At 49.1% G+C, this 57671-nt stretch carries 54 protein-coding genes (1 of these 54 running past the window's edge); 18 read left to right on the top strand and 36 right to left on the bottom strand.

Annotated elements, in window-relative coordinates; translation table 11 throughout:
• Positions 1 to 708: 708 nt before the first annotated feature.
• Entirely contained in the window at positions 709 to 1596 is an 888-nt protein-coding gene (locus tag KQY15_RS16195) for an integron integrase (protein ID WP_217670966.1), read from the top strand.
• A gap of 493 nt (positions 1597 to 2089) precedes the next feature.
• The gene (locus tag KQY15_RS16200; protein WP_217670967.1) at positions 2090 to 2806 is read left to right on the top strand and encodes a helix-turn-helix domain-containing protein; all 717 of its coding nucleotides are present in this window, start codon (positions 2090 to 2092) and stop codon (positions 2804 to 2806) included.
• A 63-nt stretch (positions 2807 to 2869) separates the two neighbouring features.
• Here KQY15_RS16200 and mazG read toward each other — a convergent pair whose 3' ends face one another.
• Genes mazG through rlmD form a run of 3 tightly spaced genes read right to left on the bottom strand, consistent with a single transcriptional unit; the run spans position 2870 to position 7239 of the window.
• Positions 2870 to 3652, bottom strand: coding sequence for a nucleoside triphosphate pyrophosphohydrolase (gene mazG, locus KQY15_RS16205; protein ID WP_217670968.1), 783 nt, complete (start codon positions 3650 to 3652; stop codon positions 2870 to 2872).
• Positions 3653 to 3678: 26 nt separating this feature from the next.
• Complete coding sequence (gene relA / locus KQY15_RS16210; RefSeq protein ID WP_217670969.1) at positions 3679 to 5892, bottom strand: GTP diphosphokinase; 2214 nt, start codon at positions 5890 to 5892, stop codon at positions 3679 to 3681.
• 9 nt (positions 5893 to 5901) lie between these two features.
• Positions 5902 to 7239, bottom strand: coding sequence for a 23S rRNA (uracil(1939)-C(5))-methyltransferase RlmD (gene rlmD, locus KQY15_RS16215; RefSeq protein ID WP_217670970.1), 1338 nt, complete (start codon positions 7237 to 7239; stop codon positions 5902 to 5904).
• A gap of 82 nt (positions 7240 to 7321) precedes the next feature.
• On the opposite strand from rlmD, the gene KQY15_RS16220 reads away from it, so the two are divergent.
• Positions 7322 to 10072: a response regulator gene (locus KQY15_RS16220; RefSeq protein ID WP_217670971.1), complete on the top strand. Its 2751-nt coding sequence runs from the start codon at positions 7322 to 7324 to the stop codon at positions 10070 to 10072.
• Here KQY15_RS16220 and acpS read toward each other — a convergent pair.
• From acpS to rpoE, 11 genes are all read right to left on the bottom strand, one after another.
• A complete protein-coding gene (gene acpS / locus KQY15_RS16225; protein ID WP_217670972.1) occupies positions 10056 to 10433 on the bottom strand; it encodes a holo-ACP synthase in 378 nt (125 codons plus the stop codon). The two genes, KQY15_RS16220 and acpS, sit on opposite strands and share 17 nt — an antisense overlap.
• Positions 10433 to 11164, bottom strand: a complete 732-nt coding sequence (pdxJ, locus tag KQY15_RS16230; protein ID WP_217670973.1) for a pyridoxine 5'-phosphate synthase — start codon at positions 11162 to 11164, stop codon at positions 10433 to 10435. The genes acpS and pdxJ overlap by 1 nt, the downstream gene beginning before the upstream one ends.
• 46 nt (positions 11165 to 11210) lie before the next feature.
• Positions 11211 to 11894 (bottom strand): DNA repair protein RecO, encoded by a 684-nt coding sequence (recO, locus tag KQY15_RS16235; protein ID WP_217670974.1) that lies wholly within the window; start codon positions 11892 to 11894, stop codon positions 11211 to 11213.
• Between the two features lie 27 nt (positions 11895 to 11921).
• The gene (gene era, locus KQY15_RS16240) at positions 11922 to 12848 is read right to left on the bottom strand and encodes a GTPase Era (RefSeq protein ID WP_217670975.1); all 927 of its coding nucleotides are present in this window, start codon (positions 12846 to 12848) and stop codon (positions 11922 to 11924) included.
• Entirely contained in the window at positions 12838 to 13512 is a 675-nt protein-coding gene (gene rnc, locus KQY15_RS16245; RefSeq protein ID WP_217670976.1) for a ribonuclease III, read from the bottom strand. Before rnc ends, era begins: the two co-directional genes overlap by 11 nt.
• Before the next feature lie 9 nt (positions 13513 to 13521).
• Positions 13522 to 14445 carry a signal peptidase I gene (lepB, locus tag KQY15_RS16250; RefSeq protein WP_217670977.1) on the bottom strand — a complete coding sequence of 308 codons (924 nt, stop codon included), beginning with the start codon at positions 14443 to 14445 and terminating at the stop codon, positions 13522 to 13524.
• Positions 14446 to 14470: 25 nt separating this feature from the next.
• The gene (gene lepA, locus KQY15_RS16255; RefSeq protein ID WP_217670978.1) at positions 14471 to 16270 is read right to left on the bottom strand and encodes a translation elongation factor 4; all 1800 of its coding nucleotides are present in this window, start codon (positions 16268 to 16270) and stop codon (positions 14471 to 14473) included.
• 187 nt (positions 16271 to 16457) lie between these two features.
• Positions 16458 to 16910: a SoxR reducing system RseC family protein gene (locus KQY15_RS16260; RefSeq protein WP_217670979.1), complete on the bottom strand. Its 453-nt coding sequence runs from the start codon at positions 16908 to 16910 to the stop codon at positions 16458 to 16460.
• Positions 16911 to 16941: 31 nt separating this feature from the next.
• The gene (locus KQY15_RS16265; RefSeq protein ID WP_217670980.1) at positions 16942 to 17871 is read right to left on the bottom strand and encodes a MucB/RseB C-terminal domain-containing protein; all 930 of its coding nucleotides are present in this window, start codon (positions 17869 to 17871) and stop codon (positions 16942 to 16944) included.
• Position 17872: 1 nt separating this feature from the next.
• The gene (locus tag KQY15_RS16270) at positions 17873 to 18475 is read right to left on the bottom strand and encodes a sigma-E factor negative regulatory protein (RefSeq protein WP_217670981.1); all 603 of its coding nucleotides are present in this window, start codon (positions 18473 to 18475) and stop codon (positions 17873 to 17875) included.
• 35 nt (positions 18476 to 18510) lie between these two features.
• Positions 18511 to 19086 carry an RNA polymerase sigma factor RpoE gene (gene rpoE / locus KQY15_RS16275; protein ID WP_217670982.1) on the bottom strand — a complete coding sequence of 192 codons (576 nt, stop codon included), beginning with the start codon at positions 19084 to 19086 and terminating at the stop codon, positions 18511 to 18513.
• A gap of 214 nt (positions 19087 to 19300) precedes the next feature.
• Here rpoE and nadB point away from each other — a divergent pair, with 214 nt between their 5' ends.
• Positions 19301 to 20905 carry an L-aspartate oxidase gene (gene nadB, locus KQY15_RS16280; RefSeq protein WP_217670983.1) on the top strand — a complete coding sequence of 535 codons (1605 nt, stop codon included), beginning with the start codon at positions 19301 to 19303 and terminating at the stop codon, positions 20903 to 20905.
• A gap of 26 nt (positions 20906 to 20931) precedes the next feature.
• Here the strand turns inward: nadB and KQY15_RS16285 are convergent, their stop codons facing one another.
• Together KQY15_RS16285 and KQY15_RS16290 are read right to left on the bottom strand one after the other, a co-directional pair.
• Entirely contained in the window at positions 20932 to 21366 is a 435-nt protein-coding gene (locus KQY15_RS16285) for a protein YgfX (protein WP_217670984.1), read from the bottom strand.
• Positions 21353 to 21604: an FAD assembly factor SdhE gene (locus KQY15_RS16290; protein ID WP_217670985.1), complete on the bottom strand. Its 252-nt coding sequence runs from the start codon at positions 21602 to 21604 to the stop codon at positions 21353 to 21355. The genes KQY15_RS16285 and KQY15_RS16290 overlap by 14 nt, the downstream gene beginning before the upstream one ends.
• Positions 21605 to 21741: 137 nt before the next feature.
• On the opposite strand from KQY15_RS16290, the gene ygfZ reads away from it, so the two are divergent.
• From ygfZ to dbpA, 5 genes are all read left to right on the top strand, one after another.
• Positions 21742 to 22713 (top strand): tRNA-modifying protein YgfZ, encoded by a 972-nt coding sequence (gene ygfZ, locus KQY15_RS16295; RefSeq protein ID WP_217670986.1) that lies wholly within the window; start codon positions 21742 to 21744, stop codon positions 22711 to 22713.
• A gap of 10 nt (positions 22714 to 22723) precedes the next feature.
• Positions 22724 to 23209, top strand: a complete 486-nt coding sequence (locus KQY15_RS16300) for an FKBP-type peptidyl-prolyl cis-trans isomerase (RefSeq protein ID WP_217670987.1) — start codon at positions 22724 to 22726, stop codon at positions 23207 to 23209.
• Positions 23210 to 23362: 153 nt separating this feature from the next.
• Positions 23363 to 24313 (top strand): M23 family metallopeptidase, encoded by a 951-nt coding sequence (locus KQY15_RS16305; RefSeq protein WP_217670988.1) that lies wholly within the window; start codon positions 23363 to 23365, stop codon positions 24311 to 24313.
• 8 nt (positions 24314 to 24321) lie between these two features.
• Positions 24322 to 24645: a bactofilin family protein gene (locus KQY15_RS16310; RefSeq protein WP_254795779.1), complete on the top strand. Its 324-nt coding sequence runs from the start codon at positions 24322 to 24324 to the stop codon at positions 24643 to 24645.
• Positions 24646 to 24734: 89 nt separating this feature from the next.
• Positions 24735 to 26114, top strand: a complete 1380-nt coding sequence (gene dbpA / locus KQY15_RS16315; protein ID WP_217670990.1) for an ATP-dependent RNA helicase DbpA — start codon at positions 24735 to 24737, stop codon at positions 26112 to 26114.
• Between the two features lie 87 nt (positions 26115 to 26201).
• On the opposite strand, the gene KQY15_RS16320 is transcribed toward dbpA, so the two are convergent.
• The 12 genes from KQY15_RS16320 to KQY15_RS16375 form a co-directional block, all read right to left on the bottom strand.
• Positions 26202 to 27065, bottom strand: a complete 864-nt coding sequence (locus tag KQY15_RS16320; RefSeq protein WP_217670991.1) for an MBL fold metallo-hydrolase — start codon at positions 27063 to 27065, stop codon at positions 26202 to 26204.
• 94 nt (positions 27066 to 27159) lie between these two features.
• Positions 27160 to 27372, bottom strand: coding sequence for a (Na+)-NQR maturation NqrM (gene nqrM / locus KQY15_RS16325; protein ID WP_217670992.1), 213 nt, complete (start codon positions 27370 to 27372; stop codon positions 27160 to 27162).
• A gap of 3 nt (positions 27373 to 27375) precedes the next feature.
• Positions 27376 to 28407: an FAD:protein FMN transferase gene (locus KQY15_RS16330; RefSeq protein WP_254795780.1), complete on the bottom strand. Its 1032-nt coding sequence runs from the start codon at positions 28405 to 28407 to the stop codon at positions 27376 to 27378.
• A gap of 125 nt (positions 28408 to 28532) precedes the next feature.
• A complete protein-coding gene (gene nqrF, locus KQY15_RS16335; protein WP_217670993.1) occupies positions 28533 to 29759 on the bottom strand; it encodes an NADH:ubiquinone reductase (Na(+)-transporting) subunit F in 1227 nt (408 codons plus the stop codon).
• 20 nt (positions 29760 to 29779) lie between these two features.
• Entirely contained in the window at positions 29780 to 30388 is a 609-nt protein-coding gene (gene nqrE / locus KQY15_RS16340; RefSeq protein WP_217670994.1) for an NADH:ubiquinone reductase (Na(+)-transporting) subunit E, read from the bottom strand.
• A gap of 10 nt (positions 30389 to 30398) precedes the next feature.
• The gene (locus KQY15_RS16345; RefSeq protein WP_217670995.1) at positions 30399 to 31028 is read right to left on the bottom strand and encodes an NADH:ubiquinone reductase (Na(+)-transporting) subunit D; all 630 of its coding nucleotides are present in this window, start codon (positions 31026 to 31028) and stop codon (positions 30399 to 30401) included.
• Positions 31021 to 31824: a Na(+)-translocating NADH-quinone reductase subunit C gene (locus KQY15_RS16350; protein WP_217670996.1), complete on the bottom strand. Its 804-nt coding sequence runs from the start codon at positions 31822 to 31824 to the stop codon at positions 31021 to 31023. Before KQY15_RS16350 ends, KQY15_RS16345 begins: the two co-directional genes overlap by 8 nt.
• Positions 31817 to 33022, bottom strand: a complete 1206-nt coding sequence (locus tag KQY15_RS16355) for an NADH:ubiquinone reductase (Na(+)-transporting) subunit B (RefSeq protein WP_217670997.1) — start codon at positions 33020 to 33022, stop codon at positions 31817 to 31819. Before KQY15_RS16355 ends, KQY15_RS16350 begins: the two co-directional genes overlap by 8 nt.
• 2 nt (positions 33023 to 33024) lie before the next feature.
• Positions 33025 to 34362 carry a Na(+)-translocating NADH-quinone reductase subunit A gene (locus KQY15_RS16360; RefSeq protein ID WP_217670998.1) on the bottom strand — a complete coding sequence of 446 codons (1338 nt, stop codon included), beginning with the start codon at positions 34360 to 34362 and terminating at the stop codon, positions 33025 to 33027.
• 331 nt (positions 34363 to 34693) lie between these two features.
• Positions 34694 to 35887 carry an enoyl-ACP reductase FabV gene (fabV, locus tag KQY15_RS16365; RefSeq protein ID WP_217670999.1) on the bottom strand — a complete coding sequence of 398 codons (1194 nt, stop codon included), beginning with the start codon at positions 35885 to 35887 and terminating at the stop codon, positions 34694 to 34696.
• A gap of 127 nt (positions 35888 to 36014) precedes the next feature.
• Positions 36015 to 36347 (bottom strand): transcriptional regulator BolA, encoded by a 333-nt coding sequence (gene bolA / locus KQY15_RS16370; RefSeq protein ID WP_217671000.1) that lies wholly within the window; start codon positions 36345 to 36347, stop codon positions 36015 to 36017.
• A gap of 129 nt (positions 36348 to 36476) precedes the next feature.
• Positions 36477 to 37100, bottom strand: a complete 624-nt coding sequence (locus KQY15_RS16375; protein ID WP_217671001.1) for an alpha-ketoglutarate-dependent dioxygenase AlkB family protein — start codon at positions 37098 to 37100, stop codon at positions 36477 to 36479.
• Between the two features lie 32 nt (positions 37101 to 37132).
• On the opposite strand from KQY15_RS16375, the gene KQY15_RS16380 reads away from it, so the two are divergent.
• From KQY15_RS16380 to KQY15_RS16400, 5 genes are all read left to right on the top strand, one after another.
• Positions 37133 to 38287 carry a methyltransferase gene (locus KQY15_RS16380; protein WP_217671002.1) on the top strand — a complete coding sequence of 385 codons (1155 nt, stop codon included), beginning with the start codon at positions 37133 to 37135 and terminating at the stop codon, positions 38285 to 38287.
• Between the two features lie 4 nt (positions 38288 to 38291).
• Entirely contained in the window at positions 38292 to 38843 is a 552-nt protein-coding gene (locus KQY15_RS16385; RefSeq protein ID WP_217671003.1) for a YajG family lipoprotein, read from the top strand.
• A 28-nt stretch (positions 38844 to 38871) separates the two neighbouring features.
• Complete coding sequence (locus tag KQY15_RS16390; protein ID WP_254795781.1) at positions 38872 to 39429, top strand: peptidylprolyl isomerase; 558 nt, start codon at positions 38872 to 38874, stop codon at positions 39427 to 39429.
• Between the two features lie 54 nt (positions 39430 to 39483).
• Positions 39484 to 39804 (top strand): hypothetical protein, encoded by a 321-nt coding sequence (locus KQY15_RS16395; RefSeq protein ID WP_217671005.1) that lies wholly within the window; start codon positions 39484 to 39486, stop codon positions 39802 to 39804.
• 63 nt (positions 39805 to 39867) lie between these two features.
• Positions 39868 to 41235 carry an AmpG family muropeptide MFS transporter gene (locus tag KQY15_RS16400; RefSeq protein WP_254795782.1) on the top strand — a complete coding sequence of 456 codons (1368 nt, stop codon included), beginning with the start codon at positions 39868 to 39870 and terminating at the stop codon, positions 41233 to 41235.
• Positions 41236 to 41339: 104 nt separating this feature from the next.
• On the opposite strand, the gene KQY15_RS16405 is transcribed toward KQY15_RS16400, so the two are convergent.
• A complete protein-coding gene (locus KQY15_RS16405; RefSeq protein WP_019675992.1) occupies positions 41340 to 41582 on the bottom strand; it encodes a helix-turn-helix domain-containing protein in 243 nt (80 codons plus the stop codon).
• 506 nt (positions 41583 to 42088) lie between these two features.
• Positions 42089 to 42430, bottom strand: a complete 342-nt coding sequence (gene erpA / locus KQY15_RS16410; protein WP_217671006.1) for an iron-sulfur cluster insertion protein ErpA — start codon at positions 42428 to 42430, stop codon at positions 42089 to 42091.
• A 177-nt stretch (positions 42431 to 42607) separates the two neighbouring features.
• Between erpA and KQY15_RS16415 the strand changes: the two genes are divergently transcribed.
• From KQY15_RS16415 to hemL, 4 genes are all read left to right on the top strand, one after another.
• The gene (locus KQY15_RS16415; protein ID WP_217671007.1) at positions 42608 to 44311 is read left to right on the top strand and encodes a chloride channel protein; all 1704 of its coding nucleotides are present in this window, start codon (positions 42608 to 42610) and stop codon (positions 44309 to 44311) included.
• Positions 44308 to 44757 carry a CopD family protein gene (locus KQY15_RS16420; protein ID WP_217671008.1) on the top strand — a complete coding sequence of 150 codons (450 nt, stop codon included), beginning with the start codon at positions 44308 to 44310 and terminating at the stop codon, positions 44755 to 44757. Before KQY15_RS16415 ends, KQY15_RS16420 begins: the two co-directional genes overlap by 4 nt.
• 78 nt (positions 44758 to 44835) lie before the next feature.
• Positions 44836 to 45840, top strand: a complete 1005-nt coding sequence (locus KQY15_RS16425; RefSeq protein ID WP_217671009.1) for an aspartate carbamoyltransferase — start codon at positions 44836 to 44838, stop codon at positions 45838 to 45840.
• A gap of 66 nt (positions 45841 to 45906) precedes the next feature.
• Positions 45907 to 47187 carry a glutamate-1-semialdehyde 2,1-aminomutase gene (gene hemL, locus KQY15_RS16430; RefSeq protein ID WP_217671010.1) on the top strand — a complete coding sequence of 427 codons (1281 nt, stop codon included), beginning with the start codon at positions 45907 to 45909 and terminating at the stop codon, positions 47185 to 47187.
• Here hemL and KQY15_RS16435 read toward each other — a convergent pair.
• The 6 genes from KQY15_RS16435 to pepB form a co-directional block, all read right to left on the bottom strand.
• Entirely contained in the window at positions 47184 to 49256 is a 2073-nt protein-coding gene (locus KQY15_RS16435; protein WP_217671011.1) for a winged helix-turn-helix domain-containing protein, read from the bottom strand. The two genes, hemL and KQY15_RS16435, sit on opposite strands and share 4 nt — an antisense overlap.
• 92 nt (positions 49257 to 49348) lie before the next feature.
• Positions 49349 to 49603: a hypothetical protein gene (locus tag KQY15_RS16440; RefSeq protein ID WP_217671012.1), complete on the bottom strand. Its 255-nt coding sequence runs from the start codon at positions 49601 to 49603 to the stop codon at positions 49349 to 49351.
• A gap of 112 nt (positions 49604 to 49715) precedes the next feature.
• On the bottom strand, positions 49716 to 51872 hold the full coding sequence (locus KQY15_RS16445; protein ID WP_217671013.1) for a winged helix-turn-helix domain-containing protein: 2157 nt from the start codon (positions 51870 to 51872) through the stop codon (positions 49716 to 49718).
• Positions 51873 to 51904: 32 nt separating this feature from the next.
• Positions 51905 to 54160 (bottom strand): penicillin-binding protein 1B, encoded by a 2256-nt coding sequence (gene mrcB / locus KQY15_RS16450; RefSeq protein ID WP_254795783.1) that lies wholly within the window; start codon positions 54158 to 54160, stop codon positions 51905 to 51907.
• Positions 54144 to 56627, bottom strand: a complete 2484-nt coding sequence (gene hrpB, locus KQY15_RS16455; protein WP_308160259.1) for an ATP-dependent helicase HrpB — start codon at positions 56625 to 56627, stop codon at positions 54144 to 54146. Before hrpB ends, mrcB begins: the two co-directional genes overlap by 17 nt.
• Positions 56628 to 56634: 7 nt before the next feature.
• Positions 56635 to 57671: the 3' portion of an aminopeptidase PepB gene (gene pepB, locus KQY15_RS16460; RefSeq protein ID WP_217671015.1), read on the bottom strand. Its footprint extends 292 nt past the window's final position; 1037 of the gene's 1329 nt are visible here — the last part of the coding sequence; the start codon falls outside the window, past its right edge — the gene reads right to left on this strand; the stop codon is at positions 56635 to 56637.

Here is a 57671-nt window from a genome sequence, read left to right on the forward strand (position 1 = left end):
GAAACAACATATCGCCGCAGCCAGAAGATACTTATTACTAGCAGAATGCATCTTTCCTCCGTGAATGCCTAACGCCCCGCTTAGGGGCAATGACACGTGGGCTAAAATTGGAGCGAAGCGACTGAGCCCACGTGTTATTGTCCCAGGGAGCTTGCGACCGACTACAGCGGTTTGTTATGTGCGTAAATAAATCATCCACTGTTCTTTTTGATAACTTTGCCTAAAAACCTAAACGTTGTTCCAAAGATGTTTACTATTGAAAAAGCTAGGAACAACGCTAAAAAAGTCCGCAATCCATAAAGCAAAGAATTTATAAGATTCGGGGCTTCATTTATAAAATTAACTGCGAGAGTGTTACCTATGACAAAGAAGCAAGCCGATAATAGAATAGCTAAAACAAAAGCGAACTTGAATATAGCAATTTGCCATTGAAAAAACTTTGTTTTAAAGAAATCCATTCTGGTTACAACCTACTTCGTAGCACATAACAATTTAATAGAAGGCACTATGCCCGCAAGTCGCGCCAGCAAGTCGCCTTCACGAAAAAATTTAATTCCCGAAAACTAACCCGAAAAGTTCCGACTATCAACAACTTTCTGTTTACCACTGTTAAATATTTTAACTAAATGCAGGCGTTGTGCCCGCAAGTTGGTGGATATTTTACTCACGCCAGACTACTGTATAAATAAACACTACCAAGGTGACGCTATGGCATCCCCATTTCTGGAATATATCGCCGACTTTATGAGAACCCGCCGCTATGCCAGGCGGACTATCGACACCTACCTGTATTGGATCAGGTTTTATATATTGCACAACAACAAACAACATCCTAATTCACTTGGCGATCTGGAAGTTGAACAGTTTTTGTCTTTTTTATCAAACCAACGCAATGTAGCGGTTAAAACACAAGCAACTGCGCTAAATGCATTAAGTTTTTTGTATAAGCATATTATTCAGCGCCCCTTATCTTTACAGCTGAATTTCAATAAAGCCCGGCTAGCTCAAAAATTGCCAGTGGTTTTAACCAGAGCGGAGGTACAACAGTTACTATTGGTGATTGATCCCAAGTACAAATTAATAGCCCAGTTATTGTATGGCAGTGGTTTACGGCTGATGGAAGCTGTCAGGCTCCGGGTGCAAGATATCGATTATGATTATATGTCAGTAATGGTGTGGCAAGGTAAAGGTAATAAAAATCGTCGGGTTACGCTGGCAGCAGAGTTAGCTCCTGCTCTACATGTCCAAACTCATCAGGTTGAGCAATATTTTCAGGCTGACTTCCAGAACCCACAATATGCTGGTGTATGGCTGCCTTTTGCTCTTGCCCGAAAATATCCGGCAGCCGCTAAAGACCTTGGCTGGCAGTACTTGTTTCCATCCAGCCAGTTAAGTGTTGACCCGGAATCTAAAATGCTTCGGCGTCATCATATCGATGAAACGACTGTCCGACGAGCAGTCAAACTGGCAGCCCGCCATGCCAAAATTAAAAAAAATGTAACCTGCCACACCTTACGCCATTCATTCGCAACCCATCTGCTGGACGCTGGCGCCGATATTCGCACTGTGCAGGAACTAAGTGCTCTTTCCAGCTGATTATGACAAGTTCAGCGATTGCCAAAGCTTTTAGGGTAAGGCCTCTCGTTGAAGGCATAGTGGTGCTCTGTCGAAACGAGGTAACGATGCCATCAAAGTTTTGGCAATCGCCCTATGGGTCGGTTTAAAGGGTACTCTGACTTCGTTATTCATTTTTGATTTAGCACCACTAAACCTTCAAATGAATGCCTTGCCTGAGCACCCTTTAATTCCGACTGAATCGTTCATAATTAGCTGAAAAGAGCACCTGGCCATACCGATGTTAAAACAACCCAGATTTACACCCATGTTTTAAATCAAGGCGCCAGTGGCGTAAAAAGCCCGCTGTCGATGTTAGTATAATGACATCTTTGTTTTAAAAACGGCTTTTTACAGACATTTTGCATATTCCTTAATATCACTTACTATTCATCTCGCTTTCCTTGCAGGAATACCCAAGAATTTAATCGTTAATTCAACATATTATGCTGTTAAAAACGATTAGGAGACACGGATGAAATTTGGTGAATATTTAAAAGCCCAGCGCGAAAACGCCGGCTGGACCCAGCCCGAGGCCGCCAGCAGGATAGCGATTGAACAGTCGTACTTGTCCAAGCTGGAAAATGACAAAGCCGTACCATCGGCGGAGATTTTTGACCGGTTAATGCAAGCCTATCAGTTCACGGTAAAGCAAATCAGCGAACAGGTAACGAGCACTGAGCTTGAAAAGCTTAAAGATATTGTACTGGTGCGGGAGTTTATTGTTAGCAGCAAAAAGGCCGACAATGCCAATCGCAGAAAATGGCTGCTGGCAGGCCTGGTTATGGTAATGCTGGGTAGCCTTATTTTTTCCGCCGGCATAGCCGTAAAAGAGTATTACAACGAAACTTATATTTATGAATCTAAAGGTGTAGTAAAAGACGACGAAGTTATTACTCTATTTACCGAAATGCCGCACTATGAACGGTTTAAAATCAGAATGAATAACGAGCCTGACCGAGACAGTCTGGCTGATCACCCATTATTTTCCCGTTTAGATTATCAGCAAGTCAGCTGGGATCACGATCGGGGATCCTTTTATGATATTAACGTTGTCGGCGGCAAAAGACGATTCAACTTTGTCGGGCAAAAAATAACGCCAAACCGCACTTTTCACTACGCTTTTGTAGCGCTGGGCGCCATGTTGATCATGGGTGGCTTAGCTTGCTTTTATATCAGCAGAAGGTGGTAGCCCATTTATTTTCAGCCATTTTTCACATCACCCTGTAGCAGGATTTGGGGCGCAATAGCGATGTTATTGTTTGCGCTTCACCTGCTGCCACAGCGCTTCCATTTCATCCAGGTTACTTTGCTGCGGGGTCTTGCCCTGCTCGGCCAGCGCCTGCTCAACACCGCGAAAGCGTGTTTCAAACTTGTTATTGGCGGCGCGCAGCACGGCTTCCGGGTCCAGCTTGTGTTTACGCACCACATTAACTAAGGCAAACATTAAATCACCCAGCTCTTCTGCCAGCTCCGGGCTGCCGGCAGCGGTCTGCTCTACTTCCAGGATTTCTTCTTTTACTTTATCCCAGCAGCCGTCTACTGTCGGCCAGTCAAAGCCGACTGTGGCGCAGCGTTTCTGCAGTTTGTTGGCCCGGCTAAGCGCCGGCATGGCCTGAGGAATATTGTCCAGCACGCTGTGCTGGCCGGCATTTTTTCGCTCGTTACTTTTCAGCGCTTCCCAGTTTTTAAGCACCGCTTCTGCGTCTTCGCCCTCTGCTGTCTGCATGTCGCCAAACACATGCGGGTGGCGCCGCTCCAGCTTATCGCAAATTGCTGCAACGCAATCATCAAAGGCAAAACGGCCATCTTCTTTGGCTAACTGGGCATAAAACACCACCTGAAACAGTAAATCGCCAAGCTCGTCTTTTAGTTCAGCAAAGTCTTCGCGGGCGATAGCGTCGGCCACTTCGTAGGCTTCTTCCAGGGTATACGGCACTATTGTGGCGTAACTTTGCTTAAGGTCCCACGGGCAGCCGGTTTGCGGGTCACGTAACCGGCTCATAATCGTCAAAAGGCGCTGAATATTATCTGCCACACTGCTCTCTTTTTTTATGTTAAAGCTTAATGATGAAAACGCTTAGCTTCGATAACATCATCGATCTGGCTGACTTTACTTAACAACTTATTAAGCGAGTCCAGGTTATACAGTTCCATCGTCATGTTAATAACGGCAGTTTGCTCCTTAATATCAGAGCTGCTGCTCATTTTGGTGACGTTGGCTTTTTCATTGGCCAGAATACTGGTGATATCACGCAGCAGGCCGTTGCGGTCATGCGCCACAATCCGGATATCCACTTCATAGCCCGAGGCATATTTATCACCCCAGGTAGCGTCGACTACCCGCTCAGGATGGGTGTCCTGCAGGGTTTTAAACTGGTCACAATCGTCACGGTGAATAGCTATACCGCGGCCCTGAGTAATATAGCCAATAATGGCATCACCCGGCAGCGGCTGACAACAGCCAGCCATATGGGTTAATAAATTACCCACGCCCTGTACCACCACATCGCTTTTGCTTTTGGTCGCCGGTAAGGGTTTGGTTTTAAGCCGTGGGTCAATTTCCGGCTGCTCCAGCTTGCCGCTCTGGCTCTGAATAAAGTGCACCACCTGGGTCACTTTAATTTCACCACCACCTATGCCGACTAACAGCTCGTCCATCGAATTAACGTTAAAGCGGCTAAGCACCTTGGCCGGATATTCCATTACCAGATTTAAGCGGGTCAGTTCGGTGTCCAGTAACTCTTTGCCGGCAGCCAGGTTTTTATCACGGTCCTGCAGCCGGAACCAATACTGCACTTTAGAGCGGGCCCGGCTTGATTTTAAATAGCCTAAATTCGGGTTTAGCCAGTCACGGCTGGGGTTAGGTTCGCGCCCGGTTAAAATTTCTACCTGATCACCGGTTTTCAGCTGATAAGTAAAAGGCACAATGCGGCCGGAAATTTTGGCGCCAATGCAGCGATGGCCGACATTGGAATGCACATAATAAGCGAAATCGAGCGGGGTGGAACCAATCGGTAAATCGACAATATCGCCTTTGGGGGTAAACACATACACCCGGTCTTCAATTACCTGGGTACGTAGCTCTTCGGCTAAATCGGTACCGGCCAGATCGGTGCCATCAACCACATCTTCCTGCCATTGCAGTAATTTGCGCAGCCAGCCGATTTTTTCGTCGTTCGCTACCACTTTATTGCCGCCGGCGCTGCCTTCTTTATAACGCCAGTGTGCTGCCACGCCTAATTCAGCGTCTTCATGCATTTGCCGGGTACGGATCTGAATTTCCACGGCCCGGCCCTGCGGCCCCAGTACCACGGTATGGATAGACTGATAACCGTTTTGTTTCGGGGTGGCGATATAATCGTCGAACTCTTTCGGTAAATGACGCCAGCCGGTATGGACAATACCCAGCGCGCCGTAGCAATCCTGCACCCGCTCAGTAACAATCCGCACCGCCCGGATATCAAACAGCTGGTCGAAACTCAGCTGCTTTTTCTGCATTTTTTTCCAAATGCTGAAAATATGTTTTGGCCGACCATATACCTCAACATCCAGCCTGGCATCCTGCATTTTCTGGCGCACCGCAGCGACAAAATCCTGCATGTACTGCTCGCGGTCCAGCCGCTTTTCTTCCAGCAGGCTGGCAACCTGTTTATATACGCCGGGGTGTAAATAGCGAAAGGCTAAGTCTTCCAGCTCCCATTTTAGCTGGCCAATACCCAAGCGGTTGGCCAGCGGCGCGAAGATAGCGTTGGTTTCTTTGGCGGCCAGTACCCGGGTTTCTTCATCGCTGTCTTTAACTTCACGCAGGTAACAAATTTGTGCCGCCAGTTTTAATACTACGGCCCGCACATCTTCTACCATTGCCAGCAGCATTTTACGTAAATTGTCGGCTTGCTGCGGGTTAACACTCTGATTAGCACCGGTTGGAATAGTGCGGATGGCATCCATTTGCTGCACTGAATGCAGCAAACCCACTACGGTTGGGGTAAATTCTGCGGCCAGCTGCGCTTCACTCAGCAAATGGCTGTCAAATGCAGGAAATAACAACGCTGCCAGCAGCGAGTCATGGTCCATTTTCAGATCGGCCAGAATTTCCACCATTTCCCAGCCAGTGCGAACCTGAGCAATATCGTCGTCCAGGTTCTGTTGTTTCAGCCATAAACCACAATTAAGTAAGGCGTTGATTTTCTTTTCAGTCAATCCAAGCGAACACAACCATTCCAGCGTATCGCCGCCGTGATAGCCACTACTGTGTGATTGACGAACCCTTACCATGACAACTCCTTACTTTTTGGCTGGCAAACTGAATAATGCCATCAGCTCCAGATGGCTGGTATGCGGAAACATATCTACCCCAGCCAGCTTTTGTAACTGATAGCCCTGGCCAAGCAATACATTCGCATCGCGGGCAAAGGTAGCGGCGTTGCACGATATGTACAATATCTGTGCCGCTTTAAGTGCGCTTATCTGCTCTATTGCACCCAGGGCACCGGCCCGGGCCGGGTCCAGCACCACTTTAGTGTAACGTTGCCGGCGCCAGGGGGCATCCGGCCAGGGTAAATGCAGGTCGGCTCTGGCAAAGCTGGCATTGCTAAGACCATTAAGTTCAGCATTGGTTGCGGCCTGTTGCACCATTTTGGCCACGCCCTCTATACCCTGCACCGTTTTGGCAGATCGGGCCAATGCCAGACTAAAGTTACCAATACCGGCGTATAAATCCAGAATGGTATCGTCAGCGTTTACCTGTAACCAGGCCAGGGCCTGACTGACCATCTGCTGATTGATTGCCTCATTAACCTGAATAAAATCACCAGGTGCAAACTGCAGCGTAATATCCTGGGCTGCCAGGGTATACGCCGGAGTTGGAGTGCCGGTTTGCCAGGCTTGCAGCTGTTCACTGCCGTCGTCACCCAGAAAATACGCCTGCGGCCAGCTTTCAACAAAGGCTTGCTGCTGGGCGGCGCTTAACGGTTTAACATGGCGTACCACCACGTAAGGCTGCTCGCCGGCAGTAAATAGCTCTAAATGGGTAATGATTGCCGGATCGGGCAGAGCTTTGATCACTGGCGGCAAGAGCGTAACAGCAGGCGACAGCAGCGGACTTAGCATGCTGCATTCAGTAATAGCCGTAATGGCTTTGCTGCCCTCTGCCCGAAAACCAACGCTGAGCTGGCGTGTTTTTTTGTCATACCAGACCCCCAGCCGCGCTTTGCGCCGGTAATGGGTGTCAGCGCCGGTGAGCATTGGCTGCCACGGCAAACTTGTCAGGCCGGTCTGGTGGCGAATAAGCTGATCTACCCCTTGCTGCTTTAAAGCACGTTGCTGGTCGTTATCCAGATACTGCAACTGACAACCCCCACACTGGTGAAAGTGCGGGCAAAACGGCGTTTGTCTTTCAGCTGCCGCCACCAGCACTTTGCTGGTCTTTGCTTTCAGGAAACCCGGTTTATCTTCCAGCACCACAGCCTGCACTTTCTCGCCTTTAAGTGCGCCGCTGACAAAGGCAATTTTTTGCTTATAGCGCCCCAGGCCATTCACTTCATAGTCTGTGTTGTCGATATCCAGGGTAATAGTTGATTTGGCCAGGCCGGTTTTAGCCTTTGCTTTGTATAGTGTTACCATCTGTGCTCTGTTTTATAGGCAAGTAGAAATTGTTATGTCATTATGGGCAGGCCCGCAACTATTGTAACAAGCTCTGACCCTAATGACGAAAATTGCGTTACGTTACTGGATATTACTTTGCGCCCTGCTGCCCGCTTTACTGGCCAGTGTCAGTCTGGGTAGTTACTTCGCTTTTAGCAAAGCAGAAGAATTACACCGCAATCTGGCAGCGCAGGCCAGAAATATAGCAGTGCCGCTGGCAATTAGCAGTGAAAAGTTTCTGGCCGACAATAATATTGCAGCAATTGAGCAGTTATTAAATACCAGCCATCGCCTGAACTCACCGGTTGTCAGCAATATTTTACTGTTTGATGAAGGCGGCGCCATTATTGCCAGCAGTAATCCGCAATATAAACCGGCCGCTTACCCGGGTTTTAATCCTGATAACGGCAGCGCAGCCGGCCAGTTAGTGCCGTTTGAGCAAAGCCTGCTTAGTTATCAGTCGTTGTTATTTAACAGTAACCAGCCAGCGGCAGGGCCTTATATTCTGCTGCACTTACAAAACGAGCACCTGCAGTTGCAACAGCAGCGTTATAAGTTACATGTCGCCATGTTAGTGGCAGCTGTTGTGATGCTTTGTCTTATTTTAAGCCAGCTGGTACGGCGAAAAATTCAACCAGTGCTTAGCCGTTTGCAGCGGCAATTGCAACAGTTGCATGCCGGAAACTACCAGCAGCAGCGCAATGAGTCCGGTATTACCGAGTTAGATCAGTTTCAAACCAGCATTAACGAGCTCAGTGCCCAACTGACCTCACTTGAGCAGGAAATGCAGCAGAATATTGAACAGGTAACCAGTGATTTACAGCTCAGTATGGAGCAGCTGGAAGTGCAGAACATCCAGCTGGATTTTTCAAGGCGTAAGGCAGTAGAAGAAAACCGCCAGAAATCTGAGTTTCTGGCAAAAATGAGCCACGAATTGCGAACGCCATTAAACGGGGTCATTGGTTTCACCCGCCAGTTACTGAAAACCCAGCTTAGCGCTAACCAGCACGACTACTTAAGCACCATTCAGAAATCCGCCAACAGTTTATTGCATCTGGTGAATGATGTACTGGATTTCTCCAAACTCGAAGAAGGCCGGATGTCAATTAACCCCGAGCCATTCTCGTTGCGTGACTTACTGAACGACGCCACCGAACTACTGGCTGCCAATGCCTTTGATAAACATCTTGAATTGGTGATGATGATTGATAACGGCTGCCCGGACGATTTAATTGCCGACCCCGGCCGCTTAATCCAGGTGCTGATGAACATAGCCGGCAATGCCATTAAGTTTACCGAACATGGCAGTATTGTTATCCGGGTCAGTGCCACCTTATTAAATGAAGATCAGCTTATTCTGCACTGCTCAGTACAGGATACCGGCCGGGGCATCAGTGAAGATAAACAAAACCAGCTATTCCAGGGCTTTACCAGCAGCCAGCCAACCGATCATAACAGCGGCTCTGGCCTGGGCCTGATGATTTCGCAGCGCCTGGTTCAGGCCATGGGTGGCAACATTGGCTTTGAAAGTAAAACGGCTGAAGGCTCTACCTTCTGGTTTACCATTAAATGCCAGCGCCATCATTTATCAGTTGCGGAACCGCTGCCAATAGACGTGCTGGATGGTAAAACCCTGTTGTATTTTGAACCACAGCAATATTCGCGCGAAGCAACCCTGGATTTACTGCACAGCTGGGGCCTGCAGGTGACCGCCTGTGCCACTAAAGGCCAGCTGCAGCAGGCGCTTAATCATGGCCAGCACTACGACATTGGCCTGATTGGCCGGGCAATAGCCATTAATCAGGTTAATCTGGTTATCAGTCTGGTGCAGCAAATTAAGCAAAGCTGCCATTACACCTATTTGCTGGTTAATACTCTGTCACCTAACCTGCGCGAAGCCATGCTGACTTCAGGGGTTAACGCCTGCTTACCCAAACCGACTCATCAGCGCAAGCTGGCGATAGCACTGGCAAAGCCTTATCTGGATCAGGCGAAAAACCTGCCGTTGCCAGCTCCTGCGCCTAAGGCCGCATTAAAAGTACTGACGGTAGATGATAACGAGGCAAACCTGAAACTGATTAATGCCTTACTAACCGAGTTAGTCGACCACCTGGAGTCTGCCACTAACGGTGCAGACGCCTGGCAAAAAGCCACTCAGCATGTGTATGACATTATTTTTATGGATATTAATATGCCGGTGATGGATGGAATCAGTGCCTGCCAGCGCATCCGCCAAAGCTCTTTAAACGAACATACACCGATTATTGCGGTTACCGCCCATGCAGTTGCCGGTGAACGGGCCCGTTTGCTGTCGCTGGGCTTTAACGAGTTTTTAAGTAAACCACTGGACGATAAAATGCTGCACTATACCTTGCAGGAATGTTGTCCACTGATTGCTCAAACATCCCTTGCGGCTGCCCCTGATAACGTAACGGCCTATCTGAGTAGCGATAACCACAGCCTGATCGACTGGCAAATTGCTTTACAGCGGGCCGGCGGCAAGCCGGAGCTGGCAAAAGATATGCTGAAAATGCTGTTAACCAGCCTGCCCGAGACCCAGCAACGGCTTAGTGCAGCTATCAGCGCCAACGACAGTGATCAACTACTGCAACTGGTGCACAAGCTGCATGGTGCCTGCTGCTACACCGGTGTGCCCACGTTAAAAAGTTTGGCGGAAACACTGGAAACCCAGCTAAAAACCGGTACCAGCCTGCAGCAACTGGAACCTGAATTATTCGAACTGGACGATATTCTGACAGCGCTATGTCAACTCGATGATGCCTGGCTGGCTGAGATTACGCTTCCAGAATAACCGTCGCCATGGCATAAGCCTGCTCATCACTTAATGACAACCAGCAATGCGTTACCCCCAGACTCGCTGCCAACTCGCTGGCATAACCTGTAAACTTAAGCTCGGGCCGGCCGTTTTCATCGTTACTGATTTCAATATGCTGAAACGACACGCCGCGGCCAATACCGGTACCCAGGGCTTTAGCCGCGGCCTCTTTTGCCGCGAAACGCTTAGCAAAATAGCGGCTGGCCAGCGCGTGGCTGGCAAAATGCTGTTGTTCCCTTGCAGTAAGCACCCGCTTTACCAGGCCGGGGCTGCGGGCCAGGCTTTGCTCAATCCGGCTTATTTCAACAATATCGGTGCCTAAACCAATAATGGCCATTAACGCCGGGCCTCTGTCATCAGCCGCTTCATTTCCGTCACTGCACCTGCCAGACCACTAAAAATAGCCCGGGCAACAATGGCATGACCAATATTCAACTCGTACATTTGTGGTATCGCCGCTATCGGCTGCACATTATGGTAATGCAGGCCATGGCCAGCATTAACAGTAAGCCCCAGTGAGGCAGCGTAGGCTGCAGCTTCGGTTATTCTGACAAGCTCTGCCTGCTGCAGCTGTGGATCAGTTGCTTCAGCGTAACGTCCGGTATGGATCTCGATAAAAGGCGCACCGGCAGCTGCGGCGGCATCAATCTGTTTTTTATCCGCATCAATAAACAACGATACCAGGATCTTGTCCGCTGCCAACTGGCTAACTGCATCGGTTAGTCTTGCTAACTGGCCGGCCACATCCAACCCGCCTTCGGTGGTTAGCTCCTGGCGTTTTTCCGGCACCAGACAGCAAAAATGAGGCTTGAGCTTAGCTGCGATGCTGAGCATTTCGTCGGTCATTGCCATTTCAAAATTTAGACGGGTGCTTAAACTCTGGCGTAATAAAAAAACATCGCGGTCAATGATATGGCGCCGGTCTTCCCGTAAATGCACTGTTATGCCGTCGGCACCGGCCTGCTCCGCTACCATGGCAGCATGCAGCGGCTCGGGGTAGCTGGTGCCACGAGCCTGGCGCAGGGTGGCCACATGGTCAATATTAACACCAAGATAAATAGGGTTCATAACGGCTCCGCTATCAGATTTAAAATTAAAGTAGCTAATGTGGCAGCTATGCCAGTGTATTAAACAAGGCCCGGCTTTGTAGTGGTTTGTCGCCCAGTAACGGTTGCAACAGCAGCCTGCTAAGTTGTTTGGCAACCGGTAAGGCGCCGGGTTGCCGCCAGTTTTGCTGGCCAATAGCCAGTAGTGCAGTGCCTGGCCAGCCACCGGCTCTTACTACAAAACCCTGCTCTGGCTGCCAGTGATACTGCAGATCAGCAGCTAATTCCGTACCATTGGCATCGTGCTGCCAGTCTACCTGTAAGCCCAGCTCACTTAGCAAGGCAAATTCAAATTGACGCAGACAGGGCTCAAGCTGCTCTGGTGCCTGCTGCGCCAGATACAGTGCTTCCAGACTTTGCTGGTAGGTGTTAAATAACTGCTCTGCTGCCATATCGTCCGGCCAGAGCCGGCAAATCAGCTCATTCAGATACAGGGCACTGAATAAAAATTTACCGTTAAAGCGCCGGGCTGGTGCCAGCTCATCCACGGTTCTGATGGTTTTTAAGCTGCTGCGACCAAAAAGTGCCACGGCAAATAACTGAAACGGCTGCATGGCAAAACGCTGTTTGCCCTGGCGCTTGCGAACCACTGCCGATACCCGGCCTTGCTCTGGCATTAACAGTTGCAATAGGAGCTTGTCGTCCTGAAACGGCCGGCTATGTAGAATATAAGCTGGACATAGCGGCTGCATCGGCTTACACCCTGACATTCATAATGATTAATCTTCGCCATAACCCAGACTGCGCAGCGCCCGCTCGTCATCAGCCCAGCCCGACTTAACTTTTACCCATACCTGTAAAAACACCGGTTGCTCCAGCATCGCCGCCATATCCAGCCTGGCTTCGGTGGCGATGGTTTTAATCCGCTCACCTTTATTGCCAATCACCATCCGCTTCTGGCTTTCCCGCTCTACCAGCACCAGGGCAGCAATATGAAAATGCTTTTCTTCCCATTTAAAGCGTTCAATTTCTACCGTTACCGAATAAGGCAACTCATCGCCAAGAAAACGCATCAGTTTTTCCCGGACAATTTCTGCTGCCATAAAGCGCTGCGAACGGTCAGTAATATAATCGTCCGGAAAAAAGAACTCGCAAGGCGGCAAATATCGTTGCACTACTTTTTTAAGCGCTGCCACGTTGTCACCGCTTTCTGCCGAAAGCGGCACCACGTCTGCAAAATTCAGTTGGCTACCCAGCCATTGCAAATGCGGCAACAGTTCTGATTTATCTTTGTATAAGTCGACTTTATTTACTACCAGCACTACCGGTTTACCTGAGGCAATCAGTTTATTTAATACCATCTGATCGTCATCGTTCCAACGGGTTCCTTCCACCACAAACAACACCAGTTCAACGTCGCTGATTGAACTGCTTGCTGCTTTATTCATCAGCCGGTTAATGGCACGTTTTTCTTCAATGTGCAGCCCAGGGGTATCGACGTAAACCGTTTGATAATTATCAACTGTATCAATGCCGAGGATCCGGTGCCGGGTAGTTTGTGGCTTCTTTGAGGTAATACTGACTTTCTGGCCTACCAGTTTATTCAGCAGCGTAGATTTGCCCACATTAGGTCGGCCAACGATTGCGACCAAACCAGCATGGGTGGTTAGCGTCGCATGAGAGCTTGGCACGGGGTTATCGTTCATTTTTAATCTGTTCCAAAGCCGCATTGGCGGCATCTTGTTCGGCTTTACGCCGTGAACTGCCACTGGCAGTAATAGGTTTAATACCCGGTACGGTACAGCGCACAGTAAAGGTTTGCTGATGCGCTTCGCCTTCAGTGGCAATCACATCATAAACCGGCAATGCCAGCCGCAGCCCCTGTAAGTATTCCTGCAGGCGGGTTTTAGAATCTTTTTGCTCGCCCGGGGCGATCTGTTTTAAGCGCTCACCAAACCAACTCAGGATCCGCTCTCGACAGGCTTCCATGCCGCTATCTAAAAAGATAGCACCCAATATTGCTTCCAGCGCGTCGGCCAGGATGGATTCGCGCCGGTGACCACCACTTTTCAGCTCACCCGGCCCTAACCGTAAATACTGGGCAATGGCAAGTTCTTGAGCTATTTCTGCCAGAGTTACCCCTTTTACCAGCGCCGAACGCATTCTGGTTAAATCACCCTCGCGGGTTTGCGGAAATTGTTCAAACAGGGTTTGAGCAATAACCAGCCCCAATACCGCATCACCTAAAAACTCCAGTCGCTCATTGTGCCGTCCTTTGCAGCTGCGATGGGTTAACGCCTGTTCCAGCAAAGCGGGATCGGCAAACTCATATCCCAGTTTGTTCATTAACGGTTTAACCGGTTGTAGCATTCACGCCCCTTATTCAATCTTGCCAAGACGTTCAAACCGCACGCCAACCGGCACCCAACCTGGCAACCAACTATCCGGGTCTTCACTGAATTCAAAGCTCATCCAGATAAATACCGCTTTGCCAACCAGATTATCAGCCGGAACAAAACCCCAGAACCTGCTGTCCCGGCTATTGTCCCGGTTGTCGCCAACCGCGAAATAATGCCCTTCAGGCACCACGAACTCGTCTATTGCCGTACCTGGCTGCGGGTAGTAATCTCTGACCTGCTCCTGCATACCCGGGGTAACCAGAATATTGTGGCCCTTCTCGCCCAGCGCTTCATGAAAACGACGTTGCTGGTAGCGGCCCTGAAAAAACTGATTATCCGGCACGTGGGTCAGGGCAATCCGCTCCAGATTGCCACAACCTGTGGTTTGGCCGGTAGTACAGGCCTTTTCAATATACAGCTGTTTATCACGGTAAATGATTCTGTCGCCCGGCAGGCCGATAATCCGCTTGATAAAGTCAACGGTGGGCTGCTCGGGGTACTTAAATACCGCCACATCACCACGCTCTGGTAACTTGTTGTGATAAAGGGTGGTGCGCCAGACCGGGTCTTTAACATCATAGGAAAACTTTTCAACCAGAATAAAGTCACCGACCAGTAAAGTTGGCATCATTGAACCCGATGGGATCTGGAATGGCTCGTATAAAAAAGAGCGAAACAACGTGATAGCAGCAATCACCGGAAAAATCGATTTTGCGGTTTCAACCACTGCCGGTTCCTTCAGCAACGTATCGCTGACTTCCGGCGCCAACTGGTTACCTGCCCCCGTTTGCGCCAGCACCAGGCGCTCACGGCGTTTAGGTGCCAGCACCAGCGCGTCAAGCAGCCAGATAAGGCCACTGACTAATGTCAGTATCACTAAAAAAATTGCAAAATAACCGGCCATTCGTTTCCCTTAAACTTAGCTTTGTTTACTTACCCACTTTCAGAATGGCCAGGAAGGCCTCCTGCGGCACTTCAACATTACCTACCTGCTTCATCCGCTTTTTACCTTCTTTCTGCTTTTGCAGCAGCTTTTTCTTACGGCTGACGTCACCACCGTAACACTTCGCTAATACGTTTTTGCGCATTTGCTTAATGGTGGTGCGGGCAATAACATGGTTGCCAATGGCCGCCTGAATAGCAATATCAAACATTTGCCGCGGGATCAGCTCTTTCAGCTTTTCTGCCAGCTGCCGGCCCCGGCCCTGGGCAAAATCGATATGGCTGATAATGGCCAGGGCATCTACCCGCTCGCCGTTAATCAGTATATCCACCCGTTGCATATTTGAGGTTTGAAAGCGTTTAAACGCATAATCCAGCGATGCATAACCGCGGCTGGTTGATTTTAACCGGTCAAAAAAGTCCATTACCACTTCAGCCATTGGCAGCTCGTAGGTTACTGCCACCTGACGACCGTGATACAACATATTCGTTTGCACACCGCGCTTTTCAATACACAGGGTAATCACGTTACCAAGATATTCCTGCGGTACCAGAATATGCGCTTCCACTATGGGTTCACGAATTTCAGCAATGTCATTAACGGCAGGTAAGTCGCTGGGATTATCAACCATCACCTTGTCACCGTCTTTCTTCAATACCTCGTAAACTACCGTCGGTGCTGTGGTGATCAGGTCTAAGTCGTATTCGCGTTCCAATCGCTCCTGAATAATTTCCATATGCAACATGCCGAGAAATCCGATCCGGAAACCAAAGCCCAGCGCACCGGAGTTTTCCGGCTCATAAAACAATGACGAGTCATTCAAACTGAGTTTGGCCAGCGCATCACGAAAATCTTCATAGTCATCACTGGATACCGGAAATACGCCAGCGTAAACCTGAGGTTTAATCCGCTTAAAGCCTGGTAAAGGCTTTTCAGCGCTGTTTTTTGCCAGGGTCAGGGTGTCACCTACCGGTGCCCCTTTAATCTCTTTGATGCCGGCTATGACAAAACCCACTTCACCGGTTTTCAGCTCACCGGTATGAGTGGCTTTGGGGCTGAAAATTCCCACTTTATCCACTTCATATACCTGACCGGTAGACATCACTTTTATTTTGTCTTTGGTTTTAATGGAGCCATGCTTTACCCGCACCAGCGACACAACGCCCTGATAGGCATCAAACCATGAGTCAATTATCAGCGCCTGAGTTGGCAAGTCTGGTTCGCCTTCCGGCGCCGGAATTTTTTTAACAATAGTTTCCAGTACATCTTTAATACCGAAGCCGGTTTTCGCCGAGCATTGCACGGCGCCCAGCGCTTCAATACCAATAATATCTTCAATCTCTTCGGCTACCCGCTCTGGTTCAGCCTGCGGTAAATCGATTTTGTTCAGAACCGGAATAACCTCCAGGTTCATATCGAGGGCGGTATAACAGTTAGCAACAGTCTGGGCTTCAACCCCCTGCCCCGCATCCACCACCAGTAATGCGCCTTCACAGGCGGCCAGCGAACGGCTGACCTCATAGGTGAAGTCAACGTGGCCCGGCGTATCGATAAAGTTCAGCTGATAGGTATTGCCATCGTCTGCAGTGTAATTTAGCGTCACACTTTGCGCTTTAATGGTGATACCGCGCTCACGTTCCAGATCCATTGAATCCAGCACCTGCTGTTGCATCTCGCGATCAGCCAGACCGCCGCAATACTGAATAAGCCGGTCAGACAGGGTCGATTTACCATGGTCAATATGGGCTATGACGGAGAAGTTTCTGATGTTATTAAGTTTTGCCATGTTATCCGCAAATGTCCGAAATATACTGAGGGTACTGACAATAAGCTCAGACGCACCGATAAACGATGCGGCTATTGTAAGACCGATGCTTTAAAAAAATTAGCGTGAATTGTACTCTATCCGCGGGCAGCTTGCTATGTTCTTTGTCGATGGTGTCGTTGTGCCGATGGCGCTCTTCGCCAATGTCTCAGCTGACATGTTGTACTTTAATATCTGGCAGCACAGCCATAATACTAACAGGCTGCCCGGAAGCCATTTTTGCACCATAGTAGCGGGCAATCAGCAGTCCTGCACCTGCACCTATTGCGGCGGCCAGCATTACCCAACCTTCTGCGGCCTGCCAACTGAGGTGAACCGTTAAAGCGCTGAGCATCATTAACACCAGCGGTAGCAGGTAAACCAGCAAGGCTGCCGTCACCAGCTGCTCACCGGCAGTGGCAACTTTAACCTGCTCACCGGCCAGTAACGGCAGTGTTGTTCTGACAAAAAACCGATTCTGACGGCGGGTCATGGTTTTGGCAACGATACCGGTACCACAGTCATCACTAACCTGGCAGGCATTGCAGGTCGTAACCGGCGTCGTTTCCAGCCAGACACCGTCTGGTTCTACTGCCAGTACCGTTGCAATCTGCTCAATCATTTAGCTGTTACCCGCACGTTATTTATATCGGCTAGCGTACCGCGGCTGCAAGTTGTTCTGCCACATTAATACTAACCGGGCCAATCACTGTTATATCGTGCTGTGGCGCGCTTAGCATATATATCGTAGTCGCACCATCACGGTAGGCCTGAGTTGGCATGCGCTGACTCGGTTGCACGAAAACCGATACCTGGTGCAGGCCATCGCTCAGCAACCAATAGTTTATCAGACTTTGCTGTAACTGCGGTACAATATGCGGCTCACTAACCAGCTGATAACCATCTGGCAGCCAGGTAAGCTGCAATCCGTTTACCGGCAATACCGCACCGCTTTGCCGGGTAGCCGGCTCGGGCAGTTCCGTTTCAAGTAAACGCTGCAGATTATCTGGTAGCTCAGGGCTGATTTGCATATGAGTAACTAACCAGCGCTCAAGTGGTGCCTGCTGCTCAGACATGACATCAATTCGAAGTGGGAACCCTGATTCAGCCTCAACCCATATCCAGTAACTGTGCCGGCCGGGATCATTAGCACTGAGTCTCAGTAACTGCGCCTGATGCCCGGACATGACTGAACTGCTGCCCAGCACGGCGCTATATAAGCTGCGAATTTGCTGATTGTCGGCAAACAGGATTGCGGGAAGTTCTTTGATACTGTCGTTGGTGGTAACCAGCGCAGGACGGTCGGTCAGAAAGTAATACACCACATTATCGCGGCGCAGAATATTAACGCCTTCTTCATCCAGAGGCACCAGGTGTTCAATTTCTTTGTCGCCCTGACGCCCATGCTGCCAGCGGAATGTTTCAACCTGGCTGCCTTTAAACACAACAAAAGAACTGTCAAAATTATATTGCTTTACACTTAACTGAACCTTGTCAAACAAGGCCCAGCCAGTTTCATCAGCTTGCAGCAAGTTGCTGCACAAAAACAACAGGGTGCAACACAGACTTACTACTTTGTTCATATTACTGCTCGTTGTCTTGCTCAGTTTTAACTTGTTCCTGCTCTGTCACCCGAACCTGCTGCCGGTGGGCCTGTAACAACGCCTGCAACCTGCGTTGCTGTTCCTGCATTGCCTGTTGCTCCTGTTCAGCAAAGCGGCTGTCTACGGTGCTGGAGCTTAAACTGACCGGCGTAGCAAAGCCACCTACCGGGTTAGTCTGCAGCACCGGGCTTGGCAGCATTAAATCCTGGCCGTTTGGCTGTTGATATTGTTGCACACCTAACACTGCAAACAGCGCCACCCCGGCTGCTACCGCACCCTGGGCAGCCGGCTTAAGCCAGCTGCCATTAGCTGCGTAGCGGATACCTGCACCAACCTTCTGCAGCAGATTACGGCTTTGAGTTAACTGGTAGGTGGGCTCGTCGTGCAGTAATGCCGCAATGTCTGCACCGAAATCAGCAGGTAACGATACCGTCTTTTCCTGGCGGAAAACAGCAGCAGCTAACTGATACCGTTCGAGTTTTTGCTGCAACTCAGGTTGCTGCAACAATAGATCAAGCTCAGAATCACTGATTTGCCTGTTGTCACTGGCCGCTGACAGCCACTCCTGTTTTTCTGACGACATAATTTTTCCTGTCTGCTTGCTGTTCATTATCCGATTCAACCTATCAGGGGTTTAAGCTGACTGTCTATCGCCTCACGAGCCCGGAAAATCCGGCTTCGTACAGTACCGATAGGACACATCATCACTTCTGCAATTTCTTCATAACTTAACCCTTCCAACTCTCTGAGCGTTATTGCGGTACGAAGTTCATCCGGTAATTTTTCTATAGTATTAAATACTACCGCACGAATTTCTTCTGACAACAATAATCGCTCTGGTGAATCCTGCTCTTTTAAGGCATCACTGCCTTCAAAATACTCGGCATCCTCGGCATCTACATCGGTAGCAGGAGGCTTACGGCCATTCGCTACCAGATAATTTTTTGCACTGTTAACGGCAATCCGGTACAGCCAGGTGTAAAACGCACTTTCACCCCTGAAACCAGGCATCGCCCGATAGGCTTTAATAAAAGCTTCCTGAGCAACATCCGCCACATCTCCGTGGTTAGAGACATAACGGGAAATTAAGTTCGCGATCCTGTGCTGATATTTTTTAACCAACAGATTAAAGGCAGCTTTATCACCTTGCTGGACCCGCTGGACAATTTGCCAATCTAATTCTTGCTCGCTCATTCTGTGAGCCTGTCCCCTGTAATACTGATTAGGTTGTCGAGTTTAAATGGCCCATGTCTGGCGTTGCTGCTCTGACCATGGCCACAATAAATAGTTCTGTTTATTATGACAAAACCGCTACAATAAGTTGATCCAACAGCCAGGCTGTCGGGTATTGGCAGCGGTAACCCCAAGGTTACCCTAACATTAAGGCACAACGGGGTAAGTGTATCGCATGACACGACAAAATGAATATCATTGTGACGTATTAATTATTGGCAGTGGTGCTGCCGGTTTATCTCTGGCGTTACAGTTAGCTGATCATGCGAAAGTGTTAGTGTTAAGTAAAGGGCCACTGCGCGAGGGGTCAACCCTGTACGCTCAGGGAGGCATCGCCGCCGTCTTTGATGAAAATGATAGTATTGCATCCCATGTTAACGATACCTTAATTGCCGGAGCCGGCCTGTGTGATGAGGCAGCAGTGCAATATACGGCTGAGCATGCCAAAGAGGCCATGCAATGGCTGATTGCGCAAGGCGTACCATTTGACCAGTACCACGATACTGACGGCAGTCTTAAATACCACCTCACCCGGGAAGGTGGTCACAGCCATCGGCGGATCCTGCATGCGGCTGATGCTACCGGCCAGGCAGTGCAGATAACCCTGGTGGATAAAGTCAAACAACACCCGAATATTCAGTTGCTGGAAAATTACAACGCCATCGACTTAATAAACGGCAGCAAACTTGGACTAGACAGCAAACGCTGTTATGGCGCTTATGTACTGAATAAAACCCGCGGCAAAGTTGAAACAATTAAAGCGCATTTTGTCGCACTTGCCACTGGCGGCGCCAGCAAAGTGTATTTGTATACCAGCAACCCGGATGTGGCCAGTGGCGATGGCATTGCTATGGCCTGGCGTGCCGGCTGCCGGGTAGCCAATATGGAATTTAATCAGTTTCATCCAACCAGCCTGTATCACCCTGATGCCCCGAATTTTCTGATTTCTGAAGCTATGCGTGGCGAAGGGGCCTATTTATGCCGCCCGGATGGCAGCCGCTTTATGCCGGAATTTGATGAGCGTGCCGAACTGGCTCCGCGCGATATCGTCGCCCGGGCCATTGACTATGAAATGAAGCGTTTAGGTGCCAACTGCCTGTATCTGGATATCAGCCATCAGCCCAAAGACTTTATAATTGAGCATTTTCCGACAATTTACGCCAAGTGCTTGAGTGTCGGCATTGATATCAGCCGTCAGCCTATTCCGGTGGTACCCGCAGCACATTACACCTGCGGCGGCGTTCTGACCAATCTGAATGGCCAGACTGACCTGCATAATCTGTATGCCATTGGCGAAGTGGCGTATACCGGCTTACACGGCGCCAACCGGATGGCCAGCAATTCGTTGCTGGAATGCGTGGTGTTTGCGCAGGCCGCGGCAAAACATATCCTCAGTCAGTTTTCCGCTAACGCCGGTTACCCGGACATTGCCGCATGGGATGAAAGCAGAGTCAGTGACTCTGATGAAGAAATTGTTATCACCCACAACTGGCACGAGTTACGTCTGTTTATGTGGGATTATGTCGGCATTGTCCGCACCAATAAGCGGCTGGAACGGGCGCTGCACCGGGTTGAGTTGCTGCAGTCAGAAATTCATGATTATTACAGCCACTTCCGGCTAAGCCACAATTTACTGGAACTTCGCAATCTGGCCCAGGTAGCTGAACTGATTATCCGCTGTGCCATGGCCCGAAAAGAAAGCCGCGGTTTACATTATAACCTGGACTACCCCGAGCTTTTAAGCAGTAGCGAGCCCACTATACTGACCCCGCCAGGCTAGCCAGCTGTATGGTAATTTACGTTGAGTCAGCTATCCGGCTTCGCAGAACTACATTGCCAGTTAAACTGATTAAGCTGACGGGCCAGTGCCCGGTAATCGGCAGCTGACAGCTGATCAGCGACCAGCCACTGCGAATGCTGCTTGTTACCGGCGCATTGCCAGCGCAGCAGCAGCGCAAACTCACTAACCAGACAGCCGGCGATAAGCTGCCCTGAGGGGTGTTTGCTCTGCCACCAGTTTAACTGGCCACTAGCGTGCAAATTTAAGCCACTGGCTACCGGGCTTTGCCGGTAAAGCGTCAGGCCATACCAGTAAAGTGCCCAAACAAAAGGTGCAGCCAGCCAAAGTGCTAGTTGTGTCAGGGGTTGGCTTACCACCAGGGCGAACAACATTACCGCCAGCACCAGCAGGCCATAACGGCGCCAGACTGACGGATTAATGGCAATATTACACCCGGACACGATCAAGAATTAACCGGACCAACGCCTGTAGCGCCGGGTCTGATGATTTGGCATGGCCCATAAACCAGGCAAATAAATCCGGATCATCACATGCCAGCAAACGCTCAAAATCCTGCTTTTGCTGCAGCGATAGCGCGTCGTAGCCCTCTTCCACAAACGGGGCCAGCAATACATCCAGCTCAAGCATGCCTCGGCGGCATGCCCAGCGCAGGCGCGGTTTAATCATTAACTCGGTCATTCAAATTCCTTACAGGCAGCGACACTAATAAAGATAACGGCATTTTAACTATTCTGCCGCTTTGGGGTTGAGCTTTTTACTACAGCCCCAATGTTACAACTATCCACGCTTTGGTGATACTTCTGGTGATATAAACAATGCATACATCCTGGTTAACAGCTAACAGTTACGGCAAATTATCCAATCAGGTTCAGGGCGCTTTTATTGCACCCCTGCCTGCGTTTGACATTATCAGTGTCAGCGGTCCTGATAGCCGCAAGTATTTACAGAGCCAGACCACTTGCGACATTGATAAGCTGACAGATGATACTTTTTTACGCGGCGCCCATTGTGACGCCAAAGGCAAAACCTGGTCGGTGTTTCATCTGCTGCAACAGCACGATGAGTTGTTGATTGTCGCCTTTCGGGATGAGCTGAATGCCTCGGTCGCCCAGTGGCGAAAATTTGGTGTGTTTTCAAAAGTCAGCTTCAATGCTGCTGATAATAATTTTGCTACCCTTGGTATCGGCGGTAGTGGCGCGGCTGAACTGGTGGGCCGGCTTGGCTTTAATTTGCCTGGCGGCAATGGTAGGCTTAGCCGCCATAACGACGGAGCCATACTACAACTGGCCGATGAGCACTTTATGCTAATCCTGCCAAAGTCTGATGCTATAGCCCTCTTGGACAGCGACTACCCGCTGGCTGCCCCCACGTTGTGGTTAAAGCAGCATATCCTGCAGGGGCTTTGTTATCTGGAGCAACCGCTGATTGGCGAATTTGTGCCGCAAATGCTTAACTTACAAGCAGTGGATGCCATTAGCTTTACCAAAGGGTGTTACCTCGGTCAGGAGACCGTTGCCCGGATGAAATACCTGGGCCGGAACAAGCGTGCGTCCTGGATTTTGCAAGCAGAAACAGACGAAGCGCCTGCCGCAGGATGCGACATAGAACAGCAGTTTAACGACAACTGGCGCCGGGTGGGCCAGGTTATTAACGCAGTGAATATCAATAACCAACTTTGGTTAATTGCGGTGCTGCCTAATGATATAACACCGGTAGACTCGTTACGGTTAAAGTCCGACAGTGCACCGGCACTGCAGTTACTGCCGTTACCTTATCATTTAAGTTAAAGAGGTTTTCATGACCATTTCACAAGACAAAGTCGTCGCCATGCATTACACCGTTACCGATCCGCAAGGTAATAAACTGGATTCATCTGTTGATGGCGAGCCTTTGGTATTTTTGTATGGCCATGGCGCATTAATTCCCGGCCTGGAACAGGCTTTAGCCGGTAAAACAAGTGGTGACACCTTTACCGCTACCATAGCGCCAGCAGACGCCTACGGCGAACGCCATGATCAGTTAGTACAATCTGTACCTAAATCCATGTTTGACGGAATGGATGTTGCGCCAGGCATGCGTTTTCGCGCAGCCGGACCAGATGGTCGCGAGCAGTCAGTCATTATTCTGGAAGTTTCTGAAGAGGAAGTTGTCGTCGACGGTAACCATCCATTGTCAGGTATCGAACTGAGTTTCGACGTCGAAGTACTGAAAGTACGTGATGCAACTGAGGAAGAATTAGCCCACGGCCACGTGCATGGAATTGACGGCAACGAAAGCCATTAATGTATTGACATTAATACATTAACTTTTAAAACCGCAGCTTTACGTTGCGGTTTTGTCATTTATGGCTGCGACGAAAACCTTGACAGCAGCGACAAAGAGCCCTATTTTGACCGCTTGTCTTGTTTTTAACCATTGTAAAAGCTGTTATATCAGATGAAAGATAGAATTATTATCTCGGTATCGAGCATCAATGGTACCCGCCACTTTAGTGTCAGCAAATTGTTTAAACGCAATGCCGTAATCAGCTTATGGCTGATCCTGTTTACTGTCATTATTACCGCAGCTGTCATCGATTACTTGCTGAAAACCGTTGACCACACTAAAAACCAGCAACAGATGCTGGCAGCACAAGCTGAACAACTGGTTTCAGAAATTAATGAGCTCAGCCAGACCCGCGAGCAGTTACAACAGGAGCTGGCCATTAAGCAGGATGAAATGCTGCAGGTCAGCAACCGGCTGGGCGAGATTGAACTCACCCTGGGTCTGGAACAACAATTTCCACAGGATTTAGAAGCCAGACTGGATACCGCCACCGTTAATTCCAGCGCAAAAATGGCTATGCTGCAGCTGGTACCTAATGGCTCACCACTGGAATTCCGGCGCCGTTCATCACGTTTTGGTGTGCGAACACATCCTATAATGGGCAAACAACAACACCATAATGGTATCGATTTGTCGGCAAACCGCGGTACGCCTATTTATGCGCCGGCAGATGGGGTAGTTGAGGTTGTTCGCCCAAGCAAAAATGGTTACGGCAATTTACTTAAAATTCGTCATGCTTTCGGTTTTTCAACCCTGTACGCTCACCTCGATGAGTTCAAAGTTGGCAACGGCCTGTTTGTTCATAAGGGGCAGCTCATTGCCACTTCGGGTAACACCGGGAATTCAACGGCACCGCATTTGCATTATGAAATACACTTCTTAGACCGGTCACTCAATCCGCAGAATTTTATGGATTGGGATGCAAACAATTTTGACCTGGTATTTGAGAAAGAACGGAGTATTAAATGGGATTCTTTAGTAACGATGCTGCAAACCAAAGCAAGCACACAACTACAACTGTCATCGCTGCGGGATGCTCAATTATCGGAAGTCTCCGACTAAGCTGCGATATGCAGGTAGATGGTTATGTTGAAGGGGTTATTACCAGTGAAAAAACCCTGATCATCAGTGCTGCAGGCCGGGTTAAAGCTCAGGTCACCGCAGATAAAGTGATCATTAACGGCTTATTTGATGGTGAATTATTTGCTAATACTGTAGAAATATTACCTCAGGGTAAGGCAATGGGTATTATTCACAGTGACGACTTATGCATCGAGCGTGGTGGCAGTTTTATTGGTGAAACTCAACGCACCTCTCAGGATCAGGTAGTAAGTCTGGCCAAACCTGAGCACGAAGATGCCGCTGCTGATAACCGGATTGAGAACAAAGCCTGAACAAAAAAACGACAACACCTTAAGTTAACTTCTGCTATAATGCCGCCCCTTTGCAGGCGGCGTCCTGTTTTTAGTTACAGGATTTTATTGTGTCTGACCACTCTTTTAACCAATTGGCACTGCCAGCGTCATTGCTGGACTGTTTAAGCAGCCTTGAATATTATCAGATGACAGCCGTGCAGGCCCAAAGTCTGCCTGCCATTTTGGACGGCAAAGATGTTATTGCTCAGGCAAAAACCGGCTCGGGCAAAACGGCAGCTTTTGCGCTGGGCCTGCTGGCAAAGCTGGATGTTAAACGTTACCGGATCCAAAGCCTGGTATTGTGCCCTACCCGCGAACTGGCAGAGCAAGTTGCCGCAGAAATTCGCAAACTGGCCCGTAACATTCATAATATCAAAGTACTGACCTTGTGTGGTGGTGTGCCGACCCGCAGTCAGATCGTCTCGCTGGAGCATGGCGCGCATATTATTGTTGGCACGCCTGGCCGGGTCCTTGATCACTTGCAGCAGCAACGATTAGATCTAACCAATTTAACCACCCTGGTTCTGGATGAAGCAGACCGAATGCTGGAAATGGGTTTTGCAGATGCCCTGAACGCCATTTTGACAGAAGTGCCACCGTCCCGGCAAACGCTGCTGTTCAGTGCCACTTTCGATAAGACAGTGCGCCAGATTGCCGACAGTATAATGCAGACGCCTGAAACCGTTACTGTTGCCAGCGCTCATAGTCAAACCAGTATAGAGCAGTATTTTTATCAATTAGACGGCACAGACAGAGTTGACGCGGTAAGACTGCTGCTGCATCAGTTTCAGCCAGTCAGCACCGTGGTATTCTGCAATACTAAACGGGAAACCCAACAGCTTGCCGATACGCTGGCGCAATCCGGTATCAGTGTTATTGCCCTGCATGGCGATCTGGAGCAGCGCGAGCGCGAGCATGCACTGCTTAAATTCAGCAATAACAGTGTCAGCGTATTGGTTGCAACCGACGTGGCGGCCCGCGGTCTGGATATCGACAAGCTGGATTTAGTCGTTAACTATCAGCTGGCGCATGATGTTGCTACCCATACCCACCGTATTGGCCGTACCGGCCGTGCGGGTAACAGCGGTCTGGCGTGTTCGCTGTTAAGCCCGGATGACGGTCAGAAACTGACTGCCCTGGCCACAGAACTGGAGCTGGAGATCACAGCCAGGCCATTACCTGATACGTCACTGCTTGGCCGCAAGTTGCCAGAACCGGCAATGCAAACCCTGCAAATTGATGGTGGTAAAAAACACAAACTCCGTCCGGGTGATATTGTTGGCGCATTAACCGCCAGTAAACAGATAGCTTTTACTGACATTGGCAAAATTCAGATGCTGGACACAGTGGCGTTTGTAGCAGTTAGCCGCAAGGTCGCCAAGCAGGCACTGGCGCTGCTTAATGACGGTAAAATGAAAGGGAAAAAATACCGGGTATGGCGTCTGTAGCAAGCGCCATGTCACCGGCCCTGCTGCCAGCACTGAGTGATGACCACAGTGCTGGCAATAACCAGGTTGGAGAAGCGGCTTATAGTGCTACTTAGTTAGCGGTTCAGCTTGCAACAAGGTATTAATCCAACGCTCTTCAGTAATAAAGTTCCAGTGCCATTGTTGCCACTCTTCTCCAAGGCCAGCCTCAACAATCTGCTCGTTGCTCATACCTTTCGCCTGCATTAGCTCAACTTGAGCCAGAGTTCTCACCATCATCTGATGAAAGCGCTGCAAACCCGCCTTGTCAGTTAATTGACCATGCCCCGGGATAACCTTGGTTTGATCATCAATATTGGCAATTACATAAGCCACGTTGGCAATATAGCCACGAACCGATCCGCCATTATTTAAATCGATAAAAGGAAAGCGGCCTTCAAACATCATATCACCCATATGCACCACATTTTTATCTTCAAACCAGACAATAATATCGCCGTCGGTATGGCTTGGCGGCAGATATTCCAGCCGAAGTTTCTGGCCGTTCAGATTTAAACTAAGTTGGCTGGTGAACGTTTCGGTGGGTAAGCCTTTTCGCGGAAAGGCTTGATCAGCAGTTAAGCGTTTCAGTACGTTTGCGTGAGCGATAATCCGCTTTGGCATTAAGGCACTGTTGCCGTTTACATGATCACCATGCATATGGGTGTTTATCAGGGTGCCAAGCGCTTTACTTTCACTTAGTTCAGCAAGCTTAGCGTTAATTTTGTCTGCCAGCTCTGCATACTGGGCATCAATTAATATCACTTCGTTATCAGCAACCAAAGCGGCCATATTGCCGCCGGACCCCGTTAGCATGTATAGGTTGTCAGCCAAAGGTGTGGCGTTAATTTCAACATTTGCAAAACGGTTGGCCAGAGCAGGCAGACTAATAATCAATAAAAGGAGCAGGGTATAGGGTTGTAACCGTGGCATCGTTATTATCCTTATTACAGGTTATATCAACTAAATGCAGGCACCTGAGTGCCCGCGCTTTAACTAGCTTAACCTATACGCGGCAATAAACCATTCAGATGATTTTATTCTCCTGCCAGAACTTTTCTTTATCCAGCCGCTTCTGCCGCTTTTCACAGGGTTTATCACAATCGCAGGCTTTGTCTATATTCAGCTCACCTAATCCACCGCAACTACCGGCAATGGTTTTACGCTGGACAATAAAACCTACGGCCATGGCTAACACCACCACCAGAAATAATCCAAAGGTAAATATAAATACCGCCATTGCTTACCTCACTTCGTCAGCTAAAAAAGGTTTAAACGCATCACTTACCAGCTCACGGAAACCATCATCGGTTTTCACAATTATCAGGGCCGCCAGCTGATGCTGATTCGCAAACCGCAGAGCCTCTTCTGCATTCATAATATGCAGGGCTGTGGCATAGCCGTCGGCAGTCATGCTGCTTGGATGAATAATCGTGCTTGATACGGTCCGGTGCCGGACTGGCTCAGCCGTCCGCGGATCGATCAAATGGGAATAGCGTACGCCATCCTGTTCAAAGTAGTTACGATAGTCACCTGAGGTAGCAATCGCCATATCTCCCGGAGTGATAATCCGCTGCACGGCACGGTTGCCGGCTTCAGGCTTTTCAATTGCCACCCGCCAGGCACGATCAGGCTTGCTGCCTTTTAGCCGCATTTCTCCGCCTATATCAACCATGTAATCTGTGATACCGGCCTGTTCCAGAATCCCGGCTAATCTGTCAACACCATAGCCCTTGGCAATGGTTGATAAATCCAGTGCCAACCGGGGGTCAGCTTTTATCAGCTGATTACCCGTTAAGCTGATTTTGTTAATACCGACATAATCGCTGATTTCGGCCAGCTTCTCAGCAGCCGGGCGCTCGGTGATCCTGCCTGCGGCACCAAAGCCCCACAGCTCGACCAACGGGCCGACAGTAATATCAAGCACGCCATTGGTCTGCTGACCAATTCTAATAGCTTCGGCAATCACTTTGGCTGTTTGTTCATTTAAAGTGAAAGGCTCTGTTGTCTGCTGCTGGTTAAACTGCATCAGCTCTGACTGCGGCCGGTAAGTAGACATTAAATCGTTAATCAGCTCTAATTCCTGCTCAAGCTGCAGTTGCAACGCCTGATTATCGACGGGCTGCTGACTGAAAAACTTAACACTGTAACTGGTACCCATGGTATTGCCATGCAGCTCCTGCTCCTGCAGAGGTTTAGCTGCCGGGGTACAACCACTGAGCAACACGCTGGCGACAAGCAACCAGATTGCTGCAGCAAAGGAATAGCCTTTCATCAAATATCCTGCTAACACTGTGAATAAAACTCCTGCTGATATTTGTTACTGATATCAAGGATTAATAACATAAAAGGGGCAACGCAGAACGCTACCCCTTTTGGTATTTCTAAGGCTTGCGCCCGTTAACCACCAAAGTCATCCAACAGTATGTTATCGTCTTCCACGCCAAGATCTTTCAGCATGTTAATAACAGCTTTGTTCATCATTGGCGGGCCACACATATAAAACTCACAGTCTTCAGGGGCTTTGTGGTTTTTCAGGTAATTTTCATAAATTACATTATGAATAAACCCGGTATAGCCATCCCAGTTGTCTTCAGGCTGCGGATCTGATAAGGCAACATGCCACTCGAAGTTATCGTTCTCGGCCGCCAGCATATCGAAATCTTCCACATAGAACATTTCACGCTTGGAACGGGCGCCATACCAGAAGCTGATTTTACGCTTCGATTTTAAGCGGCGCAGCTGGTCGAAAAGATGCGAGCGCATTGGCGCCATGCCGGCACCACCACCAATAAATACCATCTCAGCTTCGGTTTCTTTGGCAAAAAACTCACCAAATGGACCAGAAATCGTTACCTTATCGCCTTTTTTAAGGCTCCAGATGTACGAGGACATCTTGCCACACGGCAAGCTCAGATTATTCGGTGGCGGTGTGGCGATCCGTACGTTCAGCATTATAATGCCTTCTTCGTCCGGATAGTTTGCCATCGAATAAGCCCGGATAGTCTCTTCATCCACTTTCGATTCTAAACTAAAGAAGTTAAAGCGTTCCCAGTCACCGCGGAATTTCTCCGGGACATCAAAATCTTTATATTTAACATGATGCGGTGGAGCCTCGATCTGGATATAACCACCGGCACGAAACGGCACCGATTCACCGTCCGGAATAGCCATTTTCAGCTCTTTAATAAAAGTAGCCTTGCTATCATTAGAGATAACTTCGCATTCCCATTTCTTGATACCGAAAATCTCTTCCTCTACTTCAATTTCCATATCAGATTTAACCGAAACCTGACAGGACAAGCGACAGCCCTCACGTGCCTCACCTTTGCTGATATGACCCATTTCAGTTGGCAGAATTTCACCACCACCTGATTTAATGTGCACCCGGCACTGACCACAGGTACCACCGCCGCCACAGGCTGACGACAAGAAAATACCATTGTCAGCCAACGCGCCTAACAATTTGCCGCCCGCTTTGGTTTTAATGGCTTTATCAGGGTCATGGTTAATACTGATTGTAATGTCGCCGCTGGCTACCAGTTTAGATTTTGCTGCCAGGATAATAAATACCAGCATCACTACTACTATGGTGAACATGCCAACGCCAAGATATATCTCTTGCATTGTATTTTCCTTCTACTGCTTTACAGTGAAACGCCAGAGAAAGACATAAAGCCTAATCCCATCAAACCCACTACCAAAAAGGTAGACCCTAAGCCGCGTAAACCAGCGGGTATGTCAGCATACTTCAGTTTCTCGCGAATACCTGCTAACAGCGTAATGGCCAATGCCCAGCCCACACCACTGCCGATACCAAATACCACGCTCTCACCAAAGTTATAATCACGTTCAACCATAAAGGCTACCGCACCAAAAATGGCGCAGTTTACGGTGATCAGAGGTAAGAAAATGCCTAGTGCGTTGTATAACGCCGGGAAAAACTTATCCAGGGTCATTTCCAGGATTTGCACCAGCGCAGCAATAACCCCAATGTAGGTAAGAAAACCAAGGAAACTCAAATCGGCATCTGGGAAACCAGCCCAATCCAACGCACCAGGCGCCAGCAAAAGGTGAAATACCAGATTATTAACCGGTACTGAAATTCCTAAAACTACAATAACAGCAACACCTAAGCCAAAGGCTGTTTTAATTTTCTGGGATACTGCTAAAAAAGTACACATACCCAGGAAAAAGGCTAACGCCAGATTCTCGATAAAGACGGCACGTACAAATAAGCTTAAATAATGTTCCATGAGCTACTCCTTATGCCTTCTCAACCTGTTCCGGGCGATATGCGCGAAGTACCCAGATAAATAAACCAATGATAATAAAGGCACTGGGTGCTATCAGTAGGAAGCCCATTGGCTGATACCAGCCCCCCTCACTGATCAACGGCATAATTTGTACGCCAAACAGTGAACCAGAGCCGCCCAATTCGCGAATAAAAGCCACTATCAGCAACACCACGCTGTAACCAAGGCCATTACCAATACCATCTAAAAAGCTCATACCTGGCGAGTTCTTCATGGCATAGGCCTCTGCCCGGCCCATAACGATACAGTTAGTGATTATTAAGCCTACAAACACTGATAACTGCTTAGACAGATCAAAAGCGAAGGCTTTCAGGAACTGATCCACCACGATAACCAACGAGGCAATAATGGTCATTTGCACGATAATCCGCACACTCGATGGGATGTGATTGCGAATCATCGAGATAAACAGGTTGGAAAATGCCACGACAAACGTCAGGGCAAAACACATCACCAACGCTGTGTCCATCTTAGTAGTCACGGCAAGTGCTGAACAAATACCTAATACTTGCAAAGCAATCGGGTTGTTAGCGAAAACCGGCCCAAATAAGACCGTTTTAATTTCTTTTGCATTAGCCATTAGTTAAGGCTCCTTGACGCACTTTCTGCAAGAACGGACCAAAGCCGTTCTCACCAATCCAGAAGGTAAAGGTATTTTGTACCCCATTTGCTGTTAAGGTTGCACCTGATAAACCATCAACCTCATAGGCTGAATCAGGATCGGCATTACCTGGCTTTTTAACTTCCAGCGCAATTTCGCCGGCATCATTAACCAGTTTTTTGCCTTCAAACTGCGCTTTCCAGCGAGGGTTTTCAATCTCTGCACCTAAGCCCGGAGTTTCACCCTGCTCATAGTAGTTTAAACCGATAATGGTATTGCCATCGGTTTCCAAAGCAAGGAAAGCATGCATAGTCGACCACAAACCGTAGCCATGTACCGGCAGTACCACTGCTTTCAGATTACGATCTTCGTCATAAGTCAGGTAAACCGGTGCTTTATCTGCAACCCGGCGAATCGATGCCACGTCGGCACCACCATCCAGGGCTTCACTTAACTCAGGATCTTTCATCGCCCGACGATAATCATAGCTTTCAGCGCAGCTTGTATCACAGTCGGCAACAATTTCCCCTGTTTCCAGATCAACCAATCGTGATTCAACATGCTTATTAAAAGTATCAGCTATGACCTGAGGTGATGCTTTGCCTTCAATTAAGCCAACGCTGCGCAGAATATTAACCTGAGAGTCGAGTAACTTATTCTGAGTCTGCTGTGGACGTAATTGTACAGCTGCGGTAGAAACCACAACTGCACACACTAAACATAAAGAAACTACTACAATCAGCGTTTTGCTGATGGAGTCATTATTACTAGACATTGCGTGCCAGCCTCCGCTTAATATTGGCTTGTGCCACGAAGAAATCGAATAAAGGTGCAAACAGATTGGCAAACAGAATAGCCAGCATCATGCCTTCCGGATAAGCCGGATTAGCAACCCGGATCATAATGACCATAAAGCCGATCAAGATGCCATAAGCCCACTTGCCCTGATTGGTAAACGACGCAGACACCGGGTCAGTTGCCATAAAGAACATACCAATAGCAAAACCACCCAACACCAGATGCCAATGCCATGGCATAGCGAATAACGGGTTAGTGTTAGAGCCAATGGCATTAAACAGGTAACTGGTTAAAATCATCCCGATCATGACACCCAGCACGATACGCCAGGAAGCAATGCGGAAGTAAATCAGCGCTAAACCACCAACCAGTAGCGCCAGTACAGAGGTTTCACCAACTGAACCGGGAATAAAGCCCAGGAAAGCGTCCCACCACAATTCGGTATTCGCGGCGTAATCAAGTTCACCCATTTGTGCCTTGCTTAACCAGGTAGCGCCTGAATAGCCATCAGCTACAGTCCATACCCTGTCACCGGAAATCTGAGCCGGATACGCAAAGAACAGGAAAGCGCGTCCCGCAAGGGCTGGGTTAAGGAAGTTGCGACCGGTGCCACCGAACACTTCTTTCGCGACTACTACACCAAAGGTAATACCTAACGCAACTTGCCATAATGGAATAGTGGCAGGCAGAATTAATGCGAACAAAATAGAACTGACAAAGAAACCTTCGTTAACTTCGTGCTTGCGCACTGACGCGAACAAGACTTCCCAGAAACCACCAACCACGAAGGTTACGGCATAGATTGGCAGAAACCAAACTGCGCCATAGAACATCTTGCCGGCCCAGCCTGATGCTTCAGTCAGATTACCACCAAGCATCTGGAATATAGCAACCTGCCAGGTATCAGGTGTACCATAGCCAGCCGCCAGCGCCTGAACAGCCTGGTGTCCAATATTGTACATACCAAAGAACAACGCCGGAAACAGTGCCAGCCAGACAAAAATCATAATCCGCTTTAAGTCGATACTGTCGCGGACATGAGTACCGTTTCTGGTGACCAGACCCGGCGTATACAAAACAGTAGCAACGGCTTCATACAGCGCGTACCACTTCTCGTACTTACCGCCCTTCTCAAATTGCGGTTCAATGCGCTCTAAAAAATGCTTTAAACTCATGATTAGCCTTCCTTCTGGATGGTCGTCAAGCAGTTGCGCAGAATTGTGCCGTAGTCGTATTTGCCAGGGCACACAAAGGTACACAATGACAAATCTTCTTCGTCTAACTCCAGGCAACCCAGGGTTTGGGCGCTGTCGGTATCACCGGAGATTAAATCTCTTAACAACAGGGTTGGTAATACATCCAGCGGCATTACCCGCTCATAATTACCAATTGGCACCATGGCCCGTGATGAACCATTGGTGGTCGTTGTCATATTAAACAGGCGTTTCGGGTTTAAATGCGCCAGATAAGCTCTGGTCACTGAAAACTTGGTGGCGCCCGGGGCAATCCAGCCTAAAAACTCTTTGTCATAGCCTTCAGCCAGCACCGACACTTGATTGTGGTAGCGGCCTAAATAACCATGGACACCATGCGCAGTGTTACCCGCCAGCACCGAGCCTGAAATAATACGGTTTTTACCGTCGTTAAGTTCATTATCAGTAAGCTCTGCTAATGACGCACCAAGCACTGTTTTAACCAAACGTGGTGATTTCACTACAGGACCGCACAAAGCTACTACCCGGTTTGCATCCAGTTCGCCGGTTAAAAACAGCTTAGCCATGGCAATAACATCCTGATAGCCGATATGCCATACCACTTTTTTCATGCTTACCGGCTCTAAAAAGTGAATATGAGTACCGACTAAGCCGGCAGGGTGTGGACCATCAAACTCAGCCACCTCAACCGCAGAACTCGCAGGCAGTTGACTGCCGGCTTTCTTAGTCAGGTATACTTTGCCATCGGTCAGCTTACTTAGCAGGGCAAGCCCCTGAGTAAAGGCTTCGGCATCGGCATTAATAATAACAGCAGGATCTGCAGCCAATGGATTGGTATCCATCGCATTAACAAAAATGGCGCGTGGTGTACTGTCAATCGCCGGGATCTGACTGAATGGCCGGGTACGTAACGCTGTCCACAAGCCTGAATCAACCAGATTTTCAGTGACTTGCTCACGGCTTAAGCCGCTAAGCTCATCGCTGCTGTAACGCTTGAATTGCTCTGCATCATTACCACTTATGGCAATGACAACTGACTGCAATACCCGCTTGGCACCACGGTTAATCTCTTTAACAGTGCCGGCAAGTGGTGCGGTAAATTTAACGCCAGGGTTTTTCTTATCTTCGAAAAGCACCTGACCTTTTTTTACAGTATCACCTACTTCGACTGCCATTGTCGGACGCATGCCCACATACTCTTCGCCCAAAACGGCGACGGTAGTAATGGCGTTACCCGTACTTATCTCTTGTTTAGGACTGCCTGCAAGGGGAATGTCCAAGCCTTTTTTGAGTTTTATCATACGTACTTGCACTACTATTTTGGGAAGAAACCGGGTCTAGTTTTTCAGCTGCAGCGAGCGCAGCACACCTGATTATACTAATGCGGCCAGCATGGCGCTCACTTTTTAACCAGATACACGTATTAAAGTCGCGAATTCTAACATTAAAGCCTGCGGCTATCCATGGTACAGCGCAAAATTATCAGCAAAATCATTACCAGCCAGACCCGCTAAATAGCACTAGCAGCATGGCGGTGATCTGACTGCTGTCAGCACGTTTCAGACCTGGCTCCGCCGCTGCACTAAGTGATAGCAAAATAAAAGCCGCACACCGGCGGCTTTTTGAATGCGACTAATTGGCAAGATTAGCCAACGGCACCAGAGGTGTGACATCGGCATCATAATCGACACCATCAAAGCCAAACCCAAACAAGTGCAGAAACTCAGTGTGATAACCATGATAGTCGGTCAGGCTGTCAATCGTATCGGTGGTCACCTGATCCCATAATGCCGCAACCTTGTCCTGAACGTCATCGGCCAGCTCTTTGCCGTCCATCCGCAGCCTGCCTGCATCGTCCAGAATCGGAGTATTGCTGTACAACCCCTGGCGGAACAAACCATTAATTTGTTCAATACAACCTTCATGACTGCCCTGCTGCTTCATTACCCGGTATAACAATGAGATATACAGCGGCATAATTGGAATAGCTGAGCTGGCCTGGGTCACCAGGGCTTTTAACGAAGCAACATAGGCGTTCGCTTTTACATCACTCAGCTTATTGCGAATGGCACCAGCTGCCCGATCCAGATCTTCCTTCGCCCGGCCAATGGTTGCTTTGCCATATATGGGCCAGGTCAGTTTTTTGCCAATATAAGTGTACGCCACCGTCTGGCAATTCTCTGCCAGCACACCAGCGGCATGGAGTTGATCTAACCAGCGCTCCCAGTCTTCGCCACCCATTACTTTAACAGTATTGAAAATTTCGTCGTCATTCGCTGGTTCAACAGAAACTTCTTCAATTTCCCGCTTGGTGGTATTAAGATTTTTCGCGGTATAAGCCTGACCAATCGGCTTTAATACCGAGCTATACACGTCACCGCTCACCGGGTCTTTCCGGCGCGGTGCTGCCAGGCTGTATACCACCAGATCAATCTTCCCCATTTCACTGCGGATCAGATTGATTGCCTCTGCTTTTAATTCATCAGTAAACGCATCACCATTGAGGTGCTTATTCCATAAACCTTCTGCCTCAGCAGCCTGTTCAAAAGCGGCGGTGTTATACCAGCCGGCAGAACCGGTTTTACTTTCCGTCGGCGCTTTTTCAAAAAAGATGCCCAACGTTTTAGCACCTGAACCAAAAGCTGCAGTAATTCTTGACGCCAGGCCATAACCGGTAGAGGCACCGATAACCAAAACGTTTTTTGGGCCATCAGCCACTGGGCCCTGCTGTTTAACATAACTAATTTGTTGTCTTACGTTTTCAGCACAACCTACCGGATGAGCGTTAGTACAAATGAAACCACGAATTTTCGGTTGAATAACCATAAGAAGTCCTGCTGTTAGCTCGCTAAAAAATTACGCTAGTGTAAAACTTTAACGCAGAAAACAGGTCTGATCAGCCTGTTTATTTTATTTTAGGCTGATTTCAGCACCTGTAATGTCCTGATATAGCTTACAGTGATGCTTTATCGGCCTTGCTGCCGCCAAAGCATTTAGGCGATGCCGGAGGGGTTTCGGCGTAATATTCATACCACTCAGATGGGGTATAAGTATGTAACGCCAGGGCGTGAATTTTTTCGGCCAGCTCTTCCGCCACAACGGCATTTACGGCCCGGTGGCGCGCCAGCAATCTCATACCGTCAAATGCCGCTGTTACAATAACCACTTTAAAATGGGACTCCGAACCTGCTGGCACATTATGGTTACTACTCTCGTTAATCACTTCCAGAAACACAGGGTCAAAGGCAGTAAGAAGTTTTTGTTCTATCGCGGTATGAATTAGCATGGGTCTCGTTCCCTGAACAAATTAGTATAGTGATCTTAGTAAAGCCACATGCCATTGTCGCCCGCTATTTTTGACTGGCAGGAAAATAACAGGCTAACAAACTGGTCAGGCTACTAAAAATAATTTTATCTAAGCAGGCGCTGCAATATATCGAAAAGTAAGGTTTAGTCGTGCTGCACTCACCCTGCTTTGTTTCGGCAGGCGGTGTTGCCAATGTTGCTGACACTTCCCTGCCATCAGCATCAGGCTGCCATTTTCCAACTGTAATTGCAGCTGATGGCCATTGGTCCGGTGTTGCAGATCGAAGCGGCGGCTTGCGCCTAAGCTAAGGGAAGCAATAACAGGTGCATCACCAAGCTCAGGCTCATCATCAGCATGCCAGCCCATGTGGTCCTGACCATTGGCATACAGATTAAGCAGCACACAGTTAAACGGGAAAGCAACAGCCGCACTGATCTCAGCTGCCAGACGTTGCAGCGCCGGATGCCATGGTTCAGGGTTAAAGCACACGCCTGAATACCGATAACTGCAATGCGGCTCTCCCATCCATACCTGACGGCGCGGTATCTTCACGGTTTTACCATAGATCCGAATTTGCTCTTGCCGCCAGTTTAAACTGGCGCTCAGCGTTGCCTGCAACAATGCCGCGTCGCTTGCTGGCATCCAGGCCGGCCACATTGTAATAGCGGCATCAGGTAATAAAAAGTGTTGCACGTCTGCTTTGCTGTTGTCGCTCTGCCTCTGGCGTGTCAAAATGTGATTCTCTCTGCTAACACGTTGTCGTTATGAATACCCAATTTCAGTTAGGTCAGATCAGCCTGACGCTCCATCGCTGGCCGTTAGATCAGCCGAATCACAGCTTACAGGCCTGGGATGCTGCTGACGAACTGCTGATTAATGCAGCGCACACTGCGATTGCCCAGTATTGTGCAACACAGTCAGACCAACCACACGTATTACTGATCAATGACGGTTTTGGTGCGCTGTCCTGCGCCCTGGCCGATGTAACCCAAACCAGTAGCACTGATTCTTACCTGGCGCAGCAAGCGGTTGTTTACAACAGGGCAGCAAACAATATTGCCAACCGGCATTTCAACAGCATTAACAGCCTGGAACCACTGCCCGGCAACCCTGATATTGTGTTAATAAAACTGCCAAATAACCATAGCTATTTAAGTTTTATTTTAAGCCAGCTGGCGTCAGTTGTCCGACCCGATACCGTTATTATGGCTGCGGCCAAAGCCAAAGACATTAACCGCAACGTGCTGGACATGTTTGCCAGACAGCTTGGACCGGCAGAGGCATCACTGACAGTGAAAAAATGCCGGTTAATAAGCTGCCAACCGCAGCCTGGCAAACCGCAACCACATTTCCCGTTGCAATGGCTGCTGGATGAAACCGATTTTACTGTAGTCAATCACGCCAACGTTTTTGCCCGGGAGAAACTGGATCTGGGTGCCAGATTTTTTCTGCAGCACTTACCTCATGCTACCGGCGGCCAGCGAATTATTGATTTAGGCAGTGGCAATGGTGTCCTCGGTTTAATGCTGCTATCAAAAAGCCCCGACAGTAAAGTGGTGTTTACCGACGAATCTTATATGGCGGTTGCGTCTGCCAGGGCAACTATCGAGTTAAATCTGCCACAGTGTCTGAACCAGAGTGAATTTGTTGTCGACGACTGTCTGGCCAGCCAGCAGGATCAAAGCGCAGACCAGATTATATGTAATCCGCCTTTTCATCAGCAGCATACAGTCACAACCCATATTGCCAGCCAGATGTTTATTGAGGCAAAACGGGTATTGAAACAGGGTGGCCGGTTGCGTATTGTGGCAAATCGCCATCTTAATTATCAACAGCAGTTGCAGCGACTGTTTGGCCACTGCCAGCAACTGGCTGCAAGTCCAAAATTTGTGATACTCGAAGCCATTAAAAGGAGCTAACCAGATGCGTACCTTGTTGCTGTGTTTACTTTTGCTTGCTGGCTGTGCCAGCAAGCCACCGCGCTTAATTGTCAGCCCACAGGTGTTCTGGCCACAGGCGCCTTCGCTGCAACAAAGCACCTTTAGTTTTTACCTGCTGGATCAACGCTCAAGTTTGAATACCCTGGTAATTGAGCGCGGTGATACCAGTCAGGGCTATGCCACTGCTAATGATCTAAGGGCTGAACTGGAGCAAACCGTTGCCGATGCGTTAAGAGCCCGCGGCGCCAATCTGACAGGTCAGGGCAGCCGTTCGCTGACTATTCAGATTAACCAGCTACAGGCCAGAGTAAACCAGCGACCACTTGACCATGAAGTGGTAAACAGGGTTACCATGACAGTGCTGGTACAGCATGACGGCAACAGTTTTTCGAAAGCGTACAGCGGTGACAGCCGGCAAATTGCACCATTCCGGGCCGATATCGCGGTAATTGAGCGGGAATTGCGGGTTCTAACCGAGCAGGTACTGACTGACTTATTGCGTGATGAAAGCTGGCAAAAACATCTGAGGGGGTAAAACAATGCGAGCAGGCTTGATCTTTATAATGATGCTTTGGGCCATGCCACTGCAGGCGGGCAAATTTATGCAACCTGACAACCTGTATCCCAGGGTACAACTGGAAACGTCAGCAGGCAATATTGTGCTTGAGCTGGATCGCAGCCGTGCCCCGCTTACAGTAAATAACTTCCTAAGTTATGTAAAAAAGAATGCATACAACAACACCGTTTTTCATCGGCTAATTGCCGGTTTTGTGGTGCAGGGTGGCGGTTACGATATGCAATTTAATGAAATTGAACAAGGCAAAACCATTTTTAATGAATCCGGTAACGGCTTAACAAACCAGTATGGCAGCATTGCCATGGCGCGGCTGTCTGATCCTCACAGTGCCAGCAGTCAGTTTTATATTAACCTGGCAGACAATCCCAGCCTTGATCCTGGTTCCCGTTGGGGTTACGCCGTGTTTGGCCGGGTCATTACCGGCTTTGATGTCCTGGACAAAATCAACGAACTGGAAACAGAAACCAGTGAAAAACTCGGTTGGCCTGATGTTCCCCGCCAGCCTTTGCTGCTTAAAACGGTACGCTTACTGCCAACCGAATAAAACCGGCTATACTTGCCTTAATTGTTGTACTTCTGGCAACAGTTGAGGCAAGCAATGTCAGAGCGGTTTATTGAACTAAAATCCCAGCAGCTGGTTTACTATGTATCCCGCTTTTTACGTGGTCGGCTGGCCCATAGTGAGCTGCATATTTTTGTCTGGGATACGCTTGAAGAGTGGTCACAGTTTCATCTGCTGGCAGGCACACCCGGCAGTTTGCGGGAACGTGTTTTCTGGCACCTGCTGCATCAACTGGAATATTGGCCCGCCCATAGTTTGCAGCATAATCGTCAGTTACGCAGAAATATCCAGGATTGTCTCAGTTTCCTGCGCGGTAAAGGCCATTGCCCGTTAGATTGCATTGGCGTCAGACCATAATCACTTGACCTGAATTATCAGCAGGGTAAGCTACCCGAACCGTTTTTGTGTCGGATTTCAGCCTTGACCTCTTATTTTTCCTGGCTCTCAGGCCTGCGTATTTACTTTCAGCGTCAGGTATTAATCATTTTTGTACTGGGCTTTTCCAGTGGTCTGCCACTAATGCTGGTGTTTGGGGTGCTGTCTTTCTGGCTTCGCGAAGCAGAAGTTTCACGCGCCGATATTGGCTATTTCAGCTGGGTTGCCATGGCTTACGCAGTTAAATGGCTCTGGTCGCCACTGGCTGACAACCTGAAAATCCCGTTATTTCATCATTTACTTGGCCGACGACGAAGCTGGTTGTTGGTGTCTCAGGTTGCTGTCGCAATAGCGATTTGCTGCATGGCATTTACCGATCCACAACAAGATTTAGCCCTGATGGCCGCCCTGGCTGTGTTACTGGCATTTTCGTCCGCTACTCAGGATATTAATGTCGATGCCTATCGGATCGAAATTGCCGAAGTTGAAATGCAGGCAGCGCTGGCTGCAGCCTACCTAACCGGCTACAGGCTGGCAATGATTCTGGCATCAGCGGGGACGCTGTGGTTAGCCGCATTGTTTTCACAAAGCAGCGATTATGACTTATCCGGCTGGCAACACGCATACCTGGTTATGGGTTTGTGCATGCTACCGGGTATAATTACTACCCTACTCAGTAAAGAACCGGTTAGTGTTCTCAAGCAGCAAAACACTGCCCATGGTTCGATGATAACCCGCTTCGCGGCATGGCTGAAGCAAGCCGTCATTGCACCTTTTACTGACTTCTTTTCCAGATATAAATGGCACGCCCTGCTTATACTTGCTCTGATCGCCTGTTACCGGATGACAGACGTGGTAATGGGCGTTATGGCCAACGCTTTCTATGTCGACATGGGGTACAGCAAAGAAGAGGTTGCCAGTGTCTCGAAGATTTTTGGGGTGATCATGACGTTAATCGGGGCCGCCCTTGGCGGTGTACTGATTAATCAGTTTGGGATAATGAAAGTATTATTTGCCGGCGCTATTTTAAGCGCAGCGACTAATTTATTGTTTTCTGCCCTGAGCCAGATTGGCTATGATTTAATGTGGCTGACACTGGTTATTTCTGCCGATAATTTAAGTGCTGGCATCGCCACCAGCGCCTTTATTGCTTATTTATCGTCTTTAGTAAATCTGGCTTTCACCGCTACCCAATATGCTATGTTCAGCTCGCTGATGCTGTTGCTACCCAAATTTACCGGCGGCTTTTCCGGACAGTGGGTTGACCAGTTTGGTTACAGCACTTTTTTTATGATGACAGCCGCTATGGGCTTGCCGGTGTTGATACTGATCCTGTTACTGGCAAAAGCAGATAGCTCAGGCCGCACAACAAAAGTCAGTGCAGCAAAAGTCAAAACAGAAGAAATAAGTTAATAAGACATCAGCAATAAAAAAGCCGCTTAATAGCGGCTTTTTTATTGTCTTTACTTCTATTATCTCTACTTCGGGTTTATCTTCATTTTATGCCACTACAGATTTCAGGCGCTAAGCACCTGTTTTAACCCTTCAGTCGGATCAACTTCAAGCGCCTGACAATAACGGACGTATTCAATAACGTCCAAACGGCGCTCCTGATTCTCAACTTTACCGATAAAAGAATGAGGTGTCCCTAAAATTTCTGACAAACTGCGCATGGTATGGCCTTTGTCCTGACGCTGTCGTTTCAACCAGACACAAAGACGCTTATTTTCGTCTGAAATTACACTTTTAGTACCTTTCATATTTTTTCTTCTCCCAGCGTGTTACGCTTTTATTATGATCAACCAGCCTTCCTGCGAAATAAAATCCAAACCTTATTGCCAGTGCAATAAGCAATTTAAAGCAATTAATTAAACCATAGGATGCGACGAGCGTATAGCTACATGCGTTAAAAAATGTACAACAACTTTACAACAGCAGAATTCAGCGGCGATGATAACCCCATAAATAACCGGGGTTTGACGCTTCGAATGGGGATTCCGAGGTTAAAAATATGATTAAGTTATTGTTTGTAATACCGTTATTAATGTGTGTTATCTGGTACCTGTATCTTCAGCAAAATAACTGGACGCTGGCGCAGGGAAAAAAAGGTTTTTTATATATTATCAGCTTCAACCTAGTTATCGCGCTGGTTCTGACGATTTTGGTGTTTGCAACCCGACCTTGAACTAAAACAGTGATTTATAAGCGGCTTTGCCGGATAATCCGGCAAAATCGTCTTTATAAATTTACAAAATGGCTACTTTTACTAAACAGAAAATGACGAGCCACAACCACATGTGGTGGTTGCATTAGGATTCTGCACGATAAAACGACTACCTTGCAGACCTTCTGTATAATCAACAACCCCGCCCATCAGATATTGCAGGCTCATCGGGTCTACTACCATAGACACGCCCTGCTTCTCTACAGTTAAATCGCCGTCATTTACTTTCTCATCGAAGGTAAAACCATACTGAAAGCCTGAACAACCGCCACCAGTAATATACACCCGTAGTTTCAGGTTCGGATTATCCTCTTCACTTACCAGCAACGCCACTTTGCGGGCTGCTGCATCAGTAAATTCTAATGGTATTTGCATATCAGACATGGGTGCTCCAACAAGGTTACAACAGCGCAGATTATCTAATACCTGACTAATTTATTCAAGTATTATGCCCCTCTCCACTAAACTTAACTGCAGTAACCATTAACAGCGGTAATTAATATCTGCGTTCTCAAATGCTTATGTTAGACTTAAGCCATCGTTTAATACTCCTGTTTTTTTATGCGTCGATGGCGAGACTGGCTGCCCGGGTTGCAGCGCCGATTAGCATTACCTCAGACCTCCTTGCAGTTGTGTCTGCTTGGCATGCTTGGCGGTTTAATTGCTGCCGTGCTGATCATTATTTTCCGACTGGCTATTGTCGCGCTGCAAAGCCTGTTTTTAACTGATGCTGACGATTTCTCCACTGTCGATCCGGAAATTGTCTGGTTGCTGCCGCTTGGCGGCGCCCTGCTGATTGGGCTTATTGCCCTGATTACCGGCTATCGTCATTACCGGATGGGTATTCCATTTGTTATTCACCGGATAAAAACCCGCTACGGCATTATGCCATTCAGAAATACCATGAATCAGTTCTTCGGCGGTATTATTGCTTTAGTCAGTGGTTTCTCTGTGGGACGGGAGGGCCCATCAGTGCATCTGGGTGCTTATGGCGCCAGCACGGTGGGACGATACCTGCAGCTGCCGTACAACAGTGTTCGTATTCTGGCTGGCTGTGGTATAGCGGCCGGTATTTCTGCTTCCTTTAATACACCGCTGGCAGCAGTAATCTTTGTGATGGAAGTTGTGCTGCGTGAGTATCGTATTCATGTGTTTATACCAATAATGCTGGCTTCTGTGGTGGGGGCCCTGGCTACTCAACTGGTATTTGGCCATGACAGAGAGTTAGCGTCACTTAATATTGTGGCGATAAATATCTGGCATTTTCCTTACCTTGTTGTCTGCGGTATTGTCTTTGGCGCAGTGGCATTTTTGTTTAATCAGAACTTAATGCGGTTAATCCGTCTGGTGAAAAACTGGCCCTTGCTGATCCGGCTGGCGCTGGCAGGCAGCGTAACAGCCGCAGTAGGTTATCTGATCCCGCATGCCATGGGCGCGGAAACCGGCGCCATATTCAACGCCGTGAATAATCCGACCGATGTTCAGTTATTATTGGTCATATTTATCGGCAAACTCATTCTGACTATTTTTGCGTTGGGCCTGGGCGTTCCCGGAGGGGTAATAGGCCCGGTATTTGGTATGGGCATTGTACTTGGTACCCTGCTGGCAATTGTACCTGCTATTTTTATCGGCGACAGCAGTACCGCCGGTACCTACGCGGTGCTTGGCATGGCCGGGTTAATGGCCGCCACGCTGCATGCGCCGTTGGCCGCGCTGCTGGCTGTTATTGAGCTGGCGTCAAATCAGCAGATTATTTTACCGGCAATGGTGGTGATAATTACTGCCTATGTCACCACAGTACAATTTTTTAACAACAAGTCGATCTTTATGATGCAGCTCGACTTTATGCAAATGCCCTACAAGCTTGCGCCAGCCGACGACATTTTACAAAAAGTGGGGGTGCTGGCATTGCTTAGTAAGGAATATGTGGTGCTGCATAATCCCGATGACAACGCAGTTCGCCAGCAACTGGCGCAACTGCAACCGCCAGTACAGTTGTTGTTAAAACGCACTGAAGGCGATATCACCGAGTTTGTCGCTGCCAGCTATGACGTCAGTTTGTCATTGGGGGGTGACAGTGCTATCCATTATCAGAACGTAACCGGCCTGTCTCATCAGGCAACAATGGCTGAAGTATTCGCACTACTGGAAGATGAGCGCGATGGTCTGGTGTACATCTATCAGGACTCTCCCACCGAGCCAATTGGCGTTATTCGCTGGGATCAGGTTCGCAGCTTGCTGATTAAACAGAATAATTTACTATGACTTTAATCCTGATATACAAAGCACTACACCTTTTCTTTATGGTTGCCTGGTTTGCCGGTATCTTTTATCTACCCAGGTTATTTGTTTATCACGCCGAAACCAAAAGTAGCGATTGTGCTGAAACCTTTAAAATAATGGAACGGCGCTTACTGTATTTTGTGACACCTTTTGCCTTGCTTACCCTGGTATTCGGCGTGCTGCTGATTGTGGCTTATGGCAAAGCCTGGTTTATTGCCAGCGGCTGGCTGCATATCAAATTATTACTGGTGCTGCTACTTTATGCTTACCATGGCTGGTGCTTTAAATTACTGGCAGATTTCAGGCATGACCGCAACCGGCACAGTGCCCGTTTCTACCGGATATTTAACGAATTGCCAGTGCTGATACTGCTGGCCATTATTTTGCTGGCGACGCTGAAGCCACTACTGCACTTAACTCGCTTTTAAGCGGTGCTTTTGCGTATAATAGCAGTTACTTTGCGCCCGCTGCGGCGCCTCATGGCAACTGTTAAGTGAGTACTTACAATGAGCTTCAAAGGCCAGCATATCCTTTCTGTTAAGCAATTTGATCGCGACAATATTTCCCGGATTTTTGAAATAGCACGCCAGATGGCACCTTATGCCAGCCGTAAAAAGAGAACCCGGGTGCTTGACGGGGCGATTCTCGGTAATCTGTTTTTCGAGCCAAGCACCCGCACCCGGGTCAGTTTTGGCTGTGCTTTTAACCTGTTGGGCGGAGAGGTTCGTGAAACCACGGGGATGGAATCGTCAGCATTGTCTAAAGGCGAGTCGTTATTTGACACAGCCAGGGTGATTAGCAGTTACAGTGATGTTATTGCTATGCGTCACCCGCAAGCGGGTTCAGTTGCTGAATTTGCTGAAGGTAGTCGGGTGCCGGTGCTGAACGGTGGCGATGGTGCCAATGAGCACCCTACCCAGGCCCTGCTGGACCTGTTTACTATCGAACGGGAGCTGGCAGCCTCCGGTTTGCAGATAGATGGCATGCATATCGCGATGGTCGGCGATCTGAAATTTGGCCGTACCGTCCATTCGTTGTCGAAGCTGTTATGTTTGTACCGCAATATTAAGGTTACGTTGGTATCGCCAGCCGAATTAGCTATGCCGGATGACATTGTCAGCAACCTGGCAGATGCCGGTCATCAACTGGTGATAAGTGACAAACTGGAAGGCCATTTAAATGCTGATATTGTCTACCAGACCCGGATCCAGGAAGAACGATTTCCATCCAAGGCAGACGCAGACCAGTATCGTGGTAAGTTCCGGTTAAATCAGGAGATTTACACCCGCTACTGTAAGTCTAACACTGTTATTATGCATCCGCTGCCACGCGACTCACGAATGGAAGCCAATGAACTGGACAACGACTTAAATCTTAACCCCAACCTTGCTATCTTTCGTCAGGCTGACAATGGCGTGCTGGTGAGAATGGCGCTGTTTGCCCTGACTCTTGGCGTGGAAAACATCGTCAAAGATTACGAATGCGCCGTGCCCTGGTACAGCAATAAATAATGCAGCAACAAGTAAGTCGAAGCAGCAATCAGGCACAACACTTTATAACTTTGAACGGAATTTACTATGTCTTTATCTGAAACCCTTTTTCAACGGGCCCAACTTACTATCCCTGGTGGTGTGAACTCTCCCGTGCGTGCCTTTAAAAGTGTCGGTGGAACCCCGGTTTTTATTGAACGCGCTGATGGTGCTTACTTATTTGATGTCGATGGCAAGCGCTACATTGACTACATTGGCTCCTGGGGGCCAATGCTGCTGGGGCATAACCACCCCGCTATTCGTAACGCTGTTATTCAGGCGGCGGCAAAGGGTCTGAGTTTTGGCGCGCCTTGTCCGGCAGAAATCGATATGGCAGAAAAAATTGCCAGTCTGGTGCCGTCAATGGCAATGGTGCGGATGGTCAGCTCAGGTACTGAAGCAACCATGAGTGCCATTCGTTTGGCCCGTGGTTATACCGGCCGTGATACCATTTTAAAATTTGAAGGCTGCTATCATGGCCATGCCGATTCGCTGCTGGTTAAAGCAGGCTCTGGTGCACTAACCTTAGGCGTACCTAACTCACCAGGCGTTCCGGCAGACTTTGCCAAATACACCCTTACCTGTGAATTTAATAACCTGGAGCAGGTAGAGCAGATTTTTGCAGAAAAAGGCGCGGATATCGCCTGTATTATCGTTGAACCCGTGGCAGGCAATATGAATTGCATTCCACCTGAGCCTGGTTTTCTGGAGGGCCTGCGCCAGATTTGCGATCGCTATCAGAGCGTGCTTATTTTTGATGAAGTCATGACGGGCTTCCGGGTTGCACTTGGTGGTGCTCAGGCGGTATACGATGTAACGCCGGATCTGACAACACTTGGTAAAATCATTGGCGGCGGTATGCCGGTCGGTGCATTCGGTGGTAAGCGCGCTATTATGGAGCATATTGCTCCACTGGGTCCGGTGTATCAGGCCGGTACGTTATCCGGTAACCCTATTGCGATGGCTGCGGGCCTGGCTGCTCTTAGTGAAATCAGCAAGCCAGATGTATTTGAAAAGCTCAGTACCAAAACCAGTCAGCTAATCACCGGTTTAAGTGCAGCAGCCCAGCAGCACGGTGTGCCGATGACCTTTAATCAGGTTGGCGGCATGTTTGGCTTTTTCTTCAGTAGTGAAGCCCGGGTCAGCAATTTCCAGCAGGCAACACAATGTGACGCGGCGGCTTTTAAACACTTTTTCCATTTAATGCTGCAGCAGGGTATTTATCTGGCACCCTCAGCATTTGAAGCGGGCTTTTTATCGCTGGCTCACAGTGATGATGATCTCGCCGCAACGATAGACGCCGCTGCAAAGAGTTTTGCTGCGCTTTAATTGCGGTTTTGCAGCCAGACAATATCGGTATCGTAGTGGCGGGGCTGCACACTAAACAAATTGCCGGTATTGTCGCTGTGCAGCTCCCGTGGCAAGGCATTTGCCGGCCATGGGTAGCGCTGTATCTCTCCATCAAGCCAGTTATACACATTCAGCTGCCACTGCTGGCTGTCTATCCAAAGTAGTTGCTGATTATTGCTGGTCCACTGCTCCGGCGAAATATGATGCCAGTTCAGGTTGACCGGTAGCGGTGTTACCTGTTGCGGTTGGCCAGCTGACCATAGCGCCAGCTCGTTATTGTTGTAAAACTGCACTACTAAGCCGTCTGGTGAACATTTCAGATTAACCACGCCCGATAGCAGTACCCGCGGTTGTTGCAAATCCGACATCAACTGCCAGCCATCGCTGTTTTGCTCGGTCCAGTACAGATTCTGATAGCAACTCTGATAGCGGCCCGATACCGGCCTGTTACTCAACGCCAACAGGCTGCCATCATCAAGTGCTATCTGATACAGCTGGTTATCAATAACCGACAGCAAGCTGTTTTGATGCCAGAATAACTGCTGAATATACTGACCACTGGCCAACCGTGATAACTGCCGGCTTTCGCCTGCTCGCGATAACCACACCTGATTATCACCAACCCGCTCAGAAACAAACGCAAGCTGCTCACCATTAGCAGCAAACAAACGTTCATTCCGGTTACTGGTTTGCCAGCTCTGCTCACTGTTAAGCGAGCCGTCCTGCAACGTTAACGATACAATATCAGTTGTATAATCAAGAAACTGGGTCGCCAGGATCCGCTGCTGATAACGCTGTGGCTGAGTCAGGCCCCAGGTCATCGGTCCCAGACTAAGTTGTTTAAGGCTATCTAAGTTATATAACTGCAACTCACTGTTTTGCAGAGTTAACAGGGCATGATGCTGGTCCCAGCTGCTACTGGTGAGAATTTGATTGTCGAAGTTAGCAACAGCTTGTAACTGCTTTTTCTCCAAATCCACCCGGTACAACCTGCTACGATAAAAATCCTGTTGTGCTACCAGATACAATGCTGAGCCGACAACCAGTAGTTGATCCACCTTCTGCCACTTTTCAGGAAATGACATCAGCCTTAAAGTGCTGCCATCCTCTGTCCGGCGCCACAATTCATAGCGGTGTAAATCTGGCGCATAATCAAGCCAGTACCACTGCCGGTTTAAAATAGCTAATCCCTGAGGAAGAACACGCTGGCACGGCATAACATGCTCAGCTGGCTGAAAATCAGGCATAACCTGTTGTTGATAAAAAGCGCATTGCTGCTCAGTGTTCAAGGCCCGGAACAGCAGCCTGGTATCATCCAGCCACAGTGGTTGGCTGGCGGCAGTATATATTGCGTCGCTGTAGCTTACCTTTAAACTGCTTAAATCCTGGCGCGCCAGCTGCAATGGTGCTGCTTCAGATTTACGATGCAGGTAAAATGCAAACTGCTGGCCCGGTTCCATCGTTGCCCAGAATTCCTGCCCGGTTAATGCACTTAACGGTTTTACCGTATCGGGCAGCTGGGTCAGCGGCGCAACTGTGATGCTGGCCAGCATGTAGGCAATGGCAGCCCCGCCCAATAGTAGTGCAGAGCAAACTGTGCTGATAAACCGCCATGGCAAGCCTTTGGCCGATGCCGTGCTGTTCTCTGTAAGTTCAGTCGCGACCAGTGTTCTGCTGCTCACCAGTGGCTTGCGTTGGTTACTGGTTAACGGCTCAATGTGGCAAAGCCACTGGTAGCCTTTTTTAGCAATGGTGGCAATATAAGCAGGGGATTTAACATTATCACCCAGCACTTTTCGCAAAGCACCAACCGCCCGCATTACCGCGGCATCTGTGCCTTCAGCTGGTGGCCAGACATCGTTAATCAGCGTGTCTTTATCGATGATCTTGTTCGGGTGCAGTAAAAAATAATTCAGCAGACTGTGCAACCGCGGTTCTAATACCACAGGCGCAGCCGCACTGACATCAGGCCCGGCAGGCAAAAGTTGCCCGTAAGCCGCCTGATAGTACCAGTCGCCAATTTTTACCAGTGGTTCTAAGTTTGACATTAAGGTCCGCCTGACTAAAGTGTCAGAGCGGATTATACCTTAATTGACTGAAAAGTAGAGTGTATCTGCTTTTGAAACGATGTTAAACCGCCTCAGGCCAGCCGGGATTCATCTTTTTTATCTTTAGTGGTGTCTTTATCACCTGTTGGTTTAGGAGCTGAACTATCAGTTGGTACTGGTTTTGGTGATTGCTCGTCGGGGTCGCGACAAGTCGGCCAAAAAGAACATACGTATAAATTATCAAGTTGCAGCTGCTGCGTATCCACAGTAACACTCTTTACTGTACTACCAGTTGATGCCAGACATACAGCGGCGCTAATAAAGATTACATTAAATACTTTTGTCATGGTAAAGTCTCCGGGTTTCAGTCACATAATTGTGCTTAACACTATCGACCCTACTCCTGAACTCGCGATGAAACTCGATGGTTTTTCAATAAAAACCTTATAAATTGTCGATCTAATAACTTATTTCAGCAATATCAAAATCCGCTCTGGCGGCTTCCAGAAAATAAACCTTCGTTTCATCCAGCGAGATACTAAAGCGGCTATGATACAGATAGTCATCAATAACCTTTTCATTAATGAAATTGTTCGTTAAATCATAGTAGCGTAATTGATACTGAGTACCATCAAGCAGATAAGTAAAATAGAACCCCTGTGCACGAAGATCAAGTTTAAAAAAAGCTTGATCTGCTGTCGTCCCTAAATCCAGTTTTTTTGTGTCACCGTTAGGGTATTCAATAACAAGATGTTTAGAGTTGGCATCACGCCAGATATTATAATCCGCAATATAACTTTGCTGATATAATTCACGGTCAGTTGCCAGCAAACGCTTTTCAAAGCCGGTATTAACTGCGGCGGCCATAATATCCCAGCGCCCCTGGCGCGACTGGGCATAAAATACTTCGCTGCCATCTCTGCTCCAGGCCGGGTTAGCAACAATTTCATTTTCTTTGCCAACAATCTGGGCTAACTGGCCGTCCATTGTCAATTGCCAGATACCGCTATTAAGATGCAGCAGTAACTTGCTACCATCGGGAGAAAATACCAGGCTGCGGATCCGCTCCCGGGAGCTGAATTCGGTTAGTTGTTGCTGTCGGCCATCAGGATAGAACAGCCAGACCTGGGGTAACCCAGATCGCCGCGATACCACCGCCACCGGCCCTTCCGGTAGTGGGTTAATCTCAACGAGAGATTCATTACGATTCGAACTGAATACCAAGTTTTCAGAGGGTGTCTCCGTCACCCGTTTGTTATTTACCTGCTTTATGTTGGTATGAGAGAAAAAGCCAACTGACGCATAAATTTTACCGCTTACTGCCCCCACCTGGATTTCATTAGCATGGTTATCGGTATAAGCCAGCTCACGGCTCACGCCAGTGGCAACATCGACAATCCCAAGAGCAGTGGGGCCGGATGGATAAATAATACTGCGGTCATCCTGCGTCCAGTCTATATTGCCCGGGTAAGCATCATCAATCTGGACCAGCAGCCGGGTTGCGCGGTTAGTTAAATCAAGCAGCCAGATTTGGGCAGCCCCGGCTGCATCACGAATAAAGGCAATTTTATCACCCGAGCGCGAATAGCGCCCGGCATAATCACCAAAACTGCTGGTAGGTGGCACTGTTAATTGCTCCGCCGTGCCACCGGCTACCGGGTACATCATCATTACCATTTGTTTTTGCTCTGCATCCAAGCTGGGATAAATGATATAACGGCCATCGGGCGACCAACTAATTCGTGCGGATACGGACTCCGGAGTGCATAAGGTTAACAATGTGTCCGTTTTTAACGCCATTTTCCCCGGCTCTAATTCAATCATGCGAATTTCACAACCGCGGTCTGGTAACATTTCATGGTAAGCAATCCTGTCACCACTTGGGCTAAAAGCTGCACCAACACTATTAGAATTATCATCAGTCAATTGTACTCGCTGGTGGTTCACTAAATCTTGTAATGTCAGTACTGCAGTTAAATCTGAGCCAACTTTGGCGTGACTAAACACCAGATAGCGCTCATCAGGCGAGACACTATGATAAAACTCAAGGCCGTCGAGCGAGGTAATGGGTTTATAGCGCCACAGTGGAATGGTATTAACTTCTGCTGACTGATTATCAGCCACCGGTTTCAGCCAGAACAGCCAGCTTAACAATAACAAAGACGATACAACCAGCATGCCGGCCCATAGGAAGGCTTTTTTTCGCGGTTTGATTGCTGCAGCTGCTGACGTTACCTCAGCAGTTTTATCGCCAGCCTGCGACTTGTCGGGAATATCGGTGACACTGGCGATAAACCGATAACCACGTTTTGGAATGGTTTCAATATATGTTGGCTGGCGGGTATCGTCATCCAGGGCGATCCGGATAGCCCTGATTACCCGCATTACCCGGCCGTCAGAGACATCCCGGATCCCCCAGACATCCGCCAGCAGCTGGTCTTTAGTGACCAGGTTACCGGCATGAACGATAAAGTAGTTAACCACTTTCTGGCCAAGGTTATCTAAATCCGCAGTAGTGATAATCTGGCCATGCTGATCAAGCTTAACCAGCTTGTCTTCTCTTGCCAGATAATGCCATTCACCAACCAGTAGCGACCGTTCAGGTTTTATTTCCATAACTGTGAGTTTGCCGCACCCTTTTTAAATTGTTAACGTGAGTTTTCACACGTCAGCTGTTGCTGCATTTCAACTGATATTGCAGGCAATAACAATATGTTATCGCAACTTTCCGCGACCGGATCACCACTGGTAACTGAAAACGCCTGAATTTGCACCTGATCCGGCAGGTAACGAATTATAGATTGCGCACCCTGCTGTTTAAAATAATCTATAAATAATGGCAATGCGCCACTGCTTCCCGTTAAGCCTATCGGTTTATTGTCATCACGCCCCAGCCAGATAGTCACCAGTGTTTGCTGGTCAAAACCACTGAACCAACTATCCCGGTAGTCGCTGGAGGTACCGGTTTTCCCGGCAAATACTGTCATTGGCATCGCTTGTTGTAACGCCTTTGCCGTGCCGGCTTGGGTGGCGGCGATTAACGCATGCTGCAGCAGGTAAATACTTTGTGGGGAATACCGGCTGTAACGCTGACCAGGCCGATGATAAAGACGATGGCCGTCCTGATCAGTTACTGCCTGCACCGTTGCCAGTGTCTGATAGACACCATCGTTTGCCATTGTCTGGTATAGCTGGCTGACTTCCAGTGGGCTAAGTTCAATGGCACCGAGCAGCGCAGCCGGATGTAGGTTAACCTTGCGGTTTAATCCCAGCTTGCGTAAACCATCGCTGACCGCTGGCATCCCCAACTGTAAACCCAACCTTACCGTGGGCACGTTTAGCGAGTCTGTTAATGCCGTCATTAAATTAACCCGGCCACGATATGTTTGATCAAAGTTCTGTGGTTGCCAATCCTGGTTGTTAGTCCGCAAGCTAAGTGGCTGATCATCAAGTATCGAAGCCAGAGAGAAACGGCCTGGCTGATTCAGCGCTTCCAGATAAATAACCGGCTTAATAATACTGCCAATTTGTCGTTTAGCATCCAGCGCGCGGTTAAAGCCGGCAAAGCCACTTTCTCTGCCGCCGACCAGTGCCTGGATTTCGGCCTGCTGATAATTAACAACCATCATTGCTGCCTGCAGCTGCTCGTCCTTACCCTGCAATTGCTGACGTACTGTCAGTTCAGCCTGTTGCTGGGCACTGGTGTCTAAAAATGTAAAAACCTTAATGCCGCTGCTTAATAATTTCTGATCAAAATTAATCTGCCGCAGCTCTTTTTTAACAGCGTCCAGATAAGCCGGAAAACGGGCATTCAAATACTGACCACGCTCTACCAGTTGCAGCGGCCGGGCCAGCGCCTGCTGGTATTGCTGGTTATCCAGTAGATGGTGTTCAAACATCAGTCGCAGTACCAGATCACGACGGGTAAGCGCCCGCTCAGGGTAACGCCTCGGGTCGTAATAAGACGGCCCTTTTAGCAAGCCAATCAGCAATGCGACTTCATCTGGCCGCAACTCGGTAACTGGCTTGGCAAAGTAAAAGCGGCTACCCAAACCAAAACCATGCACCGCTGTTGCATGATTCTGCCCCAGGAAAATTTCGTTCAGATAAGCTTCAAGTATTTGATCTTTACTGAAACGATAATCGAGAATTAGCGCTATCATGGCTTCATTGACTTTACGTAGTAATGTCCGATCACTGGACAAATACATATTCTTGGCCAGCTGCTGGGTTAAGGTCGACCCACCCTGCACTGTCCGCCCGGCAATGATATTAGCCCATAACGCCCGCAAGACAGACAGCGGCGATACCCCGCGATGATGATAAAAGTCACGGTCTTCCACCAGCAACAGGCTTTCCTTCAGCAAACCGGGTACCTGTTCTAACCGAACCAGCTCGCGGTCTTCCTGATGTGGCGACAGCATATGTTCGATTAATTGTGGTTCAAGCCGGGCAAAATTGACTTCGTCCTGCTGCCGGTAGCGGATCCGGTTAATACCACTGCTGTTAAATTCGACACTAAACAGCGCTTCAGGCTCAACCCCGTCAATATAGGTGAAGGCGCGCCGGTAAATGGTTATATGATTGCGGGATACACTGTATTGGCCGGCCGATGTCATTGCCGGATTCCGATGATACTGTAACTGTTCCAGTTCGGCCTGCAACTGGGTTGATGTCAGCGCTTTGCCCGGATACAGCTCGAGGCTGCGACCATAAATTTGTGCCGGCACCTGCCATTTCTGGCCTGCAAAAGTGCGGGTTACTTTACTATCGAGGTAAATCAGATACGTTGCCAGCAGAAAGAATAGCACCAGGGCAAGTTTACCCACAGTAATCAATGCTTTATACCACCACGGCCTGACTTTCACTTTCGGCGCACGAGCGCCTTTACTTCGGGTTGACATCGCGTAACATCGCCTTTTTGGTTTTCGTTGTTGGCTGCGCATCGGCCGGGTTGTCCGGCCAGTAATGTTTAGGGTATCGGCCCTTCATTTCTTTTTTAACATCCTGCCAGCTATTTTGCCAGAAGCTGGCTAAATCACGGGTCAGCTGCAATGGTTGACGTCCCGGGGCAAGCAACGCAATGGTCAGCGCAATGGCGCCATTAAGCACCACGGGCGTGGTGAGTTGACCATACATTTCCTGAACTCTGACTGAAAGCTGTGGCCCGCCCGGATGCAAATAATCAATTTTCAGCCGGCTGCCGGTTGGTGTTTGCCAGTACCCGGGCAACAGTTGCTGTAACAACTGTTGTTGTGGGTAACTGAGTCTGTTTAACAACAGTGGTTCCAGTTCCAGCTGCATTAGCTGAGTTTTTTTGTTGATACTACCCAGGTAAGGCCCCAGCCAACTGGCTATATCCGCCTCTAATGCCGGCTGGCTGAAGTCAGGTAAAACGTCCGCGCCCTGATACTGTCTGACCAGCTCTGCTCTGGCACATAAACTTCGCGCCGTTTCTGACCAGTTCAGTTCAGCCAGCCCTCGCTGGCTGAGGTAGCCCAGCCAGGCTTGCTGGCGTTGGGCAGCCGTTATACTATTTTGCACCGGCTGGCGCTGTAACACCAGTTGGCCAAAACAGCGCTGGCGCTCACTGCTGAAACTGGCGGTTTTATCATTCCAACCGGTTTTCTGCTGCCAGGGCAGCTGAGATTGCCAGTCATCAAGAATGGCATCCAGTTCAATCGGCAGCGCATGCCGGATCCGGTTCTGCTGCTGCCAGTGCTGAATATCCAGCACTACCAGGTAATCGGTATCCTGTAGCGGATGATCAGGTGCCAGACTGGCGCCTGCGCCGTTAGCAAGCAAGTAGCCCTGACCTCGGCGCTGGGCCAGCTGATCCGGAAAAGCCCGCAGTACTAACAATGGTAACCAGGGTAATGGCAGCTGCGTGCTACCTCCAAAACCAAGCCTGCGGGCGAACTGCAGTGCTTGCTGATACTGAGGTTGCTGTTTATTGCCGGCCAGAGACTGCAGCTGCTGTGTCAGATCCGGCTGCAAATTGCGGGCGTCCTCCAAAAGCACTGCCACAAGTGCCGCCAACCACACCAAACCTGGCGCTTCCGGTTCGTGCTCAGCAGCATACAGTAACATACTGGCCAGCCTTACTGAGCTGCCAGTTTGATACAAACGCCGGCCCAGCTGCGTAATGCTGCCAGCCTGATCCAGGGCTGCAAATTGCTGCAACAAACGGGTTGCTACAGCCAGGTGCGCTGGCGGTGGGGGCGTTAACCAGTTAATGTCAGCCGGCTGGCAGCCCCACATTGCAATATCCAGCCGCAATTGGGTTAGTTCTGCCAGTTCTATTTCAGCCGGTTCATAAGCTGCCCGTCGTTGCCATAACTCGGCGGTGTCGATCCGAAAACACCTTCCTGCAGCCTGCCGTCCGGCCCTACCTGCCCGTTGAATAGCAGCTGCCTGGCTAATTGCTACAGTCTCCAGCTTGCTGATACCGTGGCGCGGCATGAAGCTGGCCCGCCGGCACAAACCGGTGTCAACCACCTGGTTTACGCCGTCTATCGTTAAGCTGGTTTCAGCCAGATTCGTTGCCAGTACAATTTTATAGTGCCCGGCTGCAGGCGCTGCAATAGCAGCCTGTTGTTCCGCCAGACTCATTGCGCCGAGCAGTGAATAAACTGACAGATTGGCTGGCAGTGGCTGACCAGCCAAAAACTCGCGAGCTTTATTTATCTCTGCCTGGCCCGGTAAAAAAACCAGAATATTGCCAGGTGCATTGTGAAAAGCGACCAGCGCCTGGCGGGCAGCCTGTAACGCAATGTGCTCTGAGCCAGGTTTAATATAATGAATGTCTACCGGATAGCTGCGACCACTGCTGCTAAGCACCGGAGCCTGCAGGTAGCGCTCAAGTGCCGTAACATCCAGGGTGGCTGACATCACTAATACTTTAAGATCGTCCCGTATTTGCTGCACTTCCATACTAAGTGCCAGCGCCAGATCAGCATGCAGGGAGCGCTCATGAAACTCATCGAAAATCAACAGGCTAACGCCACTAAGCTCTGGATCATGCTGCAGTTTACGGGTAAGTATGCCTTCAGTAACAATTAACAGGCGGGTTGCAGCCGACTGACAACTGTCATGCCGGATCTGATAACCAACACGCTGGCCCAGTGGCTCATTTAATTGCCGGGCCAGATAGCTGGCAATGGTTTTAGCCGCCAGCCGGCGCGGTTCCAGCATAATGATCTGGCCGCTGGCAAAAGCATGCTGTTGCAGTAATTGTAATGGCAGCCAGGTTGACTTACCGGCACCGGGCGGTGCCGATAGGATCAGCCGGTTGTGAGTACTCAGTAGCTGACAAAGCTGTGGCAGTACCTCAGCGACCGGTAAGCCAGAATTATTTAAAGTTTTGCTCACTGCCGACTTACTTTGCCGATGTTTCAGTAAGCAAGGTGGTGGCAATAGTGCGAATACCATGGCCGGTCGCACCTGCTGCCCAATAGCCATTGGCAGAATTATTAAATGCTGCAGCTAAGTCAAAATGCAACCAACCTTTACCATCAGCGGGCACAAAGCGGCTTAAAAAGCCCGCAGCATTGCTGGCACCACCGGCGCCGCCACCTTTAACCGGCCGGCTGTTAGCGGTATCGGCATAAGGAGACGGGCACTGCTGCTGATGCCATTTTTCCAACGGTAACTGCCAGGTTGCTTCCTGCTCACTGGCAGCATATTGCAGAGCACGGGTAGCCAGCGGTTGGTCCAGTGCAAACAGCGCATTGTATTCACCACCAACGGCAATCATGGCCGCACCGGTTAATGTCGCGGCATCAATTATCAATGGCGCCCCGCTTTCGGCGGCACACATCAGGCCATCCGCCAGCACCAGGCGCCCTTCAGCGTCAGTATTCACTATTTCAACTGTGGTGCCATTTTTGTAGGTAATGATGTCGCCCAGCTTGTAGGCATGACCACTAATCAGGTTTTCAGCACAACACAGGATCAGCTTTACCCGTTGCTGCAGGCCCTGCATTATTGCCAGCGCAAGGGCTGCTGTTACCGTTGCCGCGCCGCCCATATCGCATTTCATCGTCGCCATGCCTTCGGTCGGTTTAATCGAGTAACCACCACTATCAAAGGTAATACCTTTACCCACCAGTGCAGCTGCCACCGGTGTATCAGCCGACTGAGCCGGATTAAAATCCAGAACCAGCAACGCCGGCGGCCGGGTGCTGCCGCGGCCAACCTGATAAATACCATGCCAGCCTGCTTCTGCCAGGTCGGCTCCGCTAATCAGCTGACTGTTTACCGAACCCTCCGGTGCTACGCTTCGGATAAAAGCTTCAGCCTGTTCTGCCAATACCACTGGCGACAGCATTTCAGGCGTGTCATTAATCATTTTTTTGGCAAAAGCAAAACACTGAGCCAACTGCTCCAATTGCGCAGCATCGCCCTGTTCGTTAC

The organism is Arsukibacterium indicum (assembly GCF_019100565.1).
Taxonomy (GTDB): Bacteria; Pseudomonadota; Gammaproteobacteria; order Enterobacterales; family Alteromonadaceae; genus Alishewanella; species Alishewanella indicum.

Excerpts from the sequence above, each read along its gene's own strand:
- KQY15_RS16195 (WP_217670966.1), top strand. The coding sequence starts at position 709 with ATGGCATCCCCATTTCTGGAATATATCGCCGACTTTATGAGAACCCGC.
- KQY15_RS16200 (WP_217670967.1), top strand. The coding sequence starts at position 2,090 with ATGAAATTTGGTGAATATTTAAAAGCCCAGCGCGAAAACGCCGGCTGG.
- relA (WP_217670969.1), bottom strand. The coding sequence starts at position 5,892 with ATGGTAAGGGTTCGTCAATCACACAGTAGTGGCTATCACGGCGGCGAT.
- rlmD (WP_217670970.1), bottom strand. The coding sequence starts at position 7,239 with ATGGTAACACTATACAAAGCAAAGGCTAAAACCGGCCTGGCCAAATCA.
- KQY15_RS16220 (WP_217670971.1), top strand. The coding sequence starts at position 7,322 with ATGACGAAAATTGCGTTACGTTACTGGATATTACTTTGCGCCCTGCTG.
- acpS (WP_217670972.1), bottom strand. The coding sequence starts at position 10,433 with ATGGCCATTATTGGTTTAGGCACCGATATTGTTGAAATAAGCCGGATT.
- pdxJ (WP_217670973.1), bottom strand. The coding sequence starts at position 11,164 with ATGAACCCTATTTATCTTGGTGTTAATATTGACCATGTGGCCACCCTG.
- recO (WP_217670974.1), bottom strand. The coding sequence starts at position 11,894 with ATGCAGCCGCTATGTCCAGCTTATATTCTACATAGCCGGCCGTTTCAG.
- era (WP_217670975.1), bottom strand. The coding sequence starts at position 12,848 with ATGAACGATAACCCCGTGCCAAGCTCTCATGCGACGCTAACCACCCAT.
- rnc (WP_217670976.1), bottom strand. The coding sequence starts at position 13,512 with ATGCTACAACCGGTTAAACCGTTAATGAACAAACTGGGATATGAGTTT.
- lepB (WP_217670977.1), bottom strand. The coding sequence starts at position 14,445 with ATGGCCGGTTATTTTGCAATTTTTTTAGTGATACTGACATTAGTCAGT.
- lepA (WP_217670978.1), bottom strand. The coding sequence starts at position 16,270 with ATGGCAAAACTTAATAACATCAGAAACTTCTCCGTCATAGCCCATATT.
- KQY15_RS16260 (WP_217670979.1), bottom strand. The coding sequence starts at position 16,910 with ATGATTGAGCAGATTGCAACGGTACTGGCAGTAGAACCAGACGGTGTC.
- KQY15_RS16265 (WP_217670980.1), bottom strand. The coding sequence starts at position 17,871 with ATGAACAAAGTAGTAAGTCTGTGTTGCACCCTGTTGTTTTTGTGCAGC.
- KQY15_RS16270 (WP_217670981.1), bottom strand. The coding sequence starts at position 18,475 with ATGTCGTCAGAAAAACAGGAGTGGCTGTCAGCGGCCAGTGACAACAGG.
- rpoE (WP_217670982.1), bottom strand. The coding sequence starts at position 19,086 with ATGAGCGAGCAAGAATTAGATTGGCAAATTGTCCAGCGGGTCCAGCAA.
- nadB (WP_217670983.1), top strand. The coding sequence starts at position 19,301 with ATGACACGACAAAATGAATATCATTGTGACGTATTAATTATTGGCAGT.
- KQY15_RS16290 (WP_217670985.1), bottom strand. The coding sequence starts at position 21,604 with ATGACCGAGTTAATGATTAAACCGCGCCTGCGCTGGGCATGCCGCCGA.
- ygfZ (WP_217670986.1), top strand. The coding sequence starts at position 21,742 with ATGCATACATCCTGGTTAACAGCTAACAGTTACGGCAAATTATCCAAT.
- KQY15_RS16300 (WP_217670987.1), top strand. The coding sequence starts at position 22,724 with ATGACCATTTCACAAGACAAAGTCGTCGCCATGCATTACACCGTTACC.
- KQY15_RS16305 (WP_217670988.1), top strand. The coding sequence starts at position 23,363 with ATGAAAGATAGAATTATTATCTCGGTATCGAGCATCAATGGTACCCGC.
- KQY15_RS16310 (WP_254795779.1), top strand. The coding sequence starts at position 24,322 with ATGCAGGTAGATGGTTATGTTGAAGGGGTTATTACCAGTGAAAAAACC.
- KQY15_RS16320 (WP_217670991.1), bottom strand. The coding sequence starts at position 27,065 with ATGCCACGGTTACAACCCTATACCCTGCTCCTTTTATTGATTATTAGT.
- nqrM (WP_217670992.1), bottom strand. The coding sequence starts at position 27,372 with ATGGCGGTATTTATATTTACCTTTGGATTATTTCTGGTGGTGGTGTTA.
- KQY15_RS16330 (WP_254795780.1), bottom strand. The coding sequence starts at position 28,407 with ATGAAAGGCTATTCCTTTGCTGCAGCAATCTGGTTGCTTGTCGCCAGC.
- nqrF (WP_217670993.1), bottom strand. The coding sequence starts at position 29,759 with ATGCAAGAGATATATCTTGGCGTTGGCATGTTCACCATAGTAGTAGTG.
- nqrE (WP_217670994.1), bottom strand. The coding sequence starts at position 30,388 with ATGGAACATTATTTAAGCTTATTTGTACGTGCCGTCTTTATCGAGAAT.
- KQY15_RS16345 (WP_217670995.1), bottom strand. The coding sequence starts at position 31,028 with ATGGCTAATGCAAAAGAAATTAAAACGGTCTTATTTGGGCCGGTTTTC.
- KQY15_RS16350 (WP_217670996.1), bottom strand. The coding sequence starts at position 31,824 with ATGTCTAGTAATAATGACTCCATCAGCAAAACGCTGATTGTAGTAGTT.
- KQY15_RS16355 (WP_217670997.1), bottom strand. The coding sequence starts at position 33,022 with ATGAGTTTAAAGCATTTTTTAGAGCGCATTGAACCGCAATTTGAGAAG.
- KQY15_RS16360 (WP_217670998.1), bottom strand. The coding sequence starts at position 34,362 with ATGATAAAACTCAAAAAAGGCTTGGACATTCCCCTTGCAGGCAGTCCT.
- fabV (WP_217670999.1), bottom strand. The coding sequence starts at position 35,887 with ATGGTTATTCAACCGAAAATTCGTGGTTTCATTTGTACTAACGCTCAT.
- bolA (WP_217671000.1), bottom strand. The coding sequence starts at position 36,347 with ATGCTAATTCATACCGCGATAGAACAAAAACTTCTTACTGCCTTTGAC.
- KQY15_RS16380 (WP_217671002.1), top strand. The coding sequence starts at position 37,133 with ATGAATACCCAATTTCAGTTAGGTCAGATCAGCCTGACGCTCCATCGC.
- KQY15_RS16385 (WP_217671003.1), top strand. The coding sequence starts at position 38,292 with ATGCGTACCTTGTTGCTGTGTTTACTTTTGCTTGCTGGCTGTGCCAGC.
- KQY15_RS16390 (WP_254795781.1), top strand. The coding sequence starts at position 38,872 with ATGATGCTTTGGGCCATGCCACTGCAGGCGGGCAAATTTATGCAACCT.
- KQY15_RS16395 (WP_217671005.1), top strand. The coding sequence starts at position 39,484 with ATGTCAGAGCGGTTTATTGAACTAAAATCCCAGCAGCTGGTTTACTAT.
- KQY15_RS16405 (WP_019675992.1), bottom strand. The coding sequence starts at position 41,582 with ATGAAAGGTACTAAAAGTGTAATTTCAGACGAAAATAAGCGTCTTTGT.
- erpA (WP_217671006.1), bottom strand. The coding sequence starts at position 42,430 with ATGTCTGATATGCAAATACCATTAGAATTTACTGATGCAGCAGCCCGC.
- KQY15_RS16415 (WP_217671007.1), top strand. The coding sequence starts at position 42,608 with ATGCGTCGATGGCGAGACTGGCTGCCCGGGTTGCAGCGCCGATTAGCA.
- KQY15_RS16420 (WP_217671008.1), top strand. The coding sequence starts at position 44,308 with ATGACTTTAATCCTGATATACAAAGCACTACACCTTTTCTTTATGGTT.
- KQY15_RS16425 (WP_217671009.1), top strand. The coding sequence starts at position 44,836 with ATGAGCTTCAAAGGCCAGCATATCCTTTCTGTTAAGCAATTTGATCGC.
- hemL (WP_217671010.1), top strand. The coding sequence starts at position 45,907 with ATGTCTTTATCTGAAACCCTTTTTCAACGGGCCCAACTTACTATCCCT.
- KQY15_RS16435 (WP_217671011.1), bottom strand. The coding sequence starts at position 49,256 with ATGTCAAACTTAGAACCACTGGTAAAAATTGGCGACTGGTACTATCAG.
- KQY15_RS16440 (WP_217671012.1), bottom strand. The coding sequence starts at position 49,603 with ATGACAAAAGTATTTAATGTAATCTTTATTAGCGCCGCTGTATGTCTG.
- KQY15_RS16445 (WP_217671013.1), bottom strand. The coding sequence starts at position 51,872 with ATGGAAATAAAACCTGAACGGTCGCTACTGGTTGGTGAATGGCATTAT.
- mrcB (WP_254795783.1), bottom strand. The coding sequence starts at position 54,160 with ATGTCAACCCGAAGTAAAGGCGCTCGTGCGCCGAAAGTGAAAGTCAGG.